The sequence below is a fragment of the Afipia broomeae ATCC 49717 genome (assembly GCF_000314675.2).
Classification (GTDB): domain Bacteria; phylum Pseudomonadota; class Alphaproteobacteria; order Rhizobiales; family Xanthobacteraceae; genus Afipia; species Afipia broomeae.
Genome location: NZ_KB375283.1, coordinates 665,458 through 719,820, shown reverse-complemented (window position 1 = coordinate 719,820; position 54,363 = coordinate 665,458). Strand labels below are relative to the sequence as shown.

57 protein-coding genes and 1 tRNA gene (2 of these 58 cut by a window edge) are annotated in these 54,363 nt (G+C 60.3%); 35 read left to right on the top strand and 23 right to left on the bottom strand.

Annotated elements, in window-relative coordinates; genetic code table 11:
• Window positions 1-233 carry the beginning of a DUF1134 domain-containing protein gene (locus HMPREF9695_RS15900; RefSeq protein ID WP_006021892.1) on the bottom strand. The gene continues 337 nt to the left of window position 1, outside the view, so 233 of the gene's 570 nt are visible here — the first part of the coding sequence; it begins with the start codon at window positions 231-233; its stop codon lies off the left edge, out of view.
• A 122-nt stretch (window positions 234-355) separates the two neighbouring features.
• Between HMPREF9695_RS15900 and HMPREF9695_RS15895 the strand changes: the two genes are divergently transcribed.
• The gene (locus HMPREF9695_RS15895; RefSeq protein WP_006021891.1) at window positions 356-853 is read left to right on the top strand and encodes a YHS domain-containing (seleno)protein; all 498 of its coding nucleotides are present in this window, start codon (window positions 356-358) and stop codon (window positions 851-853) included.
• On the opposite strand, the gene cysQ is transcribed toward HMPREF9695_RS15895, so the two are convergent.
• On the bottom strand, window positions 847-1,674 hold the full coding sequence (gene cysQ / locus HMPREF9695_RS15890; protein ID WP_006021890.1) for a 3'(2'),5'-bisphosphate nucleotidase CysQ: 828 nt from the start codon (window positions 1,672-1,674) through the stop codon (window positions 847-849). The genes HMPREF9695_RS15895 and cysQ overlap by 7 nt on opposite strands.
• A gap of 154 nt (window positions 1,675-1,828) precedes the next feature.
• Between cysQ and chpT the strand changes: the two genes are divergently transcribed.
• The 6 genes from chpT to HMPREF9695_RS15860 all read left to right on the top strand — a co-directional run bounded on the left by chpT (window position 1,829) and on the right by HMPREF9695_RS15860 (window position 8,424).
• Window positions 1,829-2,476 (top strand): histidine phosphotransferase ChpT, encoded by a 648-nt coding sequence (gene chpT / locus HMPREF9695_RS15885; protein WP_006021889.1) that lies wholly within the window; start codon window positions 1,829-1,831, stop codon window positions 2,474-2,476.
• A 194-nt stretch (window positions 2,477-2,670) separates the two neighbouring features.
• Window positions 2,671-5,364, top strand: coding sequence for a hybrid sensor histidine kinase/response regulator (locus tag HMPREF9695_RS15880; RefSeq protein WP_006021888.1), 2,694 nt, complete (start codon window positions 2,671-2,673; stop codon window positions 5,362-5,364).
• Between the two features lie 11 nt (window positions 5,365-5,375).
• Window positions 5,376-5,846: a chemotaxis protein CheW gene (locus HMPREF9695_RS15875; RefSeq protein ID WP_006021887.1), complete on the top strand. Its 471-nt coding sequence runs from the start codon at window positions 5,376-5,378 to the stop codon at window positions 5,844-5,846.
• A gap of 73 nt (window positions 5,847-5,919) precedes the next feature.
• Complete coding sequence (locus HMPREF9695_RS15870) at window positions 5,920-6,285, top strand: response regulator (RefSeq protein WP_006021886.1); 366 nt, start codon at window positions 5,920-5,922, stop codon at window positions 6,283-6,285.
• Window positions 6,286-6,379: 94 nt separating this feature from the next.
• Window positions 6,380-7,555 (top strand): protein-glutamate methylesterase/protein-glutamine glutaminase, encoded by a 1,176-nt coding sequence (locus HMPREF9695_RS15865; protein WP_006021885.1) that lies wholly within the window; start codon window positions 6,380-6,382, stop codon window positions 7,553-7,555.
• A complete protein-coding gene (locus HMPREF9695_RS15860) occupies window positions 7,552-8,424 on the top strand; it encodes a CheR family methyltransferase (protein ID WP_006021884.1) in 873 nt (290 codons plus the stop codon). Before HMPREF9695_RS15865 ends, HMPREF9695_RS15860 begins: the two co-directional genes overlap by 4 nt.
• A 49-nt stretch (window positions 8,425-8,473) precedes the next feature.
• Here the strand turns inward: HMPREF9695_RS15860 and HMPREF9695_RS15855 are convergent, their stop codons facing one another.
• Window positions 8,474-9,094 carry a TetR/AcrR family transcriptional regulator gene (locus HMPREF9695_RS15855; RefSeq protein WP_006021883.1) on the bottom strand — a complete coding sequence of 207 codons (621 nt, stop codon included), beginning with the start codon at window positions 9,092-9,094 and terminating at the stop codon, window positions 8,474-8,476.
• A complete protein-coding gene (locus HMPREF9695_RS25865; RefSeq protein WP_006021882.1) occupies window positions 9,054-9,881 on the bottom strand; it encodes an SDR family NAD(P)-dependent oxidoreductase in 828 nt (275 codons plus the stop codon). The genes HMPREF9695_RS15855 and HMPREF9695_RS25865 overlap by 41 nt, the downstream gene beginning before the upstream one ends.
• 69 nt (window positions 9,882-9,950) lie before the next feature.
• On the opposite strand from HMPREF9695_RS25865, the gene HMPREF9695_RS15845 reads away from it, so the two are divergent.
• A complete protein-coding gene (locus tag HMPREF9695_RS15845; RefSeq protein WP_006021881.1) occupies window positions 9,951-10,748 on the top strand; it encodes a hypothetical protein in 798 nt (265 codons plus the stop codon).
• Window positions 10,749-10,827: 79 nt separating this feature from the next.
• On the opposite strand, the gene ctrA is transcribed toward HMPREF9695_RS15845, so the two are convergent.
• Window positions 10,828-11,529 carry a response regulator transcription factor CtrA gene (gene ctrA / locus HMPREF9695_RS15840; protein WP_006021880.1) on the bottom strand — a complete coding sequence of 234 codons (702 nt, stop codon included), beginning with the start codon at window positions 11,527-11,529 and terminating at the stop codon, window positions 10,828-10,830.
• A 369-nt stretch (window positions 11,530-11,898) separates the two neighbouring features.
• Here ctrA and fliI point away from each other — a divergent pair, with 369 nt between their 5' ends.
• The 4 genes from fliI (at window position 11,899) to HMPREF9695_RS15820 (ending at window position 15,569) form a co-directional block, all read left to right on the top strand.
• Window positions 11,899-13,224, top strand: coding sequence for a flagellar protein export ATPase FliI (gene fliI, locus HMPREF9695_RS15835; protein WP_006021879.1), 1,326 nt, complete (start codon window positions 11,899-11,901; stop codon window positions 13,222-13,224).
• 106 nt (window positions 13,225-13,330) lie between these two features.
• Entirely contained in the window at window positions 13,331-13,750 is a 420-nt protein-coding gene (gene fliJ, locus HMPREF9695_RS15830) for a flagellar export protein FliJ (RefSeq protein ID WP_006021878.1), read from the top strand.
• A gap of 273 nt (window positions 13,751-14,023) precedes the next feature.
• Window positions 14,024-14,572, top strand: a complete 549-nt coding sequence (locus HMPREF9695_RS15825) for a sigma-70 family RNA polymerase sigma factor (RefSeq protein ID WP_006021877.1) — start codon at window positions 14,024-14,026, stop codon at window positions 14,570-14,572.
• 1 nt (window position 14,573) lies between these two features.
• Window positions 14,574-15,569, top strand: a complete 996-nt coding sequence (locus tag HMPREF9695_RS15820) for an anti-sigma factor (protein WP_006021876.1) — start codon at window positions 14,574-14,576, stop codon at window positions 15,567-15,569.
• A gap of 132 nt (window positions 15,570-15,701) precedes the next feature.
• On the opposite strand, the gene HMPREF9695_RS15815 is transcribed toward HMPREF9695_RS15820, so the two are convergent.
• Together HMPREF9695_RS15815 and flhA are read right to left on the bottom strand one after the other, a co-directional pair.
• On the bottom strand, window positions 15,702-15,911 hold the full coding sequence (locus HMPREF9695_RS15815; protein ID WP_006021875.1) for a hypothetical protein: 210 nt from the start codon (window positions 15,909-15,911) through the stop codon (window positions 15,702-15,704).
• A 300-nt stretch (window positions 15,912-16,211) separates the two neighbouring features.
• The gene (gene flhA, locus HMPREF9695_RS15810) at window positions 16,212-18,344 is read right to left on the bottom strand and encodes a flagellar biosynthesis protein FlhA (protein ID WP_006021874.1); all 2,133 of its coding nucleotides are present in this window, start codon (window positions 18,342-18,344) and stop codon (window positions 16,212-16,214) included.
• Between the two features lie 294 nt (window positions 18,345-18,638).
• Here flhA and HMPREF9695_RS15805 point away from each other — a divergent pair, with 294 nt between their 5' ends.
• The 6 genes from HMPREF9695_RS15805 to HMPREF9695_RS15780 all read left to right on the top strand — a co-directional run bounded on the left by HMPREF9695_RS15805 (window position 18,639) and on the right by HMPREF9695_RS15780 (window position 23,530).
• A complete protein-coding gene (locus HMPREF9695_RS15805; protein WP_051055018.1) occupies window positions 18,639-19,874 on the top strand; it encodes an MFS transporter in 1,236 nt (411 codons plus the stop codon).
• 91 nt (window positions 19,875-19,965) lie between these two features.
• A complete protein-coding gene (gene panD, locus HMPREF9695_RS15800) occupies window positions 19,966-20,313 on the top strand; it encodes an aspartate 1-decarboxylase (RefSeq protein WP_006021872.1) in 348 nt (115 codons plus the stop codon).
• A gap of 54 nt (window positions 20,314-20,367) precedes the next feature.
• Complete coding sequence (locus HMPREF9695_RS15795; RefSeq protein WP_006021871.1) at window positions 20,368-21,498, top strand: 8-amino-7-oxononanoate synthase; 1,131 nt, start codon at window positions 20,368-20,370, stop codon at window positions 21,496-21,498.
• Window positions 21,495-22,133, top strand: a complete 639-nt coding sequence (gene bioD / locus HMPREF9695_RS15790) for a dethiobiotin synthase (RefSeq protein WP_006021870.1) — start codon at window positions 21,495-21,497, stop codon at window positions 22,131-22,133. Before HMPREF9695_RS15795 ends, bioD begins: the two co-directional genes overlap by 4 nt.
• A complete protein-coding gene (locus HMPREF9695_RS15785; RefSeq protein WP_006021869.1) occupies window positions 22,133-23,392 on the top strand; it encodes an adenosylmethionine--8-amino-7-oxononanoate transaminase in 1,260 nt (419 codons plus the stop codon). The genes bioD and HMPREF9695_RS15785 overlap by 1 nt, the downstream gene beginning before the upstream one ends.
• Window positions 23,393-23,454: 62 nt before the next feature.
• Window positions 23,455-23,530: transfer RNA gene (locus HMPREF9695_RS15780), tRNA-Ile, on the top strand.
• A 90-nt stretch (window positions 23,531-23,620) separates the two neighbouring features.
• Here the strand turns inward: HMPREF9695_RS15780 and HMPREF9695_RS15775 are convergent.
• On the bottom strand, window positions 23,621-25,171 hold the full coding sequence (locus HMPREF9695_RS15775; protein ID WP_006021868.1) for a L,D-transpeptidase: 1,551 nt from the start codon (window positions 25,169-25,171) through the stop codon (window positions 23,621-23,623).
• A gap of 267 nt (window positions 25,172-25,438) precedes the next feature.
• On the opposite strand from HMPREF9695_RS15775, the gene HMPREF9695_RS15770 reads away from it, so the two are divergent.
• The gene (locus tag HMPREF9695_RS15770; protein WP_006021867.1) at window positions 25,439-26,632 is read left to right on the top strand and encodes a hypothetical protein; all 1,194 of its coding nucleotides are present in this window, start codon (window positions 25,439-25,441) and stop codon (window positions 26,630-26,632) included.
• Between the two features lie 101 nt (window positions 26,633-26,733).
• Here HMPREF9695_RS15770 and ccoS read toward each other — a convergent pair whose 3' ends face one another.
• From ccoS to ccoN, 8 genes are read right to left on the bottom strand one after another with little or no spacing between them, the layout of a single operon-like run.
• The gene (gene ccoS / locus HMPREF9695_RS15765) at window positions 26,734-26,934 is read right to left on the bottom strand and encodes a cbb3-type cytochrome oxidase assembly protein CcoS (protein WP_006021866.1); all 201 of its coding nucleotides are present in this window, start codon (window positions 26,932-26,934) and stop codon (window positions 26,734-26,736) included.
• Complete coding sequence (locus HMPREF9695_RS15760; RefSeq protein ID WP_006021865.1) at window positions 26,931-29,207, bottom strand: heavy metal translocating P-type ATPase; 2,277 nt, start codon at window positions 29,205-29,207, stop codon at window positions 26,931-26,933. Before HMPREF9695_RS15760 ends, ccoS begins: the two co-directional genes overlap by 4 nt.
• Before the next feature lie 49 nt (window positions 29,208-29,256).
• Window positions 29,257-30,051 carry a DUF2189 domain-containing protein gene (locus HMPREF9695_RS15755; protein WP_006021864.1) on the bottom strand — a complete coding sequence of 265 codons (795 nt, stop codon included), beginning with the start codon at window positions 30,049-30,051 and terminating at the stop codon, window positions 29,257-29,259.
• A 6-nt stretch (window positions 30,052-30,057) separates the two neighbouring features.
• The gene (locus HMPREF9695_RS15750; protein WP_006021863.1) at window positions 30,058-30,306 is read right to left on the bottom strand and encodes a hypothetical protein; all 249 of its coding nucleotides are present in this window, start codon (window positions 30,304-30,306) and stop codon (window positions 30,058-30,060) included.
• On the bottom strand, window positions 30,303-31,184 hold the full coding sequence (gene ccoP / locus HMPREF9695_RS15745; RefSeq protein ID WP_006021862.1) for a cytochrome-c oxidase, cbb3-type subunit III: 882 nt from the start codon (window positions 31,182-31,184) through the stop codon (window positions 30,303-30,305). The genes HMPREF9695_RS15750 and ccoP overlap by 4 nt, the downstream gene beginning before the upstream one ends.
• Window positions 31,175-31,345 carry a cbb3-type cytochrome oxidase subunit 3 gene (locus tag HMPREF9695_RS15740; protein ID WP_006021861.1) on the bottom strand — a complete coding sequence of 57 codons (171 nt, stop codon included), beginning with the start codon at window positions 31,343-31,345 and terminating at the stop codon, window positions 31,175-31,177. Before HMPREF9695_RS15740 ends, ccoP begins: the two co-directional genes overlap by 10 nt.
• A gap of 2 nt (window positions 31,346-31,347) precedes the next feature.
• Window positions 31,348-32,076, bottom strand: a complete 729-nt coding sequence (gene ccoO / locus HMPREF9695_RS15735; protein WP_006021860.1) for a cytochrome-c oxidase, cbb3-type subunit II — start codon at window positions 32,074-32,076, stop codon at window positions 31,348-31,350.
• Window positions 32,077-32,080: 4 nt separating this feature from the next.
• The gene (gene ccoN, locus HMPREF9695_RS15730; protein WP_006021859.1) at window positions 32,081-33,736 is read right to left on the bottom strand and encodes a cytochrome-c oxidase, cbb3-type subunit I; all 1,656 of its coding nucleotides are present in this window, start codon (window positions 33,734-33,736) and stop codon (window positions 32,081-32,083) included.
• A 323-nt stretch (window positions 33,737-34,059) separates the two neighbouring features.
• Between ccoN and HMPREF9695_RS15725 the strand changes: the two genes are divergently transcribed.
• Window positions 34,060-34,488: an RrF2 family transcriptional regulator gene (locus HMPREF9695_RS15725; RefSeq protein WP_006021858.1), complete on the top strand. Its 429-nt coding sequence runs from the start codon at window positions 34,060-34,062 to the stop codon at window positions 34,486-34,488.
• Window positions 34,489-34,513: 25 nt separating this feature from the next.
• Window positions 34,514-35,002: a group III truncated hemoglobin gene (locus HMPREF9695_RS15720; RefSeq protein WP_006021857.1), complete on the top strand. Its 489-nt coding sequence runs from the start codon at window positions 34,514-34,516 to the stop codon at window positions 35,000-35,002.
• Here the strand turns inward: HMPREF9695_RS15720 and HMPREF9695_RS15715 are convergent.
• Entirely contained in the window at window positions 34,977-35,429 is a 453-nt protein-coding gene (locus HMPREF9695_RS15715) for a hypothetical protein (RefSeq protein WP_024921956.1), read from the bottom strand. The two genes, HMPREF9695_RS15720 and HMPREF9695_RS15715, sit on opposite strands and share 26 nt — an antisense overlap.
• Window positions 35,430-35,593: 164 nt before the next feature.
• Between HMPREF9695_RS15715 and HMPREF9695_RS15710 the strand changes: the two genes are divergently transcribed.
• The gene (locus tag HMPREF9695_RS15710) at window positions 35,594-36,331 is read left to right on the top strand and encodes a cyclic nucleotide-binding domain-containing protein (protein ID WP_006021855.1); all 738 of its coding nucleotides are present in this window, start codon (window positions 35,594-35,596) and stop codon (window positions 36,329-36,331) included.
• 258 nt (window positions 36,332-36,589) lie between these two features.
• On the opposite strand, the gene HMPREF9695_RS15705 is transcribed toward HMPREF9695_RS15710, so the two are convergent.
• Window positions 36,590-37,237 carry an alpha/beta hydrolase gene (locus tag HMPREF9695_RS15705; RefSeq protein ID WP_006021853.1) on the bottom strand — a complete coding sequence of 216 codons (648 nt, stop codon included), beginning with the start codon at window positions 37,235-37,237 and terminating at the stop codon, window positions 36,590-36,592.
• Window positions 37,237-38,172 (bottom strand): ring-cleaving dioxygenase, encoded by a 936-nt coding sequence (locus tag HMPREF9695_RS15700; protein WP_041712826.1) that lies wholly within the window; start codon window positions 38,170-38,172, stop codon window positions 37,237-37,239. Before HMPREF9695_RS15700 ends, HMPREF9695_RS15705 begins: the two co-directional genes overlap by 1 nt.
• Before the next feature lie 155 nt (window positions 38,173-38,327).
• Here HMPREF9695_RS15700 and HMPREF9695_RS15695 point away from each other — a divergent pair, with 155 nt between their 5' ends.
• The 3 genes from HMPREF9695_RS15695 to HMPREF9695_RS15685 all read left to right on the top strand — a co-directional run bounded on the left by HMPREF9695_RS15695 (window position 38,328) and on the right by HMPREF9695_RS15685 (window position 42,028).
• The gene (locus HMPREF9695_RS15695) at window positions 38,328-39,239 is read left to right on the top strand and encodes a LysR family transcriptional regulator (protein ID WP_006021851.1); all 912 of its coding nucleotides are present in this window, start codon (window positions 38,328-38,330) and stop codon (window positions 39,237-39,239) included.
• A 150-nt stretch (window positions 39,240-39,389) separates the two neighbouring features.
• The gene (locus tag HMPREF9695_RS15690) at window positions 39,390-39,845 is read left to right on the top strand and encodes a (2Fe-2S)-binding protein (protein ID WP_006021850.1); all 456 of its coding nucleotides are present in this window, start codon (window positions 39,390-39,392) and stop codon (window positions 39,843-39,845) included.
• Window positions 39,846-39,856: 11 nt separating this feature from the next.
• On the top strand, window positions 39,857-42,028 hold the full coding sequence (locus HMPREF9695_RS15685) for a xanthine dehydrogenase family protein molybdopterin-binding subunit (protein ID WP_006021849.1): 2,172 nt from the start codon (window positions 39,857-39,859) through the stop codon (window positions 42,026-42,028).
• 181 nt (window positions 42,029-42,209) lie between these two features.
• Here HMPREF9695_RS15685 and HMPREF9695_RS26420 read toward each other — a convergent pair whose 3' ends face one another.
• On the bottom strand, window positions 42,210-42,440 hold the full coding sequence (locus tag HMPREF9695_RS26420) for a hypothetical protein (protein WP_157223971.1): 231 nt from the start codon (window positions 42,438-42,440) through the stop codon (window positions 42,210-42,212).
• Window positions 42,441-42,705: 265 nt separating this feature from the next.
• On the opposite strand from HMPREF9695_RS26420, the gene HMPREF9695_RS15675 reads away from it, so the two are divergent.
• The 7 genes from HMPREF9695_RS15675 to HMPREF9695_RS15645 all read left to right on the top strand — a co-directional run bounded on the left by HMPREF9695_RS15675 (window position 42,706) and on the right by HMPREF9695_RS15645 (window position 48,735).
• A complete protein-coding gene (locus HMPREF9695_RS15675; protein WP_006021848.1) occupies window positions 42,706-43,608 on the top strand; it encodes a ketopantoate reductase family protein in 903 nt (300 codons plus the stop codon).
• A gap of 125 nt (window positions 43,609-43,733) precedes the next feature.
• Window positions 43,734-44,636, top strand: a complete 903-nt coding sequence (locus tag HMPREF9695_RS15670; protein ID WP_006021847.1) for an NAD(P)-dependent oxidoreductase — start codon at window positions 43,734-43,736, stop codon at window positions 44,634-44,636.
• Window positions 44,637-44,702: 66 nt separating this feature from the next.
• Window positions 44,703-45,536, top strand: coding sequence for a beta-keto acid cleavage family enzyme (locus tag HMPREF9695_RS15665; protein ID WP_006021846.1), 834 nt, complete (start codon window positions 44,703-44,705; stop codon window positions 45,534-45,536).
• A 183-nt stretch (window positions 45,537-45,719) separates the two neighbouring features.
• Window positions 45,720-46,229 carry a VOC family protein gene (locus HMPREF9695_RS15660; protein WP_006021845.1) on the top strand — a complete coding sequence of 170 codons (510 nt, stop codon included), beginning with the start codon at window positions 45,720-45,722 and terminating at the stop codon, window positions 46,227-46,229.
• Between the two features lie 85 nt (window positions 46,230-46,314).
• Complete coding sequence (locus HMPREF9695_RS15655; protein ID WP_430648572.1) at window positions 46,315-47,472, top strand: acyl-CoA dehydrogenase family protein; 1,158 nt, start codon at window positions 46,315-46,317, stop codon at window positions 47,470-47,472.
• A 9-nt stretch (window positions 47,473-47,481) separates the two neighbouring features.
• Window positions 47,482-48,018, top strand: a complete 537-nt coding sequence (locus HMPREF9695_RS15650) for a flavin reductase family protein (protein ID WP_006021843.1) — start codon at window positions 47,482-47,484, stop codon at window positions 48,016-48,018.
• Window positions 48,019-48,033: 15 nt separating this feature from the next.
• Window positions 48,034-48,735: a TetR/AcrR family transcriptional regulator gene (locus HMPREF9695_RS15645; RefSeq protein WP_006021842.1), complete on the top strand. Its 702-nt coding sequence runs from the start codon at window positions 48,034-48,036 to the stop codon at window positions 48,733-48,735.
• Here HMPREF9695_RS15645 and HMPREF9695_RS15640 read toward each other — a convergent pair.
• From HMPREF9695_RS15640 to HMPREF9695_RS15630, 3 genes are read right to left on the bottom strand one after another with little or no spacing between them, the layout of a single operon-like run.
• Complete coding sequence (locus HMPREF9695_RS15640) at window positions 48,703-49,692, bottom strand: Gfo/Idh/MocA family protein (RefSeq protein WP_006021841.1); 990 nt, start codon at window positions 49,690-49,692, stop codon at window positions 48,703-48,705. The genes HMPREF9695_RS15645 and HMPREF9695_RS15640 overlap by 33 nt on opposite strands.
• Window positions 49,693-49,712: 20 nt before the next feature.
• Entirely contained in the window at window positions 49,713-50,588 is an 876-nt protein-coding gene (locus HMPREF9695_RS15635; RefSeq protein ID WP_006021840.1) for a polysaccharide deacetylase family protein, read from the bottom strand.
• Window positions 50,589-50,609: 21 nt separating this feature from the next.
• Window positions 50,610-51,716: an LLM class flavin-dependent oxidoreductase gene (locus HMPREF9695_RS15630; protein ID WP_006021839.1), complete on the bottom strand. Its 1,107-nt coding sequence runs from the start codon at window positions 51,714-51,716 to the stop codon at window positions 50,610-50,612.
• Window positions 51,717-51,817: 101 nt separating this feature from the next.
• Between HMPREF9695_RS15630 and HMPREF9695_RS15625 the strand changes: the two genes are divergently transcribed.
• From HMPREF9695_RS15625 to HMPREF9695_RS15615, 3 genes are all read left to right on the top strand, one after another.
• Window positions 51,818-52,777 carry a LysR family transcriptional regulator gene (locus HMPREF9695_RS15625; protein WP_006021838.1) on the top strand — a complete coding sequence of 320 codons (960 nt, stop codon included), beginning with the start codon at window positions 51,818-51,820 and terminating at the stop codon, window positions 52,775-52,777.
• A 252-nt stretch (window positions 52,778-53,029) separates the two neighbouring features.
• Entirely contained in the window at window positions 53,030-53,911 is an 882-nt protein-coding gene (locus tag HMPREF9695_RS15620) for an FAD binding domain-containing protein (protein ID WP_006021837.1), read from the top strand.
• A protein-coding gene (locus tag HMPREF9695_RS15615) for a (2Fe-2S)-binding protein (RefSeq protein WP_006021836.1) crosses the window boundary here: on the top strand, window positions 53,908-54,363 show its 5' portion. The gene runs 30 nt beyond the window's last position; 456 of the gene's 486 nt are visible here — the first part of the coding sequence; it begins with the start codon at window positions 53,908-53,910; its stop codon lies off the right edge, out of view. Before HMPREF9695_RS15620 ends, HMPREF9695_RS15615 begins: the two co-directional genes overlap by 4 nt.

Sequence of the window (54,363 nt, the reverse complement as noted above, 5' to 3'; positions counted from 1 at the left end):
GCGCCGCTGCCTTCCTCGCCGAGAACATAACCGTTGGGCAGACCCCACTGGCTCACCGCGCGCTCGATCACGGACGCCAGTCCGCGCGACACGTTGCCGAAGAACCTGTGGCCCGCGCCGACCAGTTCGTCCGGCCCATAGGTATTGGAGGCGCGCTGCTGGGCCGAGGCTGGCACGGCCAGGGAAATCATCGCTGCAAACACCAGCGCCGCGAGGCGCGAAGCAAAGGTCATGAAAGAACCCCTTGGACCACCAGATGGCCGGATTTCATGTCCATCGCTTAACGCCTTGCTGAGAAGCAATGGCATAGGCTGCGGTCCCACGTCCCCGACTCGATTGTTTATCGGCATCAACTATGACGGCACGGCGGCAAGAAAATAAAGGGCAACGCCTTGGAATCGCCTGTCTTGCGGTCCTTGCCGGGCTGGCCGGGCCGTATACCAGCGCGTCCGCGGTCACCGAACGGGTGGTGGTGAACCGCCATAGCGGCCTTGCCATCGATGGCTTCGACCCTGTGGCCTATTTCACCGACGCCGAGGCGGCCAGGGGGCAGCCCGACATCGAGGCGTCCAGGGATGGCGCCGTCTGGCGTTTCCGGAACGAAGCCAACCGCGCCGTTTTCCTCAGCCATCCGGATATCTACGGACCCCGGTTCGGCGGCTATGACCCTGTCGACGTGGCGCGCGGCAAGACCGTCGTGGGGCAGGCGCGGTTGTGGCTGGTGTCCGGCGAGCGGCTGTATCTCTTCAGCCGCGAAGACAACCGCAACGCCTTTGCCGCCAATCCTGAGGATGTGGTCAAACAGGCCAACGGCAAATGGCCGGCGCTTCTCGAGACGCTGTCGGCTTACTGATCGGCTGCGGCGGGGTCGCCCCACGCAATGAACTCGGGCACCAGAAAGTCCTCGCGCGCCTCCCCGAAGCAAAGCGCCGCGCCCTTGCTGTCGGTGATCCGTCCGCCCGCCGCAGTCACCACCGCGTGCCCTGCGGCCACGTCCCATTCGGATGTCGGGGCGAGCCGGGGGTAGATGTCGGCGCCGCCTTCGGCGATCCGGCCGAACTTGACCGCGGAGCCGAGCGCCTGCCGGATCGCTCCGGGCCGGGCGGCGATGAAAGCTTCGGTCCGTTTATCGCCGTGCGACCGGCTTACGGCCACGATCCAGGCCGTGCGCGGGCCGGGATGAGGGCGGGTGTGGATCGGCTGGGCCGAGCGCGCCTTGCCGTCCTTGGTCATCAAAAGGCGCTCGGCACCCCGGCCGACAATTCCTCGCCAGAGCAGTCCCAGGGCGGGGGCTGCGATGATGCCCAGCACCGGCGCGCCGTGGGTAATGAGCGCGACATTGACGGTAAACTCGTCACGTCCGGCCACGAACTCCTTGGTGCCGTCGAGCGGATCGACCAGGAAAAAGCTGTTCTTGTAGGGCCGCGCGGCCAGGTCGGTGCGCTCCTCGGACAGGGCCGGAATATCCGGCGCGAGTTTCGCCAGGCCGTCCGCGATGATGCGGTGGGCCGCCATGTCTGCCTCCGTAACGGGAGAACCGTCGGATTTTCCCTCGACCAGCATGGTGGCGCGGCTGACCGCGAGGATTGCCGCCCCGGCCTGAACGACGATGTCCGTCAACGGCTCCATCAGAGCCGCGGCGGCATCCCGGTCGATCGCAGGGGTTTCGGTCATGGATCGGTCTTCAATCCGCTGTGGTTCGTGTTGCGCCTCGGTGGCCGCAGGGCCAGCCGCAGTGTATCAAACCATAAAGCACGCTTGATTCGCCGCGTCAGCACCTTGCGGCCATCTTGATCGCAGGAAATCGCTGGAAAATCCGAGGAAATTCATGTCTGGCACGTCAACTCCCGGTCCCACACCCGATGCACTCGAACTCGCCGCGTTGATGTGTTCGCGCGTCTGCCACGATCTCATCAACCCGGTCGGCGCCATCGTCAACGGTCTTGAGGTGTTCGACAGCAGCAACAAGGAAGACGACAAGGAGTTCGCGCTCGATCTGATCCGCAAGAGCGCAAAATCCACCTCCGCGCGGTTGCAGTTCTGCCGTATCGCCTATGGCGCCGCAGGGTCTGCCGGCTCCCAGATCGATCTCGGCGAAGCGCAGAAGATGACGCGCAATCATCTCGAGGACGAGAAGACCAAGATAGTCTGGAACCTCCCGCACGTACTTATGGCGAAGAACCGGGTCAAGCTGCTGCTCAATATGCTCGTCATCGCGCAGCAGGCGATCCCGCGTGGCGGCCAGTTGATCGTCGATCCGGTGGGCGAGGGCGACACGATGGGATTTCGCATTCGCGCCGCAGGCACCAATGCGCGCGAGCCGCAGAACGTCGCGGCGCAATTGAACCTCGACAACGCCGGTTCGGTGTCCGCGCATGCGGTGCAGCCTTACTATACCGCCTTGCTGGCGCAGGCCTGCGAGCTGAAGGTGTCGCTGGCTGCTGAAACCGACGCCGTGGTGGTGACTGCAGCCTAGCGGTCCGATCCCATCTTCATAAACTCTTAATGAACGGCGGCCCCCGGAGACATCCAGCTCCGGGGCGGGCGCCTTAGCGTCTTGTTCAGCGCGTTCTTTTCCAAATGCTCAACCAATATTAAACGCTTTGCGTCGAAACTGACCGCATTCCGGGAGACGTGTGTTGCGTGCCCGTTTGCGCGAAGGCTTGATTCATGGACGATCTGTTGCGTGAGTTTCTTACCGAGACGAACGAAAGTCTCGACACTGTCGACAACCAGCTGGTTCGTTTCGAACAGGATCCAAACAACGCGAAGATTCTCGATAACATCTTCCGGCTCGTTCACACGATCAAAGGCACCTGCGGCTTTCTCGGATTGCCGCGGCTCGAAGCGCTCGCGCACGCAGCCGAGACGCTGATGGGCAAATTCCGCGACGGCATGCCGGTGACCGGCGAAGCCGTGACGTTGATCCTCAGCACCATCGACCGCATCAAGGACATTCTCGGCCAGCTTGAGGCAACCGAAGCGGAGCCGGAAGGCGCCGATGTCGATCTGATCGACGCGCTTCATCATATGGTCGAGCAGGGCATGGCCGCGATGGAAGCTGCGCCTGCCGCGCCTGCGCCGGTTGCAGCCAAGCCGGTGACCGTCGGCATGATGGTCGATCAGACGCTGGAACGCGAACTGCGTCCCGGCGAAGTTTCGCTCGACGAGCTTGAGCGCGCTTTCCGCGAAACCGAAATCGAAGTCGCATCGCCGTCGATTGCACCGGTTGCGCAGCCCGCTCCAAAGGCCGACGCGCCGAAAGCCGCGGCAAAGCCGAAGAAGCCGGTGATCGAGAACGATACCGCGGAAGGCGACAAGATCGCGAACCAGTCCATTCGCGTCAATGTCGACACCCTCGAACATCTGATGACCATGGTGTCGGAGCTGGTGCTGACGCGTAACCAGTTGCTCGAGATCAGCCGTCGCAACGAGGATTCCGAATTCAAGGTGCCGTTGCAGCGGCTCTCGAACGTCACCGCTGAGCTGCAGGAAGGCGTCATGAAGACGCGGATGCAGCCGATCGGCAATGCCTGGCAGAAGCTGCCGCGCATCGTGCGCGACCTATCCAGCGAACTCGGCAAGCAGATCGAACTGGAGATGCACGGCGCCGACACCGAGCTCGATCGCCAGGTGCTCGACCTGATCAAGGACCCGCTGACGCACATGGTCCGCAACTCCGCCGATCATGGCCTTGAGACGACCGCCGACCGCGTCGCCGCCGGCAAGCCGGAGCAGGGCACGATCCGCGTTTCCGCCTATCATGAGGGCGGTCACATCATCATCTGCATCGCCGACAACGGGCGCGGCCTGAACACCGAGCGGATCAAGCAGAAGGCCGTGCAGAACGGCCTCGTCACCGAAGCCGACGTCGAGAAGATGACCGAGGCGCAGATCCACAAGTTCATTTTCGCGCCGGGCTTCTCCACGGCTGCGGCGGTCACGAGCGTGTCGGGCCGCGGCGTCGGCATGGACGTGGTTCGCACCAACATCGACCAGATCGGCGGCACCATCGACGTCAAGTCCGTGCCGGGCGAGGGGTCGAGCTTCACCATCAAGATCCCGCTGACGCTGGCCATCGTGTCCGCGCTGATCGTGGAAGCCGCCGGCGATCGCTTCGCGATCCCGCAGTTGTCCGTGGTCGAACTGGTGCGCGCGCGCTCCAATTCCGATCATCGCATCGAGCGGATCAAGGACACGCCGGTTCTGCGGCTGCGCAACAAGCTGCTGCCGCTGATGCATCTGAAGAAGCTGCTCAAGATCGACGACGGCGCGTCGATCGATCCGGAGAACGGCTTCATCGTGGTCACCCAGGTCGGCAGCCAGACCTTCGGTATCGTGGTCGACGGCGTTTTCCACACCGAGGAAATCGTGGTCAAGCCGATGTCCACCAAGCTTCGCCATATCGGGATGTTCTCGGGCAACACAATTCTCGGCGACGGTGCCGTCATCATGATCATCGATCCGAACGGCATCGCGCAGTCGCTCGGTACGGCTGCCGCGACACAGAGCGAAATCGGTGACGAGAACGCTTCGACCCGCTCGAACTCCGATGCTCAATTGACCTCGCTGCTGGTGTTCCGCGCGGGATCGTCTCAGCCCAAGGCGGTGCCGCTGGCGCTGGTGACCCGGCTTGAAGAAATCGCGGTCGAGAAGATCGAGATGTCGAACGGCCGTCATATGGTCCAGTATCGCGAGCAGTTGATGCCACTGGTCGAGATCGAAGGCGTCTCGATCCGCGACAGCGGCGTGCAGCCGATCCTGGTGTTCGCCGATGACGGGCGCTCGATGGGTCTCGTGGTCGATGAAATCATCGATATCGTCGAGGAGCAGCTCAGCATCGAAGTGGCAAGCACTCGCGAAGGCGTGCTGGGCTCCGCGGTCGTTAAGGGCCAGGCGACTGAGGTGATCGACGTCGGTCACTTCCTGCCGATGGCGTTCGCCGACTGGTTCAGCCGCAAGGAAATGCGTCTGTCGGCAACCGCCCAGACCGTCCTCCTGGTCGACGACTCCGCGTTCTTCCGCAACATGCTCGCCCCCGTTCTGAAGGCGGCAGGGTATCGGGTCACGGTCGCGCAGAACGGACACGAAGGGCTTTCGGTGTTGCGCTCCGGCAATCAGTTCGACGTCGTTCTGACCGACATCGAGATGCCGGACATGAACGGCTTCGAGTTCGCCGAAGCGATCCGCGCCGACCGCCGCATGGAAGCGATGCCGATCATCGCGCTGTCGTCGGTGGTGTCACCGGCGGCGATCGAACGCGGCCGCCAAGCGGGCTTCCACGACTATGTCGCGAAATTCGACCGGCCGGGACTGATCGCCGCCCTGAAAGAACAAACCGCTGACGTCAAGCAGGCGGCGTAAGGAACATGACAATGGATACAAATGTCGACGGCGCTGACCGCGGAATCACCGAATACGTCACCGCGATGATTGGCGGACAGTTGTTCGGGCTGCCGATCTCGCGGGTTCAGGACGTGTTCATGCCGGAGCGGCTGACGCGAGTCCCGCTGGCGTCTGCCGACGTTGCGGGCGTTCTCAACCTTCGCGGCCGGATCGTCACCGCGATCGATATGCGCGCACGTCTCGGCCTGCCCAAGAACGAGGACGGCAAGGTCCCGATGGCGGTGGGTGTTGACCTGCGTGGTGAATCCTACGGCCTCCTGATCGACAGCATCGGTGAGGTTCTCAAGCTTGCGGACGACAGCCGCGAGGTGAACCCGGTCAATCTTGATCCGCGCATGGCGAAAATGGCGGGCGGCGTGCACCGGCTCGAAGGGCAATTGATGGTTGTTCTCGATGTCGACCGCGTTCTGGAAATCAATCCGGACATGCTCGCCGCCTAAGAACAGTTTTGGGAAATAACGCAAAGCCCCGTGACAGCGGCCCACACGGGACCTGAGGAAAAAAGAGGCTAACATGAAAACATGTCTGATCGTTGACGATTCAAGCGTCATCCGGAAGGTCGCGCGGCGCATTCTGGAAGGGTTGGATTTCCAGATCGTCGAGGCTGAAGATGGCGAGAAGGCCATGGAAGTCTGCAAGCGCGGAATGCCGGACGCTATCCTGCTCGACTGGAACATGCCGGTCATGGATGGCTACGAGTTCCTCCGCAATCTGCGTCTGATGCCGGGCGGCGACAAGCCGAAGGTGGTGTTCTGCACCACCGAGAACGATGTCGCTCACATCGCCCGTGCTCTTCATGCGGGCGCCAATGAATACATCATGAAGCCGTTCGACAAGGAAATCGTGACGGCGAAATTTCATGAAGTCGGTTTGATCTGAAGCTCTGCGCTGAACTGTCGGGCGGCGCTGAATCCGGATCATCTGTTGAAGTCACGTCGTGTTGTCGCCGTTCGTTGCGTAGAGTTGGTTTTTCATGAGCGTTGCAGTTTTGACCCCACCGGGCTCGTCCGCACAGCGGCACGAGCCACTGCGCGTCATGGTCGTCGACGATTCTGCGGTCATTCGCGGGCTGATCTCCCGCTGGATCGAGGCGGAGCCGGACCTGACGGTTGTCGCCTCGATCCGCACCGGACTCGATGCGGTCAACCAGGTGGTCCGTGTCGATCCCGATGTGGTCGTGCTCGATATCGAGATGCCGGATATGGATGGCATCTCGGCGCTGCCGCTGCTGCTTGAGAAGAAGCGCAATCTCGTCATCATCATGGCATCGACGCTGACCCGCCGGAACGCGGAGATCAGCTTCAAGGCGCTGTCGCTCGGTGCGTCCGACTATATTCCAAAGCCCGAGAGCACCCGCGAGATGTCCGCCGCGGATGTCTTCAAGCGCGACCTCATCGAAAAGATACGTCACCTCGGCATCCGCCTGCGACGTCCGGCGGTCGTTCCCAGTCCTTCGCTGGCGCCGGCAGCGCAGCCGGTGCGGGCGCCGTTGCCGCGGACGGCCACCGGCACGATGCCGCCGGTCGCCCAGACCAAGCTCATGGTACGGCCGTTCACCGCAGTGGTGCCGCGCGTCCTGGTGATCGGTTCTTCGACGGGTGGCCCGCAGGCGCTGATGAATCTGGTCGCCGGTATCGGGCCGGTGATCGACCAGTATCCGGTCCTCATTACCCAGCATATGCCGCCGACCTTCACCACCATTCTCGCCGAGCATCTGGCGCGCGCGAGCGGCCGTGCTGCTCACGAGGCGGTCGATGGTGAGATCGTCAGGGCAGGGCAGATCTATCTCGCTCCGGGCGGCCGCCATATGCGCGTTGCGCGCTCGGGTACGAATACGGTCATCGCTCTCGATGACGGACCGCAGATCAATTTCTGCAAGCCGGCGGTCGATCCGCTGTTCGCCTCGGCGGCCGAGATCTGGCAGGCCGGCATCCTCGCCGTGGTGCTGACCGGGATGGGGTCGGACGGCGCGCAGGGCGCCAAGACCCTCGTCGCCGCCGGCGGCAACGTCATCGCGCAGGACGAAGCCACCAGTGTCGTGTGGGGCATGCCGGGCGCGGTCGCCCATGCTGGTGTCTGTGCGGCCATCCTGCCGCTCGACCAGATCGCTCCCAAGGTTGTTCGGGTATTTTCAGGAGTTCGCGGGTGACACCACTGGATTACGAGTATCTGCGCAAACTTCTGAAGGATCGCTCCGGCCTGCTGTTGTCGTCCGACAAGCAGTATCTGATCGAAAGCCGTCTGTTGCCGCTCGCCCGCAAGGCAGGCATTTCGGGCATCAGCGAACTTGTGCAGAAGATCAAGTCTGGTTCGGAAGCATTGACCGTCGACGTTGTCGAGGCGATGACGACCAACGAGACGTTTTTCTTTCGCGACAAGGTGCCGTTCGAAAACGTCCGCGATACCGTGCTGCCGCAACTGCTGAAGGCGCGCGCCAACCGCCGCAGCCTGCGTATCTGGTGTGCCGCTGCGTCGACCGGGCAGGAGCCTTATTCGCTCGCCATGCTCCTGAAGGAGGCCTTGCCGCCGGACTGGCGCGCCGAGATCGTTGCGACCGATCTGTCGCTTGAAGTTCTCGAAAAGGCCAAGGCCGGCATCTACAGCCAGTTCGAAGTCCAGCGCGGACTGCCGATCCAGTTGCTGGTGAAGCATTTCAAGCAGGTCGGCGATGTCTGGCAGCTCAATCCCGATATCCGCGCCATGGTCCGCTACCAGCAGGCCAACCTGTTGCAGGATTTCTCCCACTTCGGAATCTTCGACATCATCTTCTGTCGGAACGTGCTGATCTACTTCGATCAGCCCACCAAGATCGACGTGTTCGGGCGGATGCAGAAGATCAATGAACCTGATGGCTTCCTTTTCCTGGGTGCTGCGGAAACCGTGATCGGATTGACCGACGCGTACCGGGCCTGCCCGGATCTTCGCGGTGTGTATGCCCCGAACCCCGCGCGGGTGTCGTCGCCGTCCTTGGTTCCGGGATTGGGCGCGAGCCAGGCAAAGATTTTGGCGCGGAACTGAAACTTCGATAGAGCGCGCGCGGGGACAAGCGATCTCGGATCCGCACTGCTTACTTCGTGGATAGACTCCCGATCGCTCTTCCGATGTGCGAGAGAACGTCCGTCGCGGCCGATTGTTTGGGTCCAACTTTCAGTTCAGCAGCGACCTCGGAGCGCATGATGCTGACGAAGCCATGCAGGGTCGACCACACAAATAATGCTTGGTGATCGATTTCCTTCGCGGCCATCGGACGTTGAGATGTTTTCGCGCGGCTTCGCAACGCATCCCGCAACATGTCGAACGCATGATGGGCCTGTTTGAGCATATCGGGATGCCCGGATGGATCGGGCAGATCGGTGTTGAACATCAATTGATATTCGAGCGGATGCGACATCGCGTAGCGGATGTAAGCCTCGCCCATTTCGCGGAGATGATTCTCGTTCGCCGATCCTTTTTTTAGCTGCGAATCGAGATAGTTCGCGAATTGGCTGTATGCGCCTTTCAGAACTTCCGCGAGCAGATGATCCCGGCTTTCGTAATGCTTGTAGGGAGCCTGATGCGACACGCCCAGGCGCCGTGCGACTTCTCGAAGACTGAGCTTGTCGATTCCGTCCGTCGCAATGATCGAAAGCGCTTCAGCGACGCAATCTTCACGCAGATTTCCCGTTCTTGTTTTCGACGCCTTGGCCACTGGATCTTACCATTCCCCTCATGACTTTCCCCATGATCCCCACACGCGACTGGCGTGGCAAGAGTGAGAGCGAGCGCGTCAGCATCTTTCCAACTCGGCCCGGAACCACAGTTCGGCGGCGGCCGAGCGCGGCTAGGCTTTCCGTTGCTATTTGCGGTGGAGAGTCAGTGGCTCCCATCCGCATATTGGCACGCAAAGCAAACCCGCTATCGACGGGACCCGGTGCACAGGACAAAACATCGACGCCGAATGCGCGTAGTTCGTCGCCGATGCCTTCGGCGAATGTTTGAATGAATGCTTTGGTCGCGGCGTAAGTCGCGGCTGCCGGCGTCCCTTGCCAGCCGACAAGCGATCCGAACAGAACGATGCCGCCGCGCCCGCGCCCGGCCATTCCGATGCCGATTCCGTGGGTCAATTCGACGACTGCACGGCAGTTAACATCGATCATCTGAAGCTCGGCATCTACGGAATTGTGTATGAATTGCCCCGATGTTCCGAAACCCGCGGCCGCGACGAATATCCCGACCTCGCGTTTGCGGAGGACGTCAAGCAAACGAGATGCGGATGTCGGAGCACTCAAATCCAAGGGCAAGATCTCGACATTTATTCCATGCCGCCGGTGAAGCGAGTCTGCGATCAGCTTCAGTTCGACTTGCCGCCGGGCAATCAGAAAAAGATCGAAACCTGCTTCCGCTAATTTCTCCGCAAATGCGCGACCGATTCCGTCCGACGCACCCGTGACGACTGCAAGCGATCCATAGTGACGTTTGAGCCGGTCTTGGGACATCTCGCGCATCCTTTCGCTTGACTCGGAAAGTAGACAGTGTCTACCTTCTTGTCAAGCGAGGAGGCATCCGTGTCAGAGCTTGGTCGCACGCAGGACTTGTGGTGGAATCTGACCTACGCGCTTGGCGGGCTCTTCGCCTTGACGCTGGTGCTTTACATGGTCGACGGCCGCATCATCGATCGCGAAAGCGTATGGGCGAAACCATTGAAGTTCGAAGCTTCGCTCGCGATCCATTTCGCGACGCTTGCGCTGTCGCTGAGCGCAGTCGATCTTTCCGCGAAATGGGGAAAGGTCCTCTTCGCTGTCGCCGTTTCGTCGGTTGGCGCGACCACGTTCGAAATGATTTACATCCTCGTTCAGGCTGCGAGGCAACAGGCCTCGCACTTCAATCTTTCAAATGGGTTTTACGCTGCGATGTATGTCCTGATGGCTGCAGGTGCGGTGATCATCACATTGTCCGCCGCTGTGGTTGGATGTGCGGTGGTCACCGAGCCGAAACCGGGCTTGGCACCGGCGGTCAAATGGGGGCTCGGGATCGGGTTGATAGGCGGCAGCATCTTGACGCTGATAACGGCGTTCCGCATGGGCGGCGCTCTCGATCATCACAACGGTCTTGAAATCGCAAATGCATCGCGAATGCCGGTCACGGGCTGGTCACTGACCGTTGGAGACCGGCGGGTACCGCATTTTCTGGCGACTCATATGATGCAGGCCGTTCCGCTCGCTGGAATCCTGATGGCCAGCATTTTCGGCGCGTCGCTTGGCGTAGCCGTTATTGTGTTTGTCGCTGCGGTATGGACGGCTGCAACCTTGACTGCGTTTGCACAGGCAAACTCCGGGCTACCATTCACGAGACTGCCGTTTTGACCCAAACAAAAACCCCGCCATTTGCGGCGGGGTCCAGTCTGGGAGGTGAGAGCCGCACTGGCTCTCGATACAACCCGTGTCAGGCAGGAATGCGGACTTCGTCGTCGTGTGGCTCGCGCAGCACGTAGCCACGGCCCCAGACGGTTTCGATGAAGTTACGGCCTTCCGAAGCGTTCGCGAGCTTCTTGCGCAGCTTGCAGATGAAGACGTCGATGATCTTGAGTTCGGGCTCGTCCATGCCGCCGTAGAGATGATTGAGGAACATCTCCTTGGTGAGGGTGGTGCCCTTGCGGAGCGAGAGCAGCTCCAGCATCTGGTATTCCTTGCCGGTCAGGTGGACGCGCTGGCCGCCGACTTCGACGGTCTTGGTGTCGAGATTGACCACCAGATCGCCGGTCTGGATGACCGACTGGGCGTGTCCCTTGGAACGGCGGACGATCGCGTGAATGCGGGCGACCAGTTCGTCCTTGTGGAAAGGCTTGGTCATATAGTCGTCGGCGCCGACGCCGAGACCCTTGACCTTGTCCTCGATGCCGGCGAGGCCGGAGAGGATCAGAATGGGTGTCTTGATCTTCGAGACACGCAGCTGCTTGAGAACGTCATATCCGGACATGTCCGGGAGGTTCAGGTCGAGCAGGATGATGTCGTAATCATAAAGCTTTCCGAGGTCGACGCCCTCTTCTCCGAGATCCGTCGTGTAGACGTTGAAGCTCTCGGATTTGAGCATCAGCTCGATCGACTGCGCAGTGGCGCTGTCATCTTCTATCAGCAATACGCGCATGCCAGTCCCCTATAGTCGCCGCTCCGGGCGTCAGGCCGGCCGCCTACTCGCGGCACTGGAAAAACGCCTTTGAACAACTGATTCGGATCCTGACGACATATGGTTAACAAATGCTGATTCGTGTCTGCAAGCTCTATCGTGCAATTTTTGTCGAATCGCACTAAGATGTTGCGTGTAAGCAGCTTTTCGTAGCCTAGCCATTCAAGTTCCACATTAAGAGGCGGGCCTAACCGACTCCTGCGACTCACCCCTTTGTTCTGAAGGTCGAGCGCTCTCAGTCATCAAAGACAGTGACGCAATGATTAACGATGCGGGTAAACACGGGGTTAAGGGGAAGCGCCGGAATCGCGGAAACTTAAGGTTTTCGCAATGAAGGCCCTCGCCGAACAGATCTCCGATATCGACGGCGTCAATATTTATGGCCGAGTTGTCGGGGTGCGCGGCCTCATGGTTGAGATCTCGGGGCCGATCCACGCGATGTCGGTCGGTGCGCGCATCGTTGTCGAAACCGGCAACAACCGCTTCATCCCATGCGAGGTGATCGGCTTCACCGGCAACAATGCCGTTGTGATGCCCTTTGCAGGACTGGAGGGCGTCCGCCGCGGTTGCCGCGCGGTCATAGCCAACGCTGCCAGCCAGGTGCGTCCGTCGGCGTCGTGGCTCGGACGTGTCGTCAATGCGATGGGCGAGCCGATCGACGGAAAGGGACCCTTGATTCAAGGCCCGTCGCCGATGACCTACCGGAACGCGCCGCCGCCTGCGCATTCCCGCAAGCGGGTGGGACCGCCACTCGATCTCGGCGTGCGGTCGCTCAACACATTCCTGACCTGCTGCCGCGGCCAGCGCTTGGGCATCTTTGCAGGTTCCGGCGTCGGCAAGTCGGTGCTCCTGTCGATGCTGGCGCGCAACGTGGATGCCGACGTTTCAGTGATCGGGCTGATCGGCGAACGTGGCCGCGAGGTGCAGGAATTCCTGCAGGACGATCTCGGCGAAGAGGGATTGGCGCGTTCGGTCGTGGTGGTGGCCACGTCGGATGAGCCGGCCTTGATGCGGCGGCAGGCGGCTTACCTGACCCTGGCCATCGCGGAGTATTTCCGCGACGAGGACAAAGACGTAATGTGCATGATGGACTCGGTGACACGCTTTGCGATGGCGCAGCGTGAAATCGGTCTGTCCGCCGGCGAGCCGCCGACCGCCAAAGGCTACACGCCGACCGTGTTCACCGAACTGCCGAAACTCCTGGAGCGGGCGGGGCCTGGGCTTGGCGAGGGCACCATCACCGGCATCTTCACGGTTCTGGTGGACGGCGATGACCATAATGAGCCGGTCGCCGACGCTGTGCGCGGTATTCTCGACGGCCATATCGTTATGCAGCGCTCCATTGCCGAGCGCGGACGCTATCCGGCGATCAACATCCTGAAGTCAGTCTCCCGAACCATGCCGCGGTCCGCGGACCCGGCCTATCTTCCGAGCGTCACCCGGGCCCGGCAGGTCATGGCCACCTATGCCGACATGGAAGAACTGATCCGGCTCGGGGCCTATCGCGCCGGGTCGAGCCCGGAGGTCGATGAAGCCATCCGGCTGCACGAGCCGCTCGAAACCTTCCTGCGCCAGGCCAAGGATGAGTCCACAGGGATCGGCGAAGGATACAGGCGATTGGAGCAAATCCTGCAAACCTTGGAAACGGAACGCTAACTTTGTCGCGCCATGATCCCGCCATCTGTGTTTGACCGGAGGGGCCCTTGGGGGGATGCCGGTTCCGTCCCGCTTTGTGGTTGGGACTTCTGGGGAGTACGAGTCGATGAAGTCACGTGAAACGCTGATCCGCCTGAAGAAATTTCAGGTCGACGAAAAGCGCCGAAGGGTTGCGCAGATCGAAGGCATGATCGCCGACTTCCAGCGCATGTCGGTCGACCTGGAGCGCGAAATCCAGCATGAGCAGGACCGCGCTGGCATTAATGATCCCACGCACTTCGCCTATCCCACCTACGCCAAGGCAGCCATTCAGCGCCGGGAAAATCTGACCCGTTCCGCGGACGAACTGCGGGTTCAGCTTGAAGATGCCAAGGCCGTGCTGGGCGAGGCGTTTGAAGAGCTCAAGAAGGTCGAACTGCTCGATGAGCGCGATCAGGCGCGTGAGCGCGCCGAGGAAAGCGCTCGTGAACAGGCCGATCTCGACAGCATCGGCTTGATGCGTTCGCGGATCGGGGCGATGGCCTGAGGTCTGGCGTGCGCCCGGCGGTTGCCGTAACCCGTCCACCTTGGTGAAACTGCCTCATTGCCGCAGGTCCCGTGCCTGAACTCACAGGGCTGGTTTTTGCGAGATGTTTCCGTGATATGAGACCCGGGCCGGAAGGTCCGGGTTTTGCTTTTTCGCGCCTTGAGGCCGAGCGGGAAGCTGGACCGGATACGGGCAAGATGTGATACGAGACGGCGAGGCGGCTTCGATTTCCGACTCGGTACCATAGAGCGACGTTTTTTTTGAGGAAGTTTAATGCTGACGCCGGCTGAGTTGATCTGGCTGCTCGCATCGGTTGCGAAGGGGGACGAGGCGGCATTTGAGCGCCTTTATGCCGCCACACGGGCGAAACTCTTTGGCGTGGTGCTCCGTATATTGAGGCGTCAGGATCTTGCCGAGGAGGTGGTCCAGGAAGCCTACGTCAAGATCTGGCACAGTGCGGGCCAGTTCAACCCCTCGTTGGCTTCTCCGATTACCTGGATGGTTTCAATCGCCCGCAACCGGGCTATCGATGTCGTGCGTAAACGCAGCGAGGCGTCGATCGAAGACGAACCGGTGGCCATGGAGGTCGCGTCGGATATTCCCGATCCGCTGGCGCGGCGTGAAATGACCGAGGAGTTGAAGCGGATTCTGGAGTGTGTCGGGCAACTCGATCCGGAGCGCCAGAAAATGGTGCTGCTGGCTTACTACAACGGTTGGAGCCGCGAACAGTTGTCGGAAAAATTCAACACGCCGCTGAACACGGTCAAGACCTGGTTACGGCGCAGCATGATCGAAATTCGCGGATGCCTTGGTTTGGGATGAGATGAACTACAGCGAAGACCATATCGCGCTCGCGGCGGAATATGCGCTCGGCACTCTGAGTGCCGACGAGCGCGCGCTTGTCGAGACCATGATGATCGTCGATCACGGCTTCATGGAAGTGGTCGATGCGTGGGATCGCAAGCTTAGTCCCCTGCACCAGATGGTTGCGCCGATCGAGCCGCCGGCGCATCTGTGGGACAACATCAGCGCAGCGCTGGGCCTGGTCGGACCTCAGCCGGAGCCGGTTGAAGAGCCGAAGCCGGAAGAGCCGGTCGCCGCTCCACAGCCGGAGCAGATGCCCACGATTGCCGAGCAGGCGGGCGAGCCCGAGCGAACTGTTGCGGTTGCGGGATCACCCGATGCATCGGCGGACACCGCTGCGATTGCGGCCGCGGCGGCATCCGACATAATCCCCGAGCCGGTGGCGGCGCCTTCCAATGTCGTTCCATTGCCCGCGCGGACGCGCGGCGGTTCGGCGTTCGGCTGGGTCATGACGGCGGTTGCAGCATCGCTTGCCGCTGTGATTGCGCTTCAGGCCAATCGCCCTGAACTGCTGCCGGAGCAACTGCGGGTCAAGCCGCAGATCAAGGTCGTTGAAGTTGCGGCGCCCGCGCAGCCACCTGCGCCGGCGGCGCAGTTTGTCGCTGTGCTCCAGCAGAACGCTGCCGCTCCGGCTTTCATTCTCACTGTCGATACGGCGACGAAGAACTTCACCGTGCGCAAGGTTAGCGCTGCGCCGGAGCCGGGCAAAAGCTATGAGCTTTGGCTGGTCTCGGACAAGCTGCAACGTCCGCGTTCGCTCGGTGTGATAGGTGGTAGCGATTTCACAATCCGCCCCGGACTGGCGGCCTACGATAACGAGACGATCAACAAGGCCACCTATGCCGTGACCATTGAGCCGGAAGGCGGATCGCCCACCGGCGTTGCCACGGGGCCGATCGTCTACACCGGCAAGCTGATCGAAAGTGTGCCGGCGCTTCCTGCGCAGCCGCGCTGATGTCCTGAAATGCGCGCAACAAAAAACGCCCGTGGGGAGCGGGCGTTTTCTGTTCTCAGACTTGGGGTCTTCTGAGCTTCACAAGGCGACTTCGGGGGGCGGGGAAGAGAGCCTTGTGAATTGGTGAATTCGTTAGCGGATCGCCGACTGCTCCGAACTGGTTATGACAACGGCTTTGTTGGCCTTCACGGCCGGACCTGTAATCTTAGCCGTCTGGGTAAGGCCGTTATCCGAAAGGCGAGCAGAGATTCCGAGACCAGCAACACCGATTGCGGCGACGAGCGCCACAACGACGATCTTCAAATGAGTCATACGGTCCGCGCTGTAAAACGAATGGTTCATACAAACCTCCCGCCGCCTTTTCATGCAGTCGAACGTTTGTCTCGCCCGCATGCCCGTGGGTTCAACCCCACGCTCTAATCAACGTAATTGGCAGGGATTCGTTTCCAAGCACCGATCACAAACGAGTGAAATGTCTTGAACTTCCGAGAGGTCCGTAAACCACTCAAAAATATTGAAGTATTTTCAAATGCTTAGTGTGTTTGATCGGGCGGCGCTGATCTGTGAAGATTTCCAAATTTTCATGAAAAACTTGTCTGTGACCAATTTGCCGCAGACGCTTTTACGAAATCCAGCGCCTGACTAGATGCTTCCGACCGTTTTCAGGCGCGCCCGGGGGTGGATTTCCGCCTGTGACAAGACAGTCGTCTGGGCCCGGAAACGTTCCACCAGCGAGCGCACGAATGGCCGGATTGCGGCCGACGTCACCAGCACCGGCGCTTCGCCTTCACGGGCTGCCTGCTCGAAACGGTCGCGCACCGCGGTCATGAACTCCGACAGTTTTGACGGCTGCATCGCGAGGCTGCGTTCGTCGCCCGTGCCGATCAGTGATTCCGCGAACGCCTGCTCCCACTTGGCGCTCAGCGCAATCAGCGGCAGGTAGCCGTTCATCGAGGTATTCTGCGCGCAGATCTGCCGCGCCAGACGGCTTCGCACATGTTCGGCCAGCGTCGACGGGTTGCGCGAGAAGGCGAGTGCATCGGCGATGCCTTCAAGAATGGTGGAGAGGTCGCGGATCGAAATACGTTCGGCCAGCAGCAGTTGCAGGACGCGCTGAATCCCGGAGACCGTGATCTGGTTCGGGACAATATCCTTGACCAGTTCCCCCTGTTCCTTGGGCAGGTCGCGCAGGAGCTTCTGCACCTCGCCATAGGACAACAGGTCAGACATATTGCCCTTGAGCAGTTCAGTGAGGTGCGTGGACAGAACGGTCGCGGAATCAACCACCGTGTAGCCCTTCAGCGAGGCTTCCTCCTTAAGTGAGGCATCGACCCAGGTCGCAGGCAACCCGAATGTCGGCTCGGTGGTGTGGGTGCCTGGAATGGTGACCTGATTGCCGGAGGGGTCCATCACCATGAACTGGTTCGCCCAGATTCGGCCGGTACCGGCGTCGACTTCCTTGATCTTGATGACGTAGGTGTTCGCCTCGAGCTGCACGTTGTCCAGAATACGGACGGCCGGCATCACGAAGCCCATCTCGGTCGCGAGCGAGCGGCGCAGCGCTTTGATCTGGTCGGTGAGGCGGTCGGTGCCGTCCGGTCCGTTGACCAGTGGCAGCAGCGCGTAACCAAGCTCAATCTTGAGGTCGTCGATCTTCAACGCACTGGAGATCGGTTCTTCGGCGGCGGCTGCGGCCGCAGCGGCCGCGGCTGGCGCGGCAACTTCGCGGGCTTCCTCGACCTTGAGCGCGCGATTGCGCGTGCGTGCGTTCCAGGCCAGCCAGCCCGCGCCGCCGCCCAGCGCGAGAAACGGCAGCATTGGAATGCCGGGCAGCATCGCCAGCACCAGCATCACGCCGGACGACATGCCGAGCGCCTGCGGATAACCCGACAACTGCTTCATCATCGCCTTGTCGGCGGCGCCGGTCACGCCCGCTTTCGATACCAGCAAGCCGGCGGCGGTCGAGACGATCAGCGCGGGGACCTGCGTGACGAGGCCGTCGCCCACGGTCAGCAGCGTGTAGGTGCGCGCGGCATCCGCAAAGCCCATGCCTTGCTGTGCGACGCCAATGATGATGCCGCCGATCACGTTGATGAACACCACGAGCAGGCCGGCGATGGCATCGCCGCGCACGAACTTGGAGGCGCCGTCCATGGCGCCGAAGAACCCGCTTTCGTCCTCAAGCTCCTTGCGGCGCTGCTTGGCCACTTTCTCGTCGATCAGGCCGGCGGAGAGGTCGGCGTCGATCGCCATCTGCTTGCCCGGCATCGAGTCGAGGTGGAAGCGCGCCGCCACTTCGGCGATGCGGCCCGAACCCTTGGTGATGACGACGAAGTTCACAATCACAAGGATCGTGAAAACGATGATGCCAATGACGAAATTGCCACCCATCACGAAGTTGCCGAACGCCTCGATGACGTGTCCGGCGGCGGCGGTGCCTTCATGGCCGTGTGACAGGATCAGGCGCGTGGAGGCAAGATTGAGCGACAGCCGCAGCATGGTCGAGATCAGCAGGATCGTCGGAAACGCCGAGAATTCCAGCGGCGTCTGAATGAACAATGCGGTCATCAGGATCAGGATCGAGAGCGTGATCGAGATCGCCAGAAACAGGTCCAGCACCACCGCCGGCAGCGGCAGGATGAGAACCACGAGAATGGTGAGAACACCGAAGGCGAGCGCGAGGTCGCCGCGCCGGAGCATTGTGCCGATGTCGCTGAAACTCGGAAATCCGGAGCCGGTTGCTGCACTGCCCTGGCCCGCTGTTACATCAACCATTGTCGCCGCTTCCCCCCGCGTATGTCGCTCGCGAGCCCCAAAGGTTTGAGCGGCGGCCGAAGGGCCACCGTTCCTAAAGTGAGGCACCGCACTGGCATCCACGGGCATTTCCCCCGTTCAGCGACCCGACGACACTCGACTTCACCCGGCAAAATTTGCCCAGTTTATGGTTAGTAAAGAGTTAACGGGAAAGCCGACGGCCGAAAATGTCGTGTGCGGGAGGATGTTATTCTCGCATAACCCACATTCGGAGAATGACTTGACCGACAGCATAAGGCCGACGAAGTTGCGTCCGTGCCGGTTTCCATCGATTCTGCCTCTCATCCAGCGGGTTTCACGCCGGACTCACGCGCTGCGTGGGTACGGCTGGGTATTGCCCTCATTATCGGCTCGATCGGCAGCGTCGGCATGTGGTCGGTGGTGGTGGTCATCCCCATCGTCCAGGCCGACTTCGGCGCGACCCGGGGTGCGGCGTCGCTGGCTTTCACCTGCACCATGCTCGGGTTTGGCCTCGGTGGTGTGGCAATGGGCAAGCTGTCGGACCGCTTTGGCATTGTGCCTGCGATCGCAATCGGTATCGTCGCCATGCTGTTGGGCTATGTCGGTGCCGGCTATGCGGCAGCGCTGTGGCAATTCAACCTGATGCACTTCCTGATCGGGCTCGGCGCCGCCGCGACCTTCGGGCCACTGATGACCGAGGCATCGCACTGGTTCGATCGCCACCGCGGGCTGGCCGTCACCATCGCCGCCAGCGGAAACTACATCGCAGGCACATTCTGGCCCACTGTTGTCGAACGCGGCACGGCCTATGCAGGATGGCGCGCCACACATATAGCGATTGGAATCGGCTGTACGATCGTTATGGCGATCGTCGTCGCAGTTCTGCGCTGGCAGATCGGCAGTGAAACCGTGCGCTCGCACGCAGATGCGCCGCCGCCGCGCGTCGATCTGCAGATCGGCACCAATGCGCTCACCGCCGTGCTTGGCATCGCGGCTATCGCCTGCTGCGTGGCAATGTCGATGCCGCAGGTTCATATCGTCGCCTATTGCGGCGATCTTGGTTATGGCGTGGCGCGCGGCGCCGAGATGCTGTCATTGATGCTCGCCTTCGGAATCGTCAGCCGGATCGGCTCCGGTTTCCTGGCCGACCGTATCGGCGGGTTACGCACACTGCTGGTCGGCTCGATCGCGCAGGGCGTCGCGCTGATGTTCTATCTGTTTTTCGACGGGCTGACGTCGCTGTACATTATCTCCGCGATGTTCGGCCTGTTTCAGGGCGGCATCGTGCCGAGCTACGCCATCATTATCCGGGAATCGATGCCCTCCAGCGTGGCCGCAACCCGCGTCGGTATCGTCATCTTCGCATCGGTTATCGGCATGTCGTTCGGCGGCTGGATTTCCGGCGTGATTTTCGACGCGACCGGATCCTACGCCGCCGCGTTCCTGAATGGCGTTGGCTGGAATGCATTGAACATCGCCATTGTCGTGACACTGCTGTTGCGCGCCCGCCGGCGCATGGCTTTTGCCTGACAGCCATCTGCCCCTAAAGTCTTGACCCCGGCCAGCGCCCGTCCTAACGGACTTGCGCGCGAGGCGTCCGCGCCGGAACCAGGGCAGGCCGATGCAAGTCACCATGATGAAGGGCAAGATCCACCGCGCGCGGGTGACCGAAGCGGATTTGCACTACGAGGGCTCGATTTCGATCGATCGCACCCTGATCGACGCCGCCGGTTTTCTGGTCAATGAACGGGTCGACATCTATAATATAGACACCGGCGCGCGTTTCTCGACCTATGTGATCGAAGCGCCAGCGGGCTCGGGCATTATCGGCTTGAATGGCGCCGCCGCGCGGCTGGCGATGATGGGCGACAAGGTGATCATCGTCGCTTATGCAAATTTCGATGAAGCCGAGGCACGGCAGCATCAGCCGCGCGTGGTTCTCGTCAATGAAAAGAATCAAAAGCTGTAAACTTGCGGCATGTGCCCGCATCCAACCTCCATCGTTGCAGACGGGATTTGATGCATGCATGAGAAGTTCGAAGCCGATTTGCGCGACCTCGCAGGCAAGGGCCGGCTGAGGTCACTTCGCAGCCGAGCGGGAATTGATTTCACATCGAACGATTATCTGGGTCTCGCAGAGTCAGATGAACTGAAGCGCGCCGCAGCCGAGGCGATTGCGCGGGGCGTTCCGGTCGGCTCCGGCGGCTCGCGGCTGCTGCGCGGAAATCACGACGAGCACGAAGCTCTCGAAAACGAGGCCGCTTCCTATTTCGGCGCGGAGACAGCGCTCTATTTCGGCGGCGGTTATGTCGCGAACTTCACGATCTTTTCGACGCTGCCGCAGCAGGGCGATCTTGTCGTCCATGACGAACTGATCCACGCAAGCGTCCATGAAGGGATGCGGCGCGGACGCGCCGAGGCCGTGAGTATTCCGCACAACAATGTCGATGCATTCGATGCTGCAATCGTCCGCTGGCGCGCGGTCGGCGGCAAAGGCCGGCCATGGATCTCGGCCGAAAGCCTCTACAGCATGGATGGCGACAGCCCGGACATCGCCGGACTTCTGGCTGTCGCCGATCGTCATGACGGGATGCTTGTCGTCGATGAAGCACATGCAACCGGCGTGCTCGGTCCGCAGGGACGGGGACTTGCCGCGGCATTCGAGGGTCGCGACAACGTTATCACCCTGCACACCTGCGGAAAGGCGCTCGGCACCGTCGGCGGCTTCATCCTTGCGCCGCGCACGATTCGCGATTTTCTTGTCAACCGCGCGCGTCCTTTCATTTTCGCCACTGCGCCGTCGCCGCTGGTGGCCGCGATCACGCGTGCCGCAATTCATGTTTCCCGAACCAACCCGGAGCGCCGCGAGCGGCTTGCGCGGCTGGTCCGGTTTGCGGGCGACGAACTCTTCCGCCGTTGCAATGTCACGCCATCTGGTTCGCAAATTCTTCCTGTGATCATCGGTGCGGATCGTGCTGCAGTCGCCGTTGCGGCGTCTCTGCAACAACGCGGCTTCGATATTCGCGCCATTCGCCCGCCCACTGTTCCGGAGGGGACGGCACGGCTGCGGATCGCGCTGACGCTGAATGTCGATGAAGCCACGGTTGCGTCGCTGTTCGAGGCTCTGGCCGAAGATATGCGGAAAGCGGCATGAGCACCCGTATTGTCGTCACCGGCACCGATACCGGAATTGGAAAGACGGTGTTTTCCGCGGCCCTCGCCGGTGCTCTCGATGCTTTTTACTGGAAGCCGGTTCAGGCTGGCATCGAGGAGGAAACCGATCGCGATGCTGTCCAGCGGCTGTCGGGCCTTTCTGCTGAGCGCGTGCTGCGCGAGGCCTATCGGCTGAAGACGCCGGCCTCGCCGCATCTTGCTGCGAGACTTGATGGCGTCACCATCGATCCGGGCGCGCTTGCCTTGCCGGAAGTCGACCGGCCGCTGGTGATCGAAGGGGCGGGCGGTTTGATGGTGCCGCTGACTGAGAACCTGACATACATAGATGTCATGGCGCGGTGGCGCGCACCGGTCGTGCTGTGCGCACGCACGACGCTCGGGACCATCAATCACAGCTTGTTGTCGATCGAAGCGTTGCGCGCGCGCGACATTCCGATACTCGGCATCGCATTCATTGGCGATGAAAATCGGGAGTCGGAAACAGTGATCGCCAGCATGGGGCAAGTGAAACGTCTTGGCAGGCTGCCACATCTCGCTTCGCTTACACGTGAGACGCTGCGTACGGCATTCGCGCAGCACTTCACCGCCGGCGACTTTCTGAAGGACGTGACCTGATGACATCCAGATCACCGGTGTGGCATCCGTTCACGCAGCATGCCGTTCAACCCGACCCAACGCTGATCGCGCGAGGCGAGGGGGCATGGCTGGAGGCCGCCGACGGTCGCCGCATCTTCGACGCGATATCGTCCTGGTGGGTGGTGACCCACGGCCACCGTCATCCTCGCATCGTGCAGGCGATCAAGGATCAGGTCGACAAGCTCGATCAGGTCATCTTCGCGGGCTTCACACACGAGCCGGCGGAGAAACTCGCCCGGCATCTGGTTGCGATCACGCCGCCGGAGCTTGAATATGTCTTCTTCTCCGACAGCGGATCGACCTCGGTCGAAGTGGCGCTCAAGATGGCATTGGGCTACTGGCGTCATCTCGGCGCCAAACGCAGCCGCATCCTCGCGCTAGAAGGCGCCTATCACGGTGACACCATTGGCGGCATGTCGGTGGGGGAACGCGGCGTGTTCAACGCGCCATACGATCCGCTGCTGTTTGACGTCGAACGAATTCCGTTCCCTGTATCCGGTCGCGAACAGGCGACGTTCGACGCGCTGGATGCGGCATGCAAACGCGGCGACGTCGCAGCGTTGATTGTCGAGCCGCTCATTCTCGGTGCGGGCGGCATGCTGATCTATCCGCCGGCGGTTCTGGCGGAGATGAAACGCGTGTGCGAGGTGCACAACGTGCTGTTCATCGCGGACGAAGTCATGACCGGATGGGGGCGGACCGGCACGCTGTTCGCATGCGAGCAGGCCGGTATTGCGCCCGATATCGCTTGCTATTCGAAGGGACTGACCGGCGGATCGGTGCCGCTGGCGGTGACCCTGTGCCGGGCCGGGATTTTCGACGCACATTATTCCACGGACCGCAGCAAGACGTTCTTCCATTCCAGCTCGTACACCGCGAACCCGATTGCCTGCGCAGCCGCGCTGGCCAATCTGGAAATCTGGCAGCGCGAGCCGGTGATGGACCGCATCAATTCGCTTGCGGCGATGCATAAAGAGCGGCTCGCGCGGTTTCGCGGCGACCGGCGTTTCGCGGACGTCCGCCAGATCGGAACCATCGCCGCGCTCGACATCGTGGCGAAAGATGCCGGCTATCTGGCCGACATCGGCCCGCGGCTTTATCGCGGATTTCTCGCGCGCGGCCTGCTGATACGGCCGCTCGGCAACACGGTTTATCTGATGCCGCCCTATAGCACCACGGCGAGCGATCTGGATCAGGCGTACAATGCGATCGATGAGCTGGCGGGCGAGGTGGCGTGAGGTTGCCCGCTTGCTGCGGTCATTGTATGGGAGGTTGCACCGTTGCTCGGAACGAGCCGGCGGGGCCTGTAGCTCAATGGTTAGAGCCGACCGCTCATAACGGTCTGGTTGCAGGTTCGAGTCCTGCCGGGCCCACCAACCATATCAATAGGTTGAGAGCGCATTGAGAGATGCCTTCGGTCCCGGCGCAACGTCGGACAGCCAGGTTAACGCGCGCCGGGCCGCGTCTTACCACCAGCCTCGTTGCATCGGAACGTAGAACTGGCCGCCGCCCCGGCGCGGTGGCGGATTCGGATTGCGCTGAAAGAAGGCGTCGAAGCCGCCGTCGTCCTGCCGGCCGCTGCCCCAGCCGTTGTCGTCCGCCATCAGAACCTCGCTTGGCTTGCGCGTGATGAAGCCACCTTGAGGCTGGTCGCTCAGCACGACGACAAATTCGGTTCGATAGTTGGTTTCTTCGCTCAGCGGCTCGTCTGAAATGACGATCGAGGATCGCGGCAATGCGGTCGGCGCAATGCGGTCCAAAATTTCCTTCGGGATGGTGATGCGGTCGAGTGCGTTTTTTGCGCCATCGCTGTTGTCGATGGAGACGGCCGTCCAGCGCAGACCTGCGTCGTTGCGCGCCACTGCCGTGAATACGTGCGTGCCGAACGGTTTGCCGGGATCGCGGATCGCGATTGGAACTTCGATGCTCGCATCGAACACTTCGCCGCCGCCGTCCGGCGCCGGCTTGTGCGTATTACGCCGGACATAAAGAGTCCGCGTCGCGCGGCTGATGTAGATCGAGACCGGCTCGACAGCGAGCTTTGCATCCAGCGCCGCTTTCGCCGTGTCGGCTTTCTTTGTCTGAGCCGTCTTGGCGGCTTCCTTCGCGGCGCTGGCTGCATCGAGCTTCGATGAGGCGTTCGCGTTGTCGGCGTCGAACCGGGCCGCCAGTTCCGCTGCCTTGGCGGCAGCCTTCTGTTGGCGCTCCTCGGCCTTCGCCCTGGCTTGATCGGTCTTGGCGGTGGCCACGGCTTTATCGGCGGACACAACCTCGGCGTCGGCCCGCGCCTTGAGCCATTCGAGCTTGCGCAGAGACGTTGCGAGCAGAGCGGATTCTCGGGCGGCTGTGGCGGCAGTCTTCTTGGCCTCCTCGGCCGCCATGGCGGCGTCCGCGGCCTCGCGTGAAAGCGTCTGGGACTTTGCCGGAGCAGCCGCGATGACCTCCGCGTTCGGCACGAATAGCGATAGCGACGGATGAGAAAAGTCGGCTGGGGCCGCATCGTCCGGCGAAATGATCACCCGCATTCCGATTCGGGTCATGTCGAACAGCTTCTCAGCAAAACCGAAAGGCATCCGCACGCAGCCGTGCGAGGCCGCATAGCCGGGCAACGGTCCGCCGTGCAATGCGAGGCCGTTCCAGGTGATGCGCTGCATGTTCGGCATCGAGGCATCGTCGTACATATTCGAGCGGTGGTCCTTGTTTTTCTGGACGATGGCGAAGACGCCAGCGGGCGTTTCGCGCTCCTTGACGCCGGTCGACACAGGCGCGCGCAGGATCCAGCCCTCGGCGTCATAGATCGTAACCTGCTGGCTCTTGATCGATACGATTGCCATGATCGGCTCGCCTGCCTCGCGCGGCGCTGCGGTCTCGGCAGGTTGCGCGCGGCGTGCCGGTTTCGCTGCGGCGTCGGCAGTCGGGGGCATCAGTGCGGCTATTGCTGCAAACATCACTACGGCGGATGATCCCCAACGACGCATCGCCATAGTGGATTTCGCCGACGTCAATCGATCCACCATTCCATTCCCCGTTGCAGCGCGTGTCTGCTGCCGTGACCAACCTCACATATCCGACTCGTGAGAAACAAGCATGCTCGCCGTTGAAGTTGGCGCAAAACGGACGGCGAGCGCTCGCAGGCCTGCCATCCGACGCCGTTGCTTACAGGCAACACTCCCGGGAAAAGGGTAGGGCCCGCCCGGTTAGGCCATTGCGTGGCCATAACCTTGCTCGAACAATCAAGGGCGTCCGCATGTTTGGCTGTGCAGTCCGGTTCCGATGAGGCTGGAATGATGAACCTGCAGCGACCTTCAGTGCAAACCCCTGTGCTGCGATCCGCCGTTTTTGCGACCGGGATTGTCGGCCTGCTGGCGACGGGGTCAGAAGCACCCCAAACAGCCGTCGCCGCTCCGCGCGAGGATATCAGCTCTCACTCCACGGAATACCAGCCCGCCAGTAGATCACAGCCACGCTCAGTGCTCAATGACGATCCTGCCCAAACCGATGCCGCGATGGGCGAACTTGCAGACGCAGTTGCCGAAGCACTCATCGCTTTGGACAGGCAGATCTTGGTTGCCAAAGCTGCCTCGATCAATTCGCCGGATGTGCCGCTAACGCCACCAGCGCCTGTGCAACTCGCGAGCGTGGATCCGTTGGACGTCCAAATCGGCGAACCAAACAAGGCTGTGAACTCCATAGAAATTGTCGACGAGTGCCTGGTGATGGAAATATGCGTCGATCGATATCTGTGGGCTCTCTATGAGAGGACGCTCAAGGAAGACACCATTAAGGTGCCCGAACGGAGGAGTGTTACCTTAAAGCGCAGAGGCAAGATGGTGACCGTGACCAGAACGTTCACCAAGCTGGTCGATCAGGATTTCGGATGGAAGGACCCGAAGGCGGCGGAACGAGTCCGCATGTCCATGCAGGACTATGTGATCGGCGGGATGGACCGGAGCTTCAAGCTGAAATTGTTTCATATGCTTCACGCGGCGGAGGCCGCGGGTCTTTCACCCGGCATCACCAGCGGATTCCGTGACGACTACCGTCAGTCGATCGCAAGCGGCCTTAAGGCGGCGAGCAACAGGTCGTATCATGGCGGCAGCTTGCGCGGCGGTTATGGGCATGGGCTCGCGGCCGATGTGGTGAGTGTCGACGGCGGGACGCGCAATCAGCGATGGGCTTCCTCCGACAAACTCTGGAAGTGGGTTGATGCGAACGGGAGGGGGTTTGGCATCGGGCGCCCGTATCTCGGCAGGGACCCGCCGCATGTCGCGCCGGTCGATGGCGAGGAATTTGCAAGACACAGCCACGGCACCAAACAGGCGGCATCGGACGTGAAGAGGACAAAGAAAATAGAGGTGAAGAAGGGCGACGTGAAAAGGGCCGACGTGAAGAAGGTGAAGCGCGTTGCCACGCGCGACCACTCACGCCCCGTGAAACGTCCGAGAACTGTAGTCGCTTCAAAGCTGAAAGCGAGCTGATTAGCTTGGGTCCGCTTGGAACGAAGCGCTGGCGACTATTTTCGAACATCACGGGGCGCCAGCAAAATCGTGCGGCAGGTGATTGAACGGGAATTGTCCAGTCAATTGCCGGCGCGGTCCACGTGTTCGATTCGTGGAGGCGGGGTGGCCTTTCCCGGGCCATTCTGTTCGTCAAACAGAATACGTTCGGCCGCTCCGGCAAGATCATCATATTGCCCGCTTCTGAGCGACCACATGAAAGCTCCGAGTGCTGCGGCTCCAAGTGCGAGCGCGATCGGAATCAGGTAGAAGAAATCAGTCATCGCGCCTCCTCCACCCGAAGCGCATACAAGTGGCTGGCGACGGGACTATCCGCGCGCAGCTTTTTGTCAGGGCGTGAACCCGTCAGACGCAGGGCGTTGGCGATCACAATCAGTGAGGAAGCCGACATCGCCACGGCGGCAATCAGCGGCGTGACATGGCCGAGAATAGCAATCGGCACGGCAATCACATTATAGCCGATTGCGAGAGCGAGGTTTTGACGCACCAAGTCTCCTGCACGGCGTGCAACGCCGATTGCCAGAGGCACCGCAGTCAGGCTTTCGTGCAGGAACACCAGATCGGCGGTATTGCGGCTTACGTCGGCCGCGGAAGCCGGCGCCATGGAGGCGTGGGCGGCGGCCAATGCTGGTGTGTCATTGAGGCCGTCGCCAATCATCAGCACGCGCCGTCCTGAAGCCGTCAGCACTGCTATGTGATCCGTCTTGCCACCAGGTGAAACGCCGGCGAGATAGGCGACGTCGAGCGTAGCGGCGAGGTGGCGCACAGGTTCGTCGCGATCTCCTGACATGATCTCGACGCGGTGTCCCTGGGACAAAATCTCCGCAACGCTCTGGCAAGCGTCCGGCCGCAAATCGCTATCGAAATGGAATGCGCCTCGCAGCCGTCCGTTTTCCGATAATACGACACCGGAGGACGAGTCGTGCTCAGATCCATCAGTCAGGGCCCAATCGGGTCTGCCCAGCCGGTACTGTGTTTCACCAATGCGGGCTTCAAGACCAGCTCCCGGAATTTCGGAAATCCCGGTCACAGCCAATGGCGCAACACCGCTGTCTCGACCGGCCGCGGCGATGGCGCGTGAATAGGGGTGACGGGAGTGTGATGCGATCGACGTTGCGATAGCAAGCGTAGCTGGATCGACGGACTCGCCATTGGCGAGTTTCATGCGATCGAGGGTCAGTGTGCCGGTCTTGTCGAAAACCACGGTGTCGATCTCGGCCATGCGCTCCAGCGCACCGCCGTCCTTGATCATGATGCCGTGTTCGAACAGCCGGCGAGCCGCAACGACCTGTACCATGGGAACGGCAAGACCAAGCGCGCATGGACACGTAATGATCAGAACTGCAATCGCGATGGTTATCGCCCGGTGTGCATCGCCGGTGGCGATCATCCAGCCGATGAGTGTCAGCAAAGCGGTGAGATGCACGACGGGGGCGTAGAGCCGCGACGCGCGGTCGGCGATACGGCGATACACGGAGCGGCCTGCTTCGGCAGCTTCCATCATTCGTACCATTTCCGCGAGGAATGAGTCCTTCGCAGCCGCGGTGGCGACAATGGTCAGAGGTCCCGTCAGGTTCAGCGTTCCGGCTGAAAGCATTGCGCCTGCAACGGCCGGTTGCGGCCGGCTCTCTCCGGTAACGATGGCGCAATCGATGTCCGATGTTCCCTTGATCACTTTAGCATCGACCGGCACGCGTTCGCCCGCAGGCAGGATGAGGATCATGCCTTGCTGGATTTCGCCGACGGGCAGATAGGTATGCGCGCCGTCGTCGTGAACGACAAGCGCTCCGCGCGAGGCAAGGCGAGCAAGCCCGTTGACGGCATCACGAGCACGCTCTCGCATCATGTGATCGAGCGTCCGGCCGATTAGCAGAAAGAACAGCAGCGAGATGGATGCATCGAAGTAGGCATGAACACCATGGGTGATCGTCTCATAGAGGCTCATTCCAAATGCGAGCAGCACGCCGATGGAAATTGGGACGTCCATATTGGTCTGGCCATGACGCAACGCGCTCCAGGCGGACTGGAAAAATACATGGCCCGAATAAATTAATGCAGGACAGGCGATCAACGCGGACAGCCAATGAAACATGATGCGGGTATCCGGCTCCGCGCCGACCCAGATCGCGATCGATAGTCCCATGATGTTGCTGGCTGCGAATCCGGACACCGCAAGCGCGCGTATCAGCTCCGTCAGCGTCTCATCCTTGCCATCCGCGTCGAGATCGTTGAGATGAGCGTGATAGCCAATCCTCTCCAGCGTCTCGATGAAGGGCGGTGGCGGCTTGTCGGTTTCCCAGCGGATCGAGACCCGTTTCGTCGACAGATTGACGCGCGCCTGCTCGACGCCGGGAAGCACACAAAGCGCTGTCTCGATCTTCTGGATGCAGCCGCCGCAATGAATCGAAGGTATGGACAGATCTGTCTGGCGAATTCCGTCGCTGACAACATGGCTGGCAAGCAGCAGTTCGTCATCCGCGATATGCGGATTGGTTATCGCAAGAGCGAGTTCGGCGCCGGGTGCGCAGCAACTCATCGGCTACTCCATCTCCGCGCCGTAGCGCGGCCTTCGCGGCGGCTATGCTTTACGATGCTTCTGCTGAAACGGCTCGATAGGCGTGCCAGGTGCCGTGCCCGAGCACAGGAAACACCACGATCAGTCCGACAAGCCCGGTGGCCAGGCAAAGAAGAAACAAAGCGAGGACAAGAGCGCCCCATGTCAGCATCACCGGCAGGTTGTTCCAGACAAGTGCTGTGCTCGTTCCCATGGCTGTCAACGCATCGACGCGTTCGTTCAGAAGCATCGGAATAGAGAATGCGCTGATTGCAAACGAGAAGGCCGCGAACAGTCCCCCGATGGCACTGCCGACGACAAGCATCGCCCAACCGGTGGGCGTGGTGAACAGCATCGGAGCGATATGACTGAGGCCGGGAAACGGCACCAGACCGAAGAACAATGCATAGACGATGACTGCGGCGCGCATCCAGGTGATCATCAGCAGACACAGCAGCACCCCCGCGAACAGGATTTGCCCGCCGGACTTCGGCTTGACGAAAATCATCCGCGTGAGGCTTACCGGCAAGCCGGCGGCCAGCCGCCGGCTCTTCTCATACAGGCCGACGGCGAGAATCGGACCGACAACCATGAACCCGGCGAAAGCCGGAAACAGGATGTAGTCCCATCCAAACCGGAATAACCCGATAACGATTGCGAGCGATACCAGAAATATCATCAAGCCATATGCAAGGCTCGAGGCCGGTTGCACGGCGAGATCACGCCAGCCAGCCGCCAGCCATGTGAAAGCGTCGGATGGAGCCAGTGACCGATTCCAGCGGTTCTTGACCGGAAGTGGTGGCACAAGGCTCGGGATCATGGTCATGCGAAGTTACTCCGCCGATAGTTTGGTTGGCTTCGCGGCTTTTGGCGAACAGGACGACTTCGCCGCGCTGAAGCTGTTATTTCCTTCGCTCGCCTCACCACGACGCACGTGATCGACGCACTCCGGCTGCGAGGTTACAGCGACATAAAGCAGGTGCGCATTCGCACCGACAAGCAGAATAAGGCCGAGCCCAGTCACCAGCATGATGAATGGCTTCAACCTCAGCCGGGCAGGGGATGTTGCAGCGTCCATCATTGGCCGGTCGCTCGTTGGTCGAAAAGGTAAAGCGCAAGAATTTTACGGTCGAGCGGTGTCAGGCGGCTTTCCCACGTTGGCATGCGGCCCTGCCGGCCGCTCCAGACAGTGTTGAGAATGGATTGCCTGTCGCCGCCATAAATCCAGGACTTGTCGGTCAGGTTGGGCGCTCCGAGATCGGTCTTGCCCTTGCCGTCGTCGCCGTGACAGGCGGCGCAGGTCGCCGCGAATACGGTCTTGCCAGCCTCGATCTGCCCCGGTTTTGCGTCTTTCGCGGTAGAGGGGGCGGACAAGGTCTGCACATATGCGACGACGTTGTCGACATCGGCCGACGGAATCATCTGGTCGTGACCGAATGCGGGCATCTGCGAGACGCGCGTGTCCGGATGCGTCGAATTGATACCGACGCGGATCGTCTCCGCAATGGCTGCAGGATCGCCGCCCCACAGCCATGACGAGGTGGTGAGATCAGGGAAGCCTGGGCCGCCCTTCGCGTTGAAGCCATGGCAGGCGGCACAGTTGTCGCCGAACAACGTCCGTCCTGACTGGCGAACGATGTTCATCAACCGCGGATCGGCCTGAATGGTCGCATAGCTGTCGGTTTCGATCTTTTTCGCCCATTGATCGCGGCCGAGCGCAGCCTGCTTGAGCGTATCCTGCAGGTTCTGCCGGTCATTAAGCCCAAGCAGTCCCTTTGTGTAGGTCACACCAATCGGCCACGCCGGCATCAACACCCAGTAGCCGAGCGAGAACAGGGCCGTCAGGACGAGGAAGAAATAGACCGGACGAGGGACCGGCGTATTCAATTCCTTGATGCCGTTCCACTCATGTCCGGTGGTCATATAACCGGTATGAAGATCGCGTTCTTCTACCGCCATGGCTTGTCCTCATCGCGCAAAATGGAAGTCGCGGCGCGATCGAAGCTTTTTCTGTTCGACGGCCAGTAGGCGTAGACCAAGACGATGATCGAGAGCGCGATCAGGTAGAACAATCCGAACGACTTCGAAAACCACACCAGCGTGTTGTGCTCGACATCCATGACTATTTCGCCTCCGCAACGGGCTTGTACGCGGCATCTGTCAGCCGGCCGAGAATCTGGAGATAGGCGACAAGCGCGTCCATCTCGGTCAGATCGCCCGGCTTGCCGTCGAACGCGCGGACATTGGTGGCCGCGCCGTACCGCTTCGTCACGCCCTCCGCGAACGGAGTGTCCGGTGCAGCCTGTCCGTAGGTGTCGGCCGCGGCATTCGCGATCATGTCATCGGTGTAGGGGACACCGACTGCGCGTTGCGCCTTCAGTTGCAACCCCATGTCATCCGTCCTTAGCGCGGTGCGTGATAGCCAGGCATAGGCGGGCATCACCGAGACGGACATCACGTCACGTGGATTGTTGAGATGGGCGACGTGCCACTCGTCCGAGTACTTGCCGCCGATACGTGCCAGATCAGGACCGGTGCGCTTTGAGCCCCACAGCATCGGATGGTCGTATTTCGACTCGACGGCCAGAGAGTAGGGACCATAGCGTTCGACTTCGTCGCGCAGCGTGCGGATCATTTGCGAGTGGCAGGCATAGCAGCCTTCGCGGATGTAGATATTGCGGCCGGATAGCTCTAGCGGCGTGTAGACGCGCATATCCGGTGCGTTCTCGACGGTCTGGTGGATCGTGAAGAGCGGGGCGATCTCGACCAGTCCGCCGATGCTGGACACGATGACAATGCCCAGAACAAGGCCGATGGCTTTCCGCTCAAGTTTGTAATGCAGTCCGAACATCGGCTTATTCTCCCGCCTGAAGGGCAGGCACCGCGGCAACTGCCGGGCGATCGCCCGTTGTTTCGAACTCAACGCTTGAGGCCGCCGTCTTGATGGTCATCCAGATATTGTAGCAACCGACCACTGCGCCGATGAGGAACAGGAGGCCGCCAATCGCGCGGGCAATATAGTAGGGCCGCATGGCAACCAGCGAGTCGACGAAGGAGTAGGCCAGCGTGCCGCTCTCGTTATAGGTCCGCCACATCAGTCCCTGAATGATGCCGGAATTCCACATTGCGAAGACGTAGACAATCGTGCCAGCAACGGCGAGCCAGAAGTGAACTTCGACAAGCCTCGGCGAATACATGGTTTTGCTTTTCCACAACCACGGCACGGATGCGTAGATTGCGCCAAACGAGATCATCGCCACCCAGCCGAGCGCCCCGGCATGGACATGGCCGACGGTCCAGTCAGTGTAGTGTGAGAGCGAGTTGACGGAGCGGATCGCCAGAAACGATCCCTCGAAGGTTGTCAGTCCGTAGAACACCGCTGCCACCATCATGAAACGCAGCGTGGCGTCGTCGCGAACCTTGTCCCAGGCGCCGTTCAGTGTCAGCAGCGCGTTGGCCGCAGACGCCCATGACGGTATGAGTAACATCAGCGAGAAGGTCATGCCCAGCGTCTGCACCCACTGCGGCAATGCCGTGTAATGCAGGTGATGCGATCCCGCCCACATGTAGAAGAATGTGATGCCCCAGAAGCTGATGATTGACAGGCGATAGGAAAAGATCGGCCGGCCCGCGCGCACTGGCAGGTAATAATACATCATGCCGAGAAAGCCTGCCGTCAGGAAAAACGCGACGGCGTTGTGGCCGTACCACCATTCCGTCATGGCATCCTGCACGCCGGCGAACAGCGAGTAGCTTTTGGCGTGGCCGAAGGACACCGGCACAGCCAGGTTGTTGACGATATGCAAGATCGCAACGACCAGTATGAAGGCCATGTAGTACCAGTTGGCCACATAGATGTGCGGCTCTTTACGCCGGGCCAGCGTGCGCAGGTAGATGCCGAAGTAGACCACCCAAACGATCACGAGCCAGATGTCTGCGTACCATTCCGGCTCCGCATATTCTTTCGACTGCGTAATGCCCATCATGTAGCCGGTAACGGCTAGAACGCAGAACAGGTTGTAGCCGAGCAGCACGAACCATGAGCTGAGCTGGTCGGGAAGCCGGGCGCGCGATGTGCGTTGCAGGACGTAAAGCGAAGTCGCGATCAGGGCGTTGCCGCCGAATCCGAAGATGACGCTCGTGGTGTGGACCGGCCGCAACCGTCCGAAGCTCGACCATCCGGCATCGAATGTGAGTTCGGGCTTGACCAGCAGCCACGCCACCCAGTCGCCGACGAACAGGCCGAACACGGCCCAGACCATAGCCAGAATGATGCCTAGTTTGGTCGGATCGTCGTAGTAGGAGGCCAAGCGTTCGTCGCTGGGCTCCGGCTCGTAATAGACCGAGATGATCTTGAAGATTCCAGCAAGCGCGGCCAGCACGATCAGCAAGCCGTGCGCGCCAAGGATGTCATCCCTTCCCGCGACACCCAGCGCCAGTCCGCAAAGACTGACGGCAAGCAGAATAAACAGCGCAAGCTGTCGCTCGCTTTTTGTAAGTTGCCCCATCATCACTATCGCCCGTTCCAACCAATTTGGGCTGGCTCCCTGCAATTAAAATCAAATGCGCGCTGGCCGTGTCGATGAGCGCACCAAGCTTACGCCCCGACTTTGGAACCTGGAAGTCTGTTAAAACTGCTGCAGCACCTCGGGTTGCTTCTCTTAGGCTATGCCAATGATCGCCGTTGTCTTTGCGCCAGAGCAAAGACATCAGTCCTAAATCCTGTCGCCTAGCCTCCGAAAAAGCTGAAGCGGCATGCGGATCTGAGCTTCCATAAAGAAATATTTTATATATATCTTATACCTTATTCAGCAATCTGGATTCAGAAGCCGCTATGCGATTGACCAATTTCTCGGACTACGCACTACGCGTGCTGCTTTATGCCGCCGCACGTCGCAACGCATTGATCACAATCGAGGAAACGGCGCAGGTCTATGGAATATCCCGGGCACACCTCATGAAGGTCGTGAACCAGCTGACGCGCGCCGGTTTTCTGAAGGCGGTGCGCGGACGCTCCGGCGGACTCGAGCTGGCCAGGCGCCCTGAGAAGATCAGTCTTGGCGACGTGGTTCGGACCACCGAGCCGGACTTTGCGCTGGTCGAATGTTTCTCGCCCGAAAACAGGTGTCTGATCACGCCGCGCTGCCGCTTGCGGGGCGTTTTGAATGAGGCGTTGGCGGCTTTTATTGCAACGCTCGACCGCTATACGCTGGCCGACCTGGTTCTTCGCCCCGAGGATTTTGGAATTCAACCGGCTGCGTGAGCCGCGGCCCATTGGGGATCGAAAAATGAGTGATTTGGAAGCAGGTGGACCTGAGCGCCGGGCGCGGATCACAGCAGATATCATGACAAAAACCGGCATCGATGAGCCAATGATCGAGCGCCTCGTCAGGTTGTTTTATCAGCGCATCCAGGCCGAGCCTGTGCTCGGACCGATTTTCGCGACGAGGGTCACGGACTGGGAGCATCATATCGCAAAACTCTGCGCGTTCTGGTCTTCGGTTGCGCTCATGACCGGCCGTTATCACGGACAGCCGATGGGGATGCATATGGCTCTCCCGGTAAGCGGGGCACATTTCGACCGCTGGCTTGAACTGTTCGAGGGCACGGTTGCGGAGGTATGTCCACCGGCCGCGGCTGCGCATTTTATGGAGCGTGCGCGGCGGATTGCGGACAGCCTTGAACTGGGAATTGCAACGACGCAGGGCAGGATCGACGCCCCAAGGCACTTGCGCTCGCAGTCCGGGCAGCTCAGTGGCGTCGTGTGCTCGGGATAAAACTTATGCGGCTGGCCGATAGGTCGTAGGCGGTGGGGCAGGCGCCCGGCACGCCGGTCCTGCGGCTGAAGGGTTGTTCGAGGCTGATGGTCTGGCAGGAGAAGCGGGCGGCAAGTTCGTTTGCGCTGGCGATAATGGCTTCGTCGATCAACTGGCCAGGCATCCGTGCGACCACGAGATTGCCAAGACATAGTTTTTTACGTGCCCGCAGATCGATATCGATCCGGTATCCGAATAGTGCATGAATAAGGCCACGGCGATCCCGGATGGCGATCAGGCCGGTGCGATCCGATGGTTGGCGGCATCGACGCCGAGCGAAGCGCAGCCATTCTTCCAGCGATATGCTGGCGTCATGCAGATAGACCAGCGGGTAAGCGGACTTTGCGTCTTTTAGGCCGATCGAATGCGCTTGAAAATGCTGATCCATCGCCAAGTGAGCCCGCCGCCGACCGTATCCAGTAAAACGGCAGATTGGACGGTTCGCGGCCCTTCCGGCATTGATGTGCATCAACTATCTGGCGCTTTGACATAGATCAAAAATGCTGGAGGATTGCGTATATATAGAGAGACAGGTCAACACGGACGGCATCGATGGACAGGTTTGAACAGTGCACGGCGGCGGGCGAGCCATGCAAGCACAATCGAAGCAGTGCCGGATGCGCCGAATGCAGCGTTCGCCTGGTAAGCGTTTGTGGCGCTCTCGAATTGTCCGAGCTTGAGGCGCTGGAGCGCATCAGTCAGCCGACGACCTTCGCGCCCAAGGTGATGCTGTTCGATCAGGGTGCGCTTGCCAGCCACGTTTTCAATGTAACCGAAGGTGTCGTACGACTTTACAAGTCGCTGCCCGATGGTCGGCGTCAGATCATGGGATTTGCATTGCCCGGCGATTTTCTCGGCCTTGCTTTGATGGATCGTTACGGCGTGACGGCTGAGGCGATCACACCCGTCAAGGTGTGTCGCTTCCTGCGTTCGTCGTTCCTGTCTTACATCGACGGCAAGCCGCATCTGCTGCGAAGGTTGCACGAATTCGCCGGGCATGAGCTCAGCCTCGCACAGGATCAGATGCTGTTGTTAGGCCGCAAGACGGCAGAAGAGAAGGTTGCCGCCTTCCTTGTCAACCTTCAGGCTCGCTACGCTAGAATCGGCCCGATGTCGGTCACGGTTGCTTTGCCGATGGGACGGCAGGACATTGCGGATTACCTGGGACTGACGATTGAGACGGTGAGCCGGACACTGACGAAACTGGCGCGCGAAAAAACCATACTCATCGTGCCCGATGGTGTGAGATTGCTTAGCGCAGAGCGGCTGGATCACCTGACCGCGGCCTGAACATGTATCGGTTTTGACTTGGCTCAAATGGCCACTTGATCAACAAGTGTAAAAGCTTCTCCACAAGACTGGAGAAGACCATGCCCACAGACACCATTCTCGCTATCGTCCCGGTTATCCTTCTGTTCGCGTTTTTTGCCGCCACTATGGTGTGGGCTGATATCTATAGCCGCAAACAGTGATGCTTGAATCTTGGGAGCGATTCACAACGACAGGATGCGCCCATTACGGACGCATCCTGTCGCTGCCTTAGAATCCTCAGACGGCCGCCGCCTTGTCCGCCTGAAGAAAACGTACGGCCTTGATCCATTCCTGGCCGATGGTCAGGTCGGCTTGCGACAACTGGTGTCCGGTGGGCAGCACCGGATGCTGAACATTCGCACCAGCCTTCGTCAGCAGCGCTGCTAGCTGCGCCGAGTTGGTCGCGGGGATGATCGGATCGAGCTTGCCTGACACGATCAGCACCGGTTTGTCCCTGAGATCGGCCTGCGGCGGTTGCGACAGCGGCACCATCGCACGCAGCAGGATTGCTCCCGCAAGAACATCCGGCCTGAGCAGCAGCATCGCAGCCGCGATGTTTGCACCGTTCGAGTAACCCAATGCGACAGGCGCAGCGATGCCGTAGCGCGCGCGTGCGGATTCAACAAAATCCGCAAGCTCATCAGCGCGACGTCGTACGTCGTCCTCGTCGAACACGCCCTCGGCCAGCCTGCGAAAGAAGCGCGGCATGCCATGCTCGAGCACCTTGCCGCGCGGCGACAGCAGTGCCGATCCCGGCGAGATCGTCTTGCCCAACGGCAGCAGGTCGTTCTCGTCGCCGCCCGTGCCGTGAAGCAACAGGAGCGGTGGTGCTTCGAGCCGGTTTCCCGGCTCGAAGCGATGGGTGAAGGTCAGATCGTTGCTCATCACGCAGCCTTTCCAAGCGGAGGCAGCACGGCCTCGATTTCCTTGCGGTGGGCTTCGAGGAACCTCGGCAGTTTCAGATCCTGACCGAGCGTTGCCACCGGTTCGTCCACGGCGAAGCCGGGAATATCGGTTGCGATCTCGAACAGGATGCCGCCAGGCTCACGGAAGTAGACCGACCGGAAATAGTTGCGATCCTTCTGCTCCGTCGGATGCAGACCGTGCGTCTCGATCAGCTTCTTCGCCATGCCGGCCTGATCGGCATCGTCCTTCGCCCGGAACGCGATGTGGTGAACCGATCCGGTTCCCTGCCGCCCAGGCAGGAAGCCCTTGGCTTCATAGATATCGACCAAGCCGCCGGTGACGAGGCCAGGGGCTTTGAAACGGATCACCGATCCCTCACGAGCGGATTCCTCGAAGCCGAACACGTCGGTCAGGATCGCACCGGTCCGGGCCGCGTTGTCGAGCAGCAAGGTGACGCCATGGAACCCTCGGATCGCGTGTTCAGCCGGCACATCACCGTTGCTCCAGCCTGCCTCGTTTTCCGCGCCCGGAACGCCGACCAGCGCGAGGCTCATGCCATCGGAGTCGGTGAACGGCAGTACGGACTCGCCGAACCGCTTTTCCAGCGCTTCGTGGGCGATGCCTTTCTCGATGAAGCGATGCGTCCAGTAGCCCAGCGAGCGGGCCGGAACGCGGAAGGCGGTCTGCTGGGTCTGGCCCACGCCGCCGCGGCCGGGCGCCGCGCCTTCCCAAGGGAAGAACGTCAGGATCGTGCCGGGACTACCAGCCTCGTCGCCATAATAAAAGTGATAGGTGCCTGGATCGTCGAAATTGACGGTCTTCTTGACGAAGCGAAGTCCAAGGGCGCGGGTGTAAAAGTCGTAGTTTTGTAACGCGTTACCAGCGATAGCGGTGACGTGGTGAATGCCGGACATGATCTCTTCTCCTGCGAAATGAGGCGTATGGGCCTCGGTTGCAGGGATATTGGTCGAGGCGTATTTAAAGACAATCAGCGGTTTCATAGCATCTCTGTCTATGATTTGATGACAATTTCCAAGCGCATCGAATGCCGTCCCCGGGGATCCATCACATGGACAAGCTCACCAGCCTTCGGGCGTTCGTCAAAGTGGTCGAACTCGGCAGCTTCTCCGAGGCGGGGCGGCAACTGCGGCTGTCGCGCTCGGCGATCAGCAAATACGTCAGCGAGCTTGAGCAAAGCCTCGGCGTTCAATTGCTCAACAGGACAACGCGTCACGCGAGTCCCAACGAAAACGGGCAGATGTATTTTGAACGCGCGCTAAGCATCCTCGCGGACATCGATGCCGCGGATCAAGCGGTTGCGCATCTGCAATCCACGCCGCGCGGACTTCTTCGCGTCAATGCGCCGATGTCGTTCGGGACGTTGCAGCTTGGCCCTGCGATCGCCGACTTCATGGAGGCGAATCCCGAACTTCAAATTCATCTGGTTCTGAGCGATGAACAGGTCGATCCGGTGCAGGGCGGGTTCGATGTCACGCTTCGCATCGCTGATCTGGAATCCTCAAGTCTCATCGCGCGCAAGATTGTCCCGATCGAGCGCGTCATCTGTGCGTCGCCATCCTATCTCGATCGCCACGGCATTCCCACTCATCCAAACGCGTTACGCAATCATGCAGCGCTCACCTATGGCTTCTTGCTCACCGGAAATCAGTGGAAACTCACAGGCAGGGACGGCGATCACTGGATCCAGCCGTCATGGCTGTTATGCGCCAACAATGCCGAAGTCCTGTGTGACGCGGCTGTGAAGGGACGGGGCGTAGCGCTTCTGCCCACATTCATTGCAGGCGCTGCATTGCGTGCGGGCAAGTTGCGGACCGTCCTCGACGATTACAAAGCTCCGCCGTTGACACTCTACGCAATTTACCCGCCGACGCGGCATCTGGCTGTGAAGGTCCGTCTGTTCATCGATTTTCTTGTTGCACGGTTCAGTGCCGGTCCGGAAGGAAAGCTCAACACGGTGTGAGCGGAAATTCCTTTGACTGCCGGCAGAACGGCGTCGTTGACCTGTGTCGAGCAAGCGGCAATTATTCACCTGTCCACGGGACTACGACCTGTTGTTACGCACCGGCCAGTGATGACCGGCAAGTGCGATCACGTCAGAGGGGAGAGCGATATGGCCTTCACCATCAATGTTAATGGGACAGCACATAACGTCGACGTCGATGGCGATACACCGCTGCTGTGGGTGTTGCGCGACGTTCTGGGTATGACGGGTACGAAGTTCGGCTGCGGTATGGCGCTGTGTGGCGCCTGCACGGTCCATATAGACGGAGTTGCAACGCGCTCCTGCATTACCGATATCGAAAGCCTTGGCACATCGAAGGTCACGACGATCGAGGCGATCGGCGCAACGCCTGCCGGCGCCAAGATCCAGAAAGCCTGGCTCGATCACGAAGTGCCTCAATGCGGTTATTGCCAGTCGGGACAGATCATGTCGGCATCCGCGTTGCTGGCCGACAAGCCGCAACCGACCGATACGGATATCGACGATGCGATGAGCGGCAATATCTGTCGTTGCGGCACCTATGTCCGCATCCGCGAAGCCATCAAACTCGCAGCGCGAACATAGGGGAGGCTGACATGAATCTCGATCACATCGCGTCTTCCATCCCCGATGCGACTTTGTCGCGACGCAGCTTCCTCGCGACCGCCGCCGCCGGTGGCGCTTTCATGTTAAGCCTCAGCCTGCCTCTTGGGAAAAGCGAAGCAGCTTCGCCCGAGGGCTTCGCGCCGAACGCCTTTATTCGTATCGGCCGCGACGGTCAGGTTGCTCTCACCATGCCTTATGTCGAGATGGGACAAGGCACCTATACCTCGGTTCCAATGCTGATCGCGGAAGAACTGGACGTGAGCTTGAAGCAGGTGCGTCTGGAGCATGCACCGCCAAACGAAAAGATTTATGCCAACCCGTTACTCGGCGTGCAGGCGACCGGCAATTCCAACGCGATGCGCGGCGCATGGAAGCCGATGCGCGAGGCCGGTGCGACCGCGCGATCCATGCTGGTCGCGGCTGCAGCTAAACGCTGGGCGGTCGATCCGGAATCTTGCCGCACGCAGGATGGCGAGGTGGTGCACCCGCAGACGAACCGGCGTCTGACTTATGGAGAGCTTGCCGCGGAGGCTGCGAAACTTCCTGTGCCGAAGGCCGTCGCGCTGAAGCCGGCGGCGGATTTCAAGCTGATCGGGACACCAGCCAAGCGGCTCGATGGACCGGGAAAAGTCAACGGGACTGCGGTCTACGGCATCGATGTTCGTCCGCCCGGCCTGAAAGTCGCGACGCTTGTACAATCGCCTGTCTTCGGCGGACGCGTGAAGAGCGTGGATGACGCGGAAGCCAAGGCGGTCAAGGGCGTACGCCAGATTGTCCGGCTCGACGACGCCGTTGCGGTGGTTGCGGACCATATGGGCGCGGCAAAGAAAGGGCTGGCTGCGCTCAAGATCGAATGGGACGATGGCCCCAATGCCGGACTCGCCACGGCGGACATCGCCCGCGAACTCGAGCAGGCGACGCTCCGTTCAGGACCTGTCGCGCAAAATCTCGGCGACGCCGATAAGGCGATGGCAGGTGCCGCGACCAAGGTGGAAGCGATCTATCAAGTGCCATTCCTGGCGCACGCCACGATGGAGCCGATGAACTGCACGGTGCATCTGCGCAAGGACGAGTGCGAAATCTGGATCGGCAACCAGGCAATTGCCCGCGTTCAGGCGATGGCGGCGAAGGCGGCGGGCCTACCCGCGGAAAAGGTCATCGTGCACAATCATCTCATCGGCGGTGGTTTCGGCCGGCGGCTGGATGCCGATGGTGCGGTCCGCGCGGTCGAAATCGCCAAACACGTGGACGGTCCTGTGAAGGTCGTATGGACCCGCGAGGAGGATATCCAGCAGGCGATGTATCGGCCCTACTGGTTCGATCGCATTTCGGCCGGGCTGGACGACAAGGGCATGCCGGTCGCCTGGAAGAATCGTTTTGCAGGCTCGTCCGTGATCGCGCGGTGGCTGCCGCCGGCTTTCAAGGATGGACTCGATCCCGATACGACGGAAGGCGCGATCGACCTGGTCTACAACTTGCCGAATTTCCACGTGGAATATGTACGCGTGGAGCCGCCGGGCATCCCGACAGCGTTCTGGCGCAGTGTGGGTCCGTCCCACAACGTCTTTGTGACCGAAAGTTTCATCGACGAACTGGCGGCGGCAGCCAAACAAGATGCAGTTGCCTACAGGAGAGCGCTGCTCGACAAGTCACCTCGCGCCAAGGCGGTCCTCGATCTCGCCGCCGAGAAAGCCGGCTGGGGACAAGCGTTGCCAAAGGGAAGCGGCCGCGGCATCTCCCTGCAATTCTCGTTCGGCAGCTACATGGCGCACGTGGCCGAAGTCGAGGTGTCGAAAGACGGCGCCGTTCGGGTCCGCCGGGTCATCTGTGCGGTCGACTGCGGCACGGTAGTGAATCCCAATACGGTCCAGGCGCAGATCCAGAGCGGAATCGTCTTCGGTACGACAGCGGCGCTCTACGGCGAGATCACGCTGAAAAACGGCCGTGTCGAGCAGGGCAACTTCGATACCTACCAGATACTGCGCATCAATGAGGCACCGGCTATCGAAGTTCACGTCGTTAAAAGCACGGAGCCGCCGGGCGGCATGGGCGAGACCGGAACATCGGCGATCGTTCCCGCTATCGCCAATGCGATCTTTGCGGCAACCGGCAAGCGCCTGCGCAAGATGCCCATTGATACCAGCGTGCTGAAATCGGCGTGAACGGTTGGGTTTTGCGCCGCTGAAGGCGGCGATAAGTTGAGGAGGCAGAAGCCGGGCCGGCGTCCGTCTTCTGCTATTTTGTGCTCTTTCCCGACCGGCGCGGTGGTGGGAGAGTGATGACGGTCTCAACGGAGCGCCAACGGTCCGGAGCCGTTGCCGATCCACCGGTCACTCCATTCAGTTAGCGCGGTGAAGGACAAGCCTGCGATTGGCCCATGTCGGTGAGCGGATACTCGACCGGTGCGCGTTGCCCGTCGTCGCGATACTCTCTCCGCTCCATGACGCCGGCTTCTACAAGCCGGGCGAGGCGGCTGCCGAGTGCGGGCATCTTCCCGAAGATTCCAAGAAGCGCGCAAACTGCATCGTGATCGTCGAGGAAGTACCTGCCGGAAACTGGACTTTCGGCGGACACGATTTGTCGCGCATGCTGGTGTCGTTTGTCGCCACGGTGCTTTCTCCGAAGCTCTCGGAGAACGCTTCGTTGCTCGCCTGCTTCCCGACAGCGCCGCCAACACTGAGTTGCCGCCGTTCTTTGCAACCCCCCACAGCGCCGCTCATCTCACCGACGAGGCCGGGCAGCCGACCAATGCCGCGCGCGATGAGATAATCTCGTTCTTTGCCCGCCGGCTCAAATCGTGACTAAATGCGAGCGGTCTTAATTGGTTCGAGGCAAGGCAATGAAAATTGCAGTTATGGGCGCCGGAGCCGTCGGTTGCTATTTCGGCGCGATGCTTGCGAGGGCCGGGCATGGGGTGACTCTGATAGGGCGGTCCCAGCATGTGGAGGCGATCAGGCAGCACGGTCTCCTCCTTGAGCACCGCGATTTCAAGGATCACGTGCGGGTAGCCGCTACGACTGACGCTATCGGTGTTGTGGAGGCGGATGTCGTTCTGTTTTGTGTAAAATCGGCTGATACAGAGTCCGCTGGACATCTGATCGCACCTCACCTGAAGCAAGGTGCTGTGGTTCTGTGTTTGCAGAACGGTGTTGACAACGCAGAGCGCTTGCAAGCCACGATCGATCAGATTGCTGTTCCAGCGATCGTCTACGTCGCGGCCGAAATGGCTGGCCCCGGTCACGTCAAGCATCATGGCAGGGGCGAACTGATCATCGGCGCCTCGCCTTCTAGTGCGAGTGTCGCTGCAACCTTTACACAGGCTGGCGTACCTACCACAGTCTCCGACAAGGTCGCCAATGAGTTGTGGCTCAAGCTCATCACGAACTGTGCCTACAACGCGTTGTCGGCGGTCGCACAAATGCCCTATGGGCGGCTTTTCAAAGTCGACGGCGTCACGGAGGTGGTCAGGACCGTTGTACGCGAATGCACTGAAGTGGCATCGGCGCTGGACATTGCCGTACCGGAGAACATCGATGAAACGGTGCTGGCCCTGGCGGGATCGATGCCAAATCAGTATTCGTCCACTGCGCAGGATTTAGCGCGCGGCAAGAAAACCGAAATAGACTACCTGAACGGCTATGTCGTCCGGAAGGGTGAGGAGCTCTCCATTCCGACGCCGGTGAACCGGGCGCTCCTTGTCATGGTCAAGTTGCTTGAAGAAAAGACGCAGCAAGCGATCTGACGAACTGCGCGGCGGCGGCATCCTGAGTGATTTGATGATGCAGCGACGACAGTTTGCTGTTGTCAGGCCAAGACCCTTGCTGATATTGCGCGCCTCATAACCATCGTGTTGACGAGAGGCGCGGAATGAATCGGAACGTTGGTATTGTTGGCGTCGGAATTATGGGCACCGCAATGGCGCGAAATCTGCGCGAAGCGGGCTTTAGCATCGTTGGTTACGATCCCGTGCCGTCGGCGGCTGAGCGTCTCAATTCGCTGGGCGGGCAGGCGCTGATGTCTCCCCGCGCCGTTGCCGAAGCGGCGCCGATTGTCATCATGTCTTTACCGAAGGCCGAAGCGTTGACCGAGGTCATTAGTGGCGTCGATGGTATCGCTCAGGCCGCAGGGACCGGACAGATCGTTATCGAGTGCTCCACATTGCCTCTCGACATCAAGCAGGCCGCGCATGATGTCATGCAGAAGAACGGCAAGGTTCTCCTCGATTGTCCGATCAGCGGAACGGGTGCGCAGGCGGTTGCCAAGGATCTCGTGATCCTGGGCAGCGGTGACCAGGCGGCCTTCGAGCGCTGCGCTCCGGTTTTCGCCGGCATGTCCCGCGTGCAGCATTACCTTGGACCATTCGGACGCGGCAGTATCATGAAGTACATCGCCAATCATCTCGTGACGATCCATAACGTTGCTGCAGCGGAAGCCATGGTTCTGGGCATTAAGGCAGGCATAGATCCCGCCGTCGTCTATGACACGCTTGCTGACAGCGCGGGTACTTCGCGGATGTTTCAGATGCGTGGTCCTTTGATGCGCGACGAGCGTTATGACGAGCCGACGGCGACAATCCGCATGCAGCTCAAGGATATTTCGATCATTGATGCCTTCGCGGCCGATCTCGACTGCGCGCTGCCGGTCTATGCGGCGGCATCGCAAGTCTACCATGCGGGGGCGGCACTCGGACGCCGGGAACAGGACACCGCAGCGGTCTGTGCCGTGCTTGAGACAATGCACGGAATTGACCGGACAAAACTCAAGTCGTAGAGCAATCGGCTCATTTTGTTTCTCATTCGCTCGGTTTGAGCGCTGTCATCGAAGGGTAGGGCTGGCATGGCCGATCTGACTATTATGGTCGCGCCGAATGGAGCGCGCAAAGGCCATGCAGAGCATCCAAATCTGCCGCTGACAACTGAGGCAATCGCAGCGGATGCGCTTGCATGCAAGAGTGCGGGCGCCCAGGCCATTCATATGCACGTTCGCGATGCGGATGGTCGTCATACGCTAGATGTGGCGCGCTATCTGGCCGCGACCGAAGCGGTGCGGCAGCTCACTGGTCCGGAGTTCGTCGTTCAGATTACAACCGAAGCGGTCGGCATCTTCAGCCCCGACGAGCAGATCGCCGTGGTACGAGCCGTTCGCCCCGAGGCAGTCAGCATCGCGACCAAGGAGTTGATCCCGGACGCGAGCGCGGAAAGTGCTGCTGCGGACCTGTATCGATGGGCCCACGAGCAGCGCATTGCCGTTCAGCACATCGTCTATGCTGCAAATGAATTCGACCATCTGCTCGATCTCGTGAAGCGTGGGGTCATCCCCGGTCATCGGCATTCCGTCATTTTCCCGCTTGGCCGATATGCCGTGGCTCAGGAAAGCGATCCCGCTGAACTCGCGCCATTCGTTGCGAAGGTTCGGGACAACGGCGGCGCGGAACGCTTCGATTGGTGGGTTTGCGCTTTTGGCGCATTCGAGACGGCATCGCTGGTCGCCGCAGCCGCGATGGGCGGGCATTGCAGGATCGGATTCGAGAACAGTTTCATCAATGCGGATGGAAGCCGGGCCGGCAGCAATGCTGAGCGTGTTCGGGATTTGCAGGCTGCATTGTGCGGAATTCATCGTCCGCGCTCGTCGCGAGCGCAGATTTTGAGGGCGCTGGGTCGGCCAGACTAGGCTACCGCGAAGGGTCTAAAGGCCAGCTTCGCATCGGGAATTTCGAGATTTGGCAGGGATAGATCAGTACGCCGCACGCTTTGTGCGGCGCACTGGGCTGCGCCGTGCTTGCAATTCCAGTTCTGTTGCGTTATTTATCGGGTGATAAAATAAAAAGCTCAACAAGCTCGCGGGAGTGAAGACATGAAAGTCCTTGGTTTCAACCACCTTTCCATTGGCGCGAAGAACCTCGAAGAGTCCGCCCGTTTCTATCAGACCGTGCTGGGCATGGAGCTGATCCCGACCTACAATTTCGGTTTCAAGACCAAGTATCTGCGCTGCGGAGATCTTCAACTTCATCTGTTCGAACTCGAAGATAGTGTTCCGGTCTATCAGCACTTCGCGCTCGACGTTGACGATTTTCATGCAGCTTATGAGAAGGCTAAAGCGATCGGAGCGCTCGATTTCTCGGCGTTCCGCAATGCAGTCAACGAACTGCCGGACGGCTGCGTACAGATGTATCTGCGGGACCCTGCCGGCAATCTGGTTGAGATTGACTGGCCGGATGTGAATACGCTGGATCGTTCGCGTATTCCGGAGATGAAATTGCTGTCCGAGTTTGCGACCCAGGACGACGAAGGACTGCGAGCATCACTCTATCTCGATCGTCCGCATATCAAGCCAAATGCTCCGAGAAAAGCTGCGGCGCGATAGTTTCAGGGAGGCGAGCATGTCAGGCACTGTCCATAAGCTTGATCTGGACCGGCGTTCGAACGGTCAGGACGGCGCATACTCAGAAATGCTGGAGCGGGCACGCGCGCTTGTTCCAAAGTTGCGTGAGCGCGCTGCCAAGACGGAAGAGATGCGGCGCCTTCCGCCTGAAACGGAGAAGGAGCTTCACCAAGCCGGTTTGTTCCGAATTCTCCAGCCCAAGCGGGTCGGTGGCTCCGAGCTTGATTATGTCGCGTTGGTCGATTTCGCTGATGTTGTCGCGCTTGCCGATGCGTCGGTCGCATGGAATCTCGCGAACCTGGCCAGCCATCACTGGATGCTCGGCATGTTCGATGCGCGCGCGCAGGACCTGATCTGGAACGAAAATGTCGATGCCCTCATTGCATCGTCGTTTGTGTTTCCAGCCGGCCGCGCCACGAAAGTCGCCGGTGGATATACCCTCTCGGGCCGTTGGCCGTTCTCGTCGGGTGTGGATTCGAGCACGTGGAACATGCTTGCGGGCATCGTGTCGTCCGAGGACGATGCGGATGGCGTGGAATACCGGATATTTCTGTTGAAGCAGTCCGACTACAAGATTCTCGACACATGGAGTTCGACTGGCCTGAAGGGGACCGGATCGAACGACGTCGAAGCCAAGGATGTATTCGTTCCGGATTACATGACGCTTGCGGTCAAGGACGTTGCCGGTGGCGCGACACCTGGAAGCGCGGTGAATCCCGGTGCGCTCTACGCCTTGCCGGTATTCTCCCTGTTTCCGTTTGTCCTGTCAGGCGCGGGCCTTGGCAATGCGCAGGCGTGCCTTGATGACTATGTCGGGATCGCCAAGCATCGCGCTTCGACCTACAACCGCGCAAAACTTGGCGACCTGCAGACGACGCAAATCAAGATCGCTGAAGCCTCGGCGAAAATCGATGCGGCACGTCTCATCATGCGCCGGACGTGCATTGAAGCCATGTCTGATGCCCGCCATGGTACTGTCCCCGATCTCTCGGAAAAAACCAAATACCGGCGCGATGGGGCATATGCGGTCAATCTGTGCACCGAAGCGGTCTCGACGCTGTTTTCGGCGAGCGGCGCGCGGGGCCTTTACACGACTGGCGCATTGCAGCGGCAGTTCCGCGATGCTCACGCGATCAACGCTCATATCGCGTTCAGCTTCGATGCTGCCGGAACCAACTATGGTCGCGTTGCGCTGGACTTGCCGTCCGAAAACCTGACCCTCTGAGGCTCGGTGATGGTTGCATCGCAGAACCCGACGGATTTCAGGAACGAATTGTCGAGCGACAGTTCGCCGATCGATCCGCGAGATTTCCGGAACGCGCTGGGGTCCTATGCGACCGGCGTGACGGTGATTACGGCGGCAACGCCGGATGGCCGGCAGGCCGGCCTGACCTGCAATTCGTTTGCGTCGGTTTCGCTGAATCCGCCGCTCGTCTTGTGGAGCCTGGTATCTTACTCTCCAAGCATGAATATCTTTCAGAACGCGAGTCATTTTGCGGTCAACGTGCTCGGAGCATCCCAGCAGGGCTTGGCAAAGCAGTTTGCCACGCGGGCCGAGGACAAGTTCGCTGGGGTGTCCTGGAAACCCGGTCTTGGCGATGCGCCGGTTCTTGCGGATGCGGTCGCCACATTCCAGTGCCGCAGCGCGGACCGCTATTACGGGGGCGACCACGTTATTTTCCTTGGTGCCGTAGAGGCTTATGATTACAACCGTGCGGAGCCGCTGCTGTTTGCACGCGGAAGTTTTGGTCACTTTGTTCCTGGGGCATAACCCCAGCAGGTCTTTATGAAAAAGAAACCGTCACCATCGGTTGCGCGGGTCAAGCAGAAGCGCCTGTCTCCCGAGGACCGGCGTCAGGAATTCGTTCGCAAGGCGACTGAATTCTTTTCCGAAGAGGGATTCAACGGTGGCACGCGCGAGCTCGCGCGCCGGCTGGGTGTGACCCAGCCGCTGCTGTATCGCTACTTCCCGAGCAAGGAAGAACTGATCAAGGAAGTCTATCGCAAGGTCTATCTCGAGCCGCTCGACACCGGCTGGGAGAAGCTTCTCACCAACCGTTCGCGGCCCATCCGCGAGCGCCTTGTGCAGTTCTACGAAGCTTATACCAACGTGATCTTCACGCGGAAATGGCTTCGGATTTATCTGTTCTCCGGCCTGAAGGGCCTGGACATCAACCGCTGGTATGTCGGCGTTGTGCGGGACAAGATCCTGACGCGCATCATCAAGGAAGTCAGGTTCGAAGCTGGTCTGCCGACGCAGGCCAAGCCGACGGCATCCGAGATCGAAATGGCGTGGGTCTTCCACGGCGGCATTTTCTATTACGGCGTTCGCAGGTACATCTACGAGATGGAGCCGCTTCAGGAAAAGGAAGAAATGATCGCGAATGCGATCGACGGCTATCTTGCGGGATTTGCACGCGTGTCCAACAATGTTGCCAAGCGGCCGGCGGTGAAATCAAACCGGCTCAATGCCGCCGCTGGCAGTTGATCGCTGAATGGCTTCGAACGTGCGAACGTTCATTAGCATTTCCTCATGGGTTACGGGATACAGGCTTCCGCCAAGCGCCGCCCTTCCGAAAGCTTCCAGATTATCCCTCACTGCAGGGTGGGGCTGATAGTAAGCGCTTTCCGGTGGCCGATCGCGCTGAACGCGGGTGACGTCCCAGCCGGTCGGGCTCTCCGGATGGGTCAGGTCGCGGATTTCCATCCAGCCCTTTGATCCCAGCAGCGCGAGCCGACCCATAAATGGCGTTGCGAGCACCGCGTTCAGAGTAGCCGTCGTTCGGTTCTCGAAACCGATGGTGATCGAGAGCGTATCCCCGTTTGCAAAATGGCTCCCGAGCGTGGCCAGTCGCGCCCAGACGTGAGTGGGCTTTCCGAGAATCGCGATCGAAAGATCGACCAGATGAATACCGGTTGCCGAGAGGGGGCCGACGGGATTGTCCGTATTCGACAGGCGCCAGTTATCCGGCGGCAGATTGAGGAACTTGTCCTGGCTGAAGTTGCCCTCCAGCACGAGCGCATTGCCGAACTCGCCATCTGCGAACCGCTTGCGCAGTTCGATCACGGCGGGCTCGAAGCGTCGCTCATGTCCGATGCCGAGTTGCACGTTTGCCTTTCTGACAGCGGCAATGGCTCGCTCTGCATCGGCTCCGGTCGTGCAAAGTGGCTTCTCGCAAAACACATGACGGCCGGATTTGGCGGCGGCTTCGATCTGCGCCGCATGGCGATCTTGGGGCGTGCAGAGGATAACGGCGTCGATGTCGGAGCGCGCCAGGGCATCCTCGAAGCGGCCGGAAGTTTCAAGCCCCAGCGCAGCACCTTTCGCGCGCATGGGCTCCAGGGGATCGATGCCTAGCACCGGCCTGATGACCTCGCTGGCCGCAAGATTGCTGGCGATGGTCTGTCCCCACCATCCCAGTCCGACAATGGCGGCTCGGATCATGTTTGAACTCCAATCGGATTTTAAGCCTTGGCCATCTGGTCGCGATACCAGTCGCCTATTTCGCTCGCAGTCATCAAGGCAACGCCGTCGTGGCCGATCACATAGTCGAGCAACTGCTCAAGATACTTGATCCGGTGCGGAACGCCCGTGATGTAAGGATGAATTGAGATCGCCATGACACGAGCGTTTTCTTCGCCTTCAAGATACAGCCGGTCGAACTGGTCGATGCATCGGCGCATGAACTGATCCGACGCCATGTGTTGTAGCGCGTGAACGACGATGTCGTTGGTCTCGACAGTGTAGGGAATCGTCGTGATTGTGCCGTGCGGGGTATCGATGTCCTGAGGAAGATCGTCGATCACCCAATCCGCGACGTACTCGATCCCGTTCAGTCGGAGAAGATCGAGCGTATCGTTGGTTTCCGTCAATCCGGGACTTTCCCACGAACGCGGGGCCTTTCCGGCGAACTTCGCAATGGTGTCGACAGCGCGCTTGATGGCGTCGCCCTGGTTGTCGAGTTTGTGCATTGGTCCCTGAAGGAAGCCGTGTCCCATGAACTCGAATCCGGCATCGCGCGCCGCTGCCGCGACGCGCGGATACGATGTGCAGACATTGCCGTTGATGGCCAGCGTGGTCGGAATGTTCCGGTTGGTCAGCGCTTTCAATTGGCGCCAGAAGCCCGCGCGCATTCCGTATTCGTGCCACGCCCAGTTTGGCACGTCAGGCAGCAGCGGTTGCCCCATCGGTGGGCTGAGAACCGTGCGAGGCATCGCATTTTCGATCCGCCATTCTTCGACATTCAGGATGATCCAGACCGCCAGCTTCTTGCCGCCGGGAAGGACCAGCTTGGGGCGATCGATGAGGGCTTGGTAGGGGACGCGATCGGTGAGGGCCAATGGAGATTCCTGCTCTAGCAACTACTCTGCGGCTCTGGCCTGTCTGGGCGAACCTGCGTTCACCAGCGGCAAGACTTTTTCCGCCGTCAGGATCATGGATCTTCGCCCGAGTTCGCGGTCTTTCCAATCCTTGCCGGCATAGAGCAGCGTCCCGAATGTGCCGACATCGTTCTGAAAAGCAAGAAGCTGATCGGCAACGCTGTCCGGCGTGCCATAGATGATCAGCTTGTCGCAGATCATCTCCAGCGTCACCTCGTCATCCGGCTGATCGCGGCGCGTCTTGAACAGTTCGATCCGTCCATTCTTCTTCAGCTTCGTGAACAATGAGCGGTAATAGTTCACATATGGACCGTTGGGATCGGTGGCATAGGCTTTGGCAGTCGCGGCATCGTCAGCCACGAAAACGCTCTTGGCGACACGCCAGTTTGCGGGATCCGCGGGGCGACCGCCGCGCTCGCAGCCTTCAACGTATTTCGGCCAGTGGCTTTTGACCCATGCGGGCATCAGGAAGTTTGCAGAAATCGGGTCCCATCCCCGAATGGCCGCTTCGGTAACGCCCTTTGAAAAGGGCGCGACCGCTGTCACGACGATTGGCGGATGCGGTCGTTGCAGCGGGCGAGGGATGTAGCCCTGGCCGATTTCCTTGATCTGCGTTCGCTGCGTGGACACCGTCCAGTACTTGCCTTGCAGATTGTACGGCGGCTCTCCCGACCAGATGCCAAGCACCTGATTGATCGCCTCGAGGAACATCTCGTTGCGGTTGAAATCGAGATTACCGAACAGTTCCGCATCGGAAAGAAGACCGCCGGGGCTGATGCCGAAAATAAAACGGCCATCGAGCATATGGTCCAGCATCGCGATGGTGGCTGCGACCGTTGCAGGATGCGTGTTGGGCATATTCACGGTGCCGGTGCCCAATTTGATCTGCTTCGTCGCGGCAGCGATCCAAGCCAGAAATGTCACGCAGGACGTGATGTTCTCGGCCTTGTCGGTAACATGCTCTCCGACATAGGCCTCGTTAAATCCGAGTTCGTCGGCGAGCAAGAAGGCCTCGCGATCCTCGGCCAGCGACTGCCGCCAGTCCTTATCCAGCGGATGGATCGGCATGGTGAAAAAGCCCAGCTTCATTGTGCGTTTCCCGAGACGTTTGTTTCTGGACGCAAGAGTAACGATTGTGGGCTATTAGAAAAATGATTATTCCTACTCAATTGCATTAAGAAAGTTGATGGATGATTTCGCTTCGCCAGATCAGGTCTTTTGTCGCGGTCTATGAAGAGGGCTCATTCACATCGGCTGCCAAACGGGAGGGCGCGACCCAGTCCGGGATTTCGCAGCATCTCAAGCAGCTTGAGTTCGAACTCGGGGCAGCGTTGCTCGAGCGTAATGGCCGCGACATCGAGCCGACACTCGCCGGGAAACTCTATTATCGCGAGTGCGTGGACGTTCTGAAAAAGCTGGAGGCGGCGCAGCAAAGTGTCGCGGTCAATCATGTCCGCGGCGCGATCCGCGTCGGTCTGATGCCAACGTTCACCAGATCGCTGCTCGCTCCAGCGCTCGACAGGTTTCTGACCTCCGCCCCGGGCTCCGAGATCAGCGTCACTGAAGCCTATTCGGGCGTTCTGACCGACATGATCCTGAAAGGCGAACTGGATTTCGCCATTGTGCCGGCGTTTGAGGGGGTAACCGGGATATCGCATCGCCTTCTTGCACGCGATCGGGAGATGCTTGTCAGCGCGAAGCGGACCAAAAGCAATCTGAAGCCGGTCAGGCTTTCGGACCTTGATCCGCTCAAAGTGGTGTTGCCCGGTCCTCAGAACACCCGCCGCCGCAACATCGAAACGTACTTCACCGCCAATGGCGTTACCGTCGCGCAGCGCCTCGAACTCGACGCGATGATGGGCACGCTGCAATTTGTCGCAGCGAGCGACTGGGTCGCCATTCTGCCCTTTGTGATGATGGTTTCGGACCTGGATGAGGAACGCTTCGATGTCAGGCCGCTCGATGAGCCGCCGTTTTATTCCGAGTTCGTTTTGATCGAGCCGGCGCGAAAGGTGATGTCCCCGGCGGCGGCTTTATTCGCTGAAATTCTCAAGATGGAAGCCGAAGGGGCGCTTCTTATTTTTCAAAAACGCACTGGTGCGCAGCGAATATCTCAACGGCGCGCGAGGCGACCAGCGGTTCGGCGCTAGGAAATTGTGCAACGCGAAAGCCTTCGTTTCCCGGATCTTCCAATTGTGAATTCCGTAACCCTGTCTTTGATTTGTCGTATCTCGCCTATCCATACAGAGCCGGTGAATGGCCATGATGTCCGGCCGTCCACGTCACGACCTGTTCATGGCAGCGAAATAATCGTTCGATAAACAAGGCTTGACCTTTGGTGCGCGGCACTCTCTAATAAAATCCAAGCCCATCATAAAATGAGGCGAGGGGAGGTTGCCGGAATGAAAGCTTCGGCTTTCAACTATGCGCGTGCTTCAAGCGTCGACGACGCATTGGATCTGCTTGCTTTGCACGGCGATCAGGCGAAAGTGCTCTCCGGTGGTCAAAGCTTGATGCCGGCCCTGAATCTCAGGCTGTCGGCGCCGTCGCTGCTGGTTGATATCGGCGCCATTGCCGAGCTGCGCGGGGTCTCCGTAACCAATAGCGTTCTCAAGATCGGCGCGCTCACCCGGCACGTCGATGTTCAGAAGTCCCCGGACATCGCCAAACACGCTCCGCTTCTGACCGAAGCTATCGCGCATGTTGCTCACCCGGCGATTCGCAACAGGGGCACTATCGGCGGCAGCTTGGCGCATGCCGATCCGGCATCGGAACTTCCGGCGTGCGTCATCGCGCTTGGTGCATCCATCGTTGTGCGCGGTAAGGACAGTGAGCGCCGCATCCCCGCGGCCGACTTTTTTACGGGAATCTACGAAACATTGCTGTCGCCAGAAGAGTTGCTGGTTGCGGTCGAGGTTCCTGTCGCAACACCGAACTCCGTCCACTTCTTTCACGAATATGCGCGTCGCAAGGGCGATTACGCCATCGTGGGATTGGCGGCATCCGGGGTTCTTGAGCGGGACGTGCTCTCGGATCTCAGGCTCGGCTTTTTTGCGGTGGGCGACAAACCGATGCTTGCAGGCGCATCAAAGCATCTCATCGGAAAGCCTGTAACGGCATCGATGCTTACCGACGCACAGGCTACCCTAGATGAAGAGCTTGATCCGCAGGAGGATCTGCAGGCTTCGGCTTCCATGCGCCGCTATCTGGCGCGTCAGCTTCTGGAGCAGTGCGTTGTGACGTTGCTCGGCCGGCCCGATCTCGAAACGAGAAAGCTCGCATGACTGATCTAATGCCGATCTCCCTGATCGTGAACGGAGAGCGCGTGTCCGCGAGCGTGCTTCCTCGGCTCAATCTGGCTGATTTCCTGCGGGAGCATCTGTCCCTTACCGGAACGCATGTCGGTTGCGAGCATGGCGTTTGTGGTGCATGTACCGTTCGCGTCAATGGTGACATTGTGCGAGCCTGCCTGCTGTTGGCGGTGCAGGTGGAGAACGCGTCCGTTGAAACGATCGAAGGTCTGTCGGACAGCGGCGAGATTTCTGATTTGCAGGCCGCATTTCAGGATCGCAATGCTCTTCAGTGCGGATACTGCACGCCGGGGATGCTGATGGCGGCGCAGGACATCCTGAAGCATGAGCCGCAAGCTGACCGCGAGCAAATCCGCGAGCATCTGTCCGGCAATTACTGCCGCTGCACGGGCTATCATGCAATCGTCGATGCCGTGGAAGCTACG

Coding starts and splice junctions, on each gene's coding strand:
- HMPREF9695_RS15895 (WP_006021891.1), top strand. CDS start 356: ATGACGGCACGGCGGCAAGAAAATAAAGGGCAACGCCTTGGAATCGCC.
- cysQ (WP_006021890.1), bottom strand. CDS start 1,674: ATGACCGAAACCCCTGCGATCGACCGGGATGCCGCCGCGGCTCTGATG.
- chpT (WP_006021889.1), top strand. CDS start 1,829: ATGTCTGGCACGTCAACTCCCGGTCCCACACCCGATGCACTCGAACTC.
- HMPREF9695_RS15880 (WP_006021888.1), top strand. CDS start 2,671: ATGGACGATCTGTTGCGTGAGTTTCTTACCGAGACGAACGAAAGTCTC.
- HMPREF9695_RS15875 (WP_006021887.1), top strand. CDS start 5,376: ATGGATACAAATGTCGACGGCGCTGACCGCGGAATCACCGAATACGTC.
- HMPREF9695_RS15870 (WP_006021886.1), top strand. CDS start 5,920: ATGAAAACATGTCTGATCGTTGACGATTCAAGCGTCATCCGGAAGGTC.
- HMPREF9695_RS15865 (WP_006021885.1), top strand. CDS start 6,380: ATGAGCGTTGCAGTTTTGACCCCACCGGGCTCGTCCGCACAGCGGCAC.
- HMPREF9695_RS25865 (WP_006021882.1), bottom strand. CDS start 9,881: ATGTCCCAAGACCGGCTCAAACGTCACTATGGATCGCTTGCAGTCGTC.
- ctrA (WP_006021880.1), bottom strand. CDS start 11,529: ATGCGCGTATTGCTGATAGAAGATGACAGCGCCACTGCGCAGTCGATC.
- fliI (WP_006021879.1), top strand. CDS start 11,899: ATGAAGGCCCTCGCCGAACAGATCTCCGATATCGACGGCGTCAATATT.
- fliJ (WP_006021878.1), top strand. CDS start 13,331: ATGAAGTCACGTGAAACGCTGATCCGCCTGAAGAAATTTCAGGTCGAC.
- HMPREF9695_RS15825 (WP_006021877.1), top strand. CDS start 14,024: ATGCTGACGCCGGCTGAGTTGATCTGGCTGCTCGCATCGGTTGCGAAG.
- HMPREF9695_RS15820 (WP_006021876.1), top strand. CDS start 14,574: ATGAACTACAGCGAAGACCATATCGCGCTCGCGGCGGAATATGCGCTC.
- HMPREF9695_RS15815 (WP_006021875.1), bottom strand. CDS start 15,911: ATGAACCATTCGTTTTACAGCGCGGACCGTATGACTCATTTGAAGATC.
- flhA (WP_006021874.1), bottom strand. CDS start 18,344: ATGGTTGATGTAACAGCGGGCCAGGGCAGTGCAGCAACCGGCTCCGGA.
- panD (WP_006021872.1), top strand. CDS start 19,966: ATGCAAGTCACCATGATGAAGGGCAAGATCCACCGCGCGCGGGTGACC.
- HMPREF9695_RS15795 (WP_006021871.1), top strand. CDS start 20,368: ATGCATGAGAAGTTCGAAGCCGATTTGCGCGACCTCGCAGGCAAGGGC.
- bioD (WP_006021870.1), top strand. CDS start 21,495: ATGAGCACCCGTATTGTCGTCACCGGCACCGATACCGGAATTGGAAAG.
- HMPREF9695_RS15785 (WP_006021869.1), top strand. CDS start 22,133: ATGACATCCAGATCACCGGTGTGGCATCCGTTCACGCAGCATGCCGTT.
- HMPREF9695_RS15775 (WP_006021868.1), bottom strand. CDS start 25,171: ATGGTGGATCGATTGACGTCGGCGAAATCCACTATGGCGATGCGTCGT.
- HMPREF9695_RS15770 (WP_006021867.1), top strand. CDS start 25,439: ATGATGAACCTGCAGCGACCTTCAGTGCAAACCCCTGTGCTGCGATCC.
- ccoS (WP_006021866.1), bottom strand. CDS start 26,934: ATGACTGATTTCTTCTACCTGATTCCGATCGCGCTCGCACTTGGAGCC.
- HMPREF9695_RS15760 (WP_006021865.1), bottom strand. CDS start 29,207: ATGAGTTGCTGCGCACCCGGCGCCGAACTCGCTCTTGCGATAACCAAT.
- HMPREF9695_RS15755 (WP_006021864.1), bottom strand. CDS start 30,051: ATGACCATGATCCCGAGCCTTGTGCCACCACTTCCGGTCAAGAACCGC.
- HMPREF9695_RS15750 (WP_006021863.1), bottom strand. CDS start 30,306: ATGATGGACGCTGCAACATCCCCTGCCCGGCTGAGGTTGAAGCCATTC.
- ccoP (WP_006021862.1), bottom strand. CDS start 31,184: ATGGCGGTAGAAGAACGCGATCTTCATACCGGTTATATGACCACCGGA.
- HMPREF9695_RS15740 (WP_006021861.1), bottom strand. CDS start 31,345: ATGGATGTCGAGCACAACACGCTGGTGTGGTTTTCGAAGTCGTTCGGA.
- ccoO (WP_006021860.1), bottom strand. CDS start 32,076: ATGTTCGGACTGCATTACAAACTTGAGCGGAAAGCCATCGGCCTTGTT.
- ccoN (WP_006021859.1), bottom strand. CDS start 33,736: ATGATGGGGCAACTTACAAAAAGCGAGCGACAGCTTGCGCTGTTTATT.
- HMPREF9695_RS15725 (WP_006021858.1), top strand. CDS start 34,060: ATGCGATTGACCAATTTCTCGGACTACGCACTACGCGTGCTGCTTTAT.
- HMPREF9695_RS15720 (WP_006021857.1), top strand. CDS start 34,514: ATGAGTGATTTGGAAGCAGGTGGACCTGAGCGCCGGGCGCGGATCACA.
- HMPREF9695_RS15715 (WP_024921956.1), bottom strand. CDS start 35,429: ATGGATCAGCATTTTCAAGCGCATTCGATCGGCCTAAAAGACGCAAAG.
- HMPREF9695_RS15710 (WP_006021855.1), top strand. CDS start 35,594: ATGGACAGGTTTGAACAGTGCACGGCGGCGGGCGAGCCATGCAAGCAC.
- HMPREF9695_RS15705 (WP_006021853.1), bottom strand. CDS start 37,237: ATGAGCAACGATCTGACCTTCACCCATCGCTTCGAGCCGGGAAACCGG.
- HMPREF9695_RS15700 (WP_041712826.1), bottom strand. CDS start 38,172: ATGTCCGGCATTCACCACGTCACCGCTATCGCTGGTAACGCGTTACAA.
- HMPREF9695_RS15695 (WP_006021851.1), top strand. CDS start 38,328: ATGGACAAGCTCACCAGCCTTCGGGCGTTCGTCAAAGTGGTCGAACTC.
- HMPREF9695_RS15690 (WP_006021850.1), top strand. CDS start 39,390: ATGGCCTTCACCATCAATGTTAATGGGACAGCACATAACGTCGACGTC.
- HMPREF9695_RS15685 (WP_006021849.1), top strand. CDS start 39,857: ATGAATCTCGATCACATCGCGTCTTCCATCCCCGATGCGACTTTGTCG.
- HMPREF9695_RS15675 (WP_006021848.1), top strand. CDS start 42,706: ATGAAAATTGCAGTTATGGGCGCCGGAGCCGTCGGTTGCTATTTCGGC.
- HMPREF9695_RS15670 (WP_006021847.1), top strand. CDS start 43,734: ATGAATCGGAACGTTGGTATTGTTGGCGTCGGAATTATGGGCACCGCA.
- HMPREF9695_RS15665 (WP_006021846.1), top strand. CDS start 44,703: ATGGCCGATCTGACTATTATGGTCGCGCCGAATGGAGCGCGCAAAGGC.
- HMPREF9695_RS15660 (WP_006021845.1), top strand. CDS start 45,720: ATGAAAGTCCTTGGTTTCAACCACCTTTCCATTGGCGCGAAGAACCTC.
- HMPREF9695_RS15655 (WP_430648572.1), top strand. CDS start 46,315: ATGCTGGAGCGGGCACGCGCGCTTGTTCCAAAGTTGCGTGAGCGCGCT.
- HMPREF9695_RS15650 (WP_006021843.1), top strand. CDS start 47,482: ATGGTTGCATCGCAGAACCCGACGGATTTCAGGAACGAATTGTCGAGC.
- HMPREF9695_RS15645 (WP_006021842.1), top strand. CDS start 48,034: ATGAAAAAGAAACCGTCACCATCGGTTGCGCGGGTCAAGCAGAAGCGC.
- HMPREF9695_RS15640 (WP_006021841.1), bottom strand. CDS start 49,692: ATGATCCGAGCCGCCATTGTCGGACTGGGATGGTGGGGACAGACCATC.
- HMPREF9695_RS15630 (WP_006021839.1), bottom strand. CDS start 51,716: ATGAAGCTGGGCTTTTTCACCATGCCGATCCATCCGCTGGATAAGGAC.
- HMPREF9695_RS15625 (WP_006021838.1), top strand. CDS start 51,818: ATGATTTCGCTTCGCCAGATCAGGTCTTTTGTCGCGGTCTATGAAGAG.
- HMPREF9695_RS15620 (WP_006021837.1), top strand. CDS start 53,030: ATGAAAGCTTCGGCTTTCAACTATGCGCGTGCTTCAAGCGTCGACGAC.